Annotated in this window: 50 protein-coding genes (1 of these 50 running past the window's edge); 31 read left to right on the top strand and 19 right to left on the bottom strand. The window is 55.8% G+C overall.

Annotated elements, in window-relative coordinates; genetic code table 11:
* From HDF09_RS06535 to HDF09_RS06525, 3 genes are all read right to left on the bottom strand, one after another.
* On the bottom strand, positions 1–274 hold the 5' end (the start) of the coding sequence (locus tag HDF09_RS06535) for a phenylacetate--CoA ligase family protein (RefSeq protein WP_183763666.1). The gene continues 1,067 nt to the left of window position 1, outside the view; 274 of the gene's 1,341 nt are visible here — the first part of the coding sequence; it begins with the start codon at positions 272–274; the stop codon falls past the left edge of the window.
* Positions 271–1,188, bottom strand: coding sequence for a radical SAM/SPASM domain-containing protein (locus HDF09_RS21280; protein ID WP_406704527.1), 918 nt, complete (start codon positions 1,186–1,188; stop codon positions 271–273). The genes HDF09_RS06535 and HDF09_RS21280 overlap by 4 nt, the downstream gene beginning before the upstream one ends.
* A gap of 98 nt (positions 1,189–1,286) precedes the next feature.
* Positions 1,287–2,300: a tyrosine-type recombinase/integrase gene (locus tag HDF09_RS06525; RefSeq protein WP_183763660.1), complete on the bottom strand. Its 1,014-nt coding sequence runs from the start codon at positions 2,298–2,300 to the stop codon at positions 1,287–1,289.
* Positions 2,301–2,878: 578 nt separating this feature from the next.
* Between HDF09_RS06525 and HDF09_RS06520 the strand changes: the two genes are divergently transcribed.
* The 16 genes from HDF09_RS06520 to mobF all read left to right on the top strand — a co-directional run bounded on the left by HDF09_RS06520 (position 2,879) and on the right by mobF (position 19,611).
* The gene (locus HDF09_RS06520) at positions 2,879–3,874 is read left to right on the top strand and encodes a LysR family transcriptional regulator (protein ID WP_183763656.1); all 996 of its coding nucleotides are present in this window, start codon (positions 2,879–2,881) and stop codon (positions 3,872–3,874) included.
* A 135-nt stretch (positions 3,875–4,009) separates the two neighbouring features.
* Complete coding sequence (locus tag HDF09_RS06515) at positions 4,010–4,345, top strand: TrbC/VirB2 family protein (protein ID WP_183763654.1); 336 nt, start codon at positions 4,010–4,012, stop codon at positions 4,343–4,345.
* Positions 4,346–4,398: 53 nt separating this feature from the next.
* Positions 4,399–4,701 carry a VirB3 family type IV secretion system protein gene (locus HDF09_RS06510; RefSeq protein ID WP_183763651.1) on the top strand — a complete coding sequence of 101 codons (303 nt, stop codon included), beginning with the start codon at positions 4,399–4,401 and terminating at the stop codon, positions 4,699–4,701.
* Between the two features lie 491 nt (positions 4,702–5,192).
* Positions 5,193–7,199, top strand: a complete 2,007-nt coding sequence (locus HDF09_RS06505) for a VirB4 family type IV secretion system protein (protein ID WP_183763648.1) — start codon at positions 5,193–5,195, stop codon at positions 7,197–7,199.
* Positions 7,196–7,960 (top strand): TrbG/VirB9 family P-type conjugative transfer protein, encoded by a 765-nt coding sequence (locus tag HDF09_RS06500; RefSeq protein WP_183763631.1) that lies wholly within the window; start codon positions 7,196–7,198, stop codon positions 7,958–7,960. The genes HDF09_RS06505 and HDF09_RS06500 overlap by 4 nt, the downstream gene beginning before the upstream one ends.
* 29 nt (positions 7,961–7,989) lie before the next feature.
* Entirely contained in the window at positions 7,990–9,339 is a 1,350-nt protein-coding gene (locus HDF09_RS06495; protein WP_183763628.1) for a TraB/TrbI/VirB10 family type IV secretion system protein, read from the top strand.
* A gap of 9 nt (positions 9,340–9,348) precedes the next feature.
* On the top strand, positions 9,349–9,645 hold the full coding sequence (locus HDF09_RS06490) for a hypothetical protein (RefSeq protein WP_183763625.1): 297 nt from the start codon (positions 9,349–9,351) through the stop codon (positions 9,643–9,645).
* A gap of 48 nt (positions 9,646–9,693) precedes the next feature.
* Positions 9,694–10,497 carry a hypothetical protein gene (locus tag HDF09_RS06485; RefSeq protein WP_183763622.1) on the top strand — a complete coding sequence of 268 codons (804 nt, stop codon included), beginning with the start codon at positions 9,694–9,696 and terminating at the stop codon, positions 10,495–10,497.
* Positions 10,498–10,520: 23 nt separating this feature from the next.
* On the top strand, positions 10,521–11,378 hold the full coding sequence (locus tag HDF09_RS06480) for a type IV secretion system protein (RefSeq protein ID WP_183763619.1): 858 nt from the start codon (positions 10,521–10,523) through the stop codon (positions 11,376–11,378).
* A gap of 11 nt (positions 11,379–11,389) precedes the next feature.
* Positions 11,390–12,076 (top strand): VirB8/TrbF family protein, encoded by a 687-nt coding sequence (locus tag HDF09_RS06475; RefSeq protein ID WP_183763616.1) that lies wholly within the window; start codon positions 11,390–11,392, stop codon positions 12,074–12,076.
* A 461-nt stretch (positions 12,077–12,537) separates the two neighbouring features.
* Entirely contained in the window at positions 12,538–12,921 is a 384-nt protein-coding gene (locus HDF09_RS06470) for a single-stranded DNA-binding protein (protein WP_183763611.1), read from the top strand.
* 66 nt (positions 12,922–12,987) lie between these two features.
* Positions 12,988–13,962, top strand: coding sequence for a TadA family conjugal transfer-associated ATPase (locus HDF09_RS06465; protein WP_183763608.1), 975 nt, complete (start codon positions 12,988–12,990; stop codon positions 13,960–13,962).
* A 46-nt stretch (positions 13,963–14,008) separates the two neighbouring features.
* On the top strand, positions 14,009–14,329 hold the full coding sequence (locus tag HDF09_RS06460; protein ID WP_183763605.1) for a hypothetical protein: 321 nt from the start codon (positions 14,009–14,011) through the stop codon (positions 14,327–14,329).
* A 177-nt stretch (positions 14,330–14,506) separates the two neighbouring features.
* Positions 14,507–14,899, top strand: a complete 393-nt coding sequence (locus HDF09_RS06455) for a hypothetical protein (RefSeq protein WP_183763601.1) — start codon at positions 14,507–14,509, stop codon at positions 14,897–14,899.
* On the top strand, positions 14,896–16,833 hold the full coding sequence (locus HDF09_RS06450; protein ID WP_183763598.1) for a type IV secretion system DNA-binding domain-containing protein: 1,938 nt from the start codon (positions 14,896–14,898) through the stop codon (positions 16,831–16,833). Before HDF09_RS06455 ends, HDF09_RS06450 begins: the two co-directional genes overlap by 4 nt.
* A 3-nt stretch (positions 16,834–16,836) precedes the next feature.
* A complete protein-coding gene (gene mobF / locus HDF09_RS06445; RefSeq protein ID WP_183763595.1) occupies positions 16,837–19,611 on the top strand; it encodes a MobF family relaxase in 2,775 nt (924 codons plus the stop codon).
* Here mobF and HDF09_RS06440 read toward each other — a convergent pair.
* From HDF09_RS06440 to HDF09_RS06425, 4 genes are all read right to left on the bottom strand, one after another.
* A complete protein-coding gene (locus HDF09_RS06440; RefSeq protein ID WP_183763593.1) occupies positions 19,608–19,781 on the bottom strand; it encodes a hypothetical protein in 174 nt (57 codons plus the stop codon). The two genes, mobF and HDF09_RS06440, sit on opposite strands and share 4 nt — an antisense overlap.
* Positions 19,782–19,889: 108 nt before the next feature.
* Positions 19,890–23,123 (bottom strand): DNA polymerase III subunit alpha, encoded by a 3,234-nt coding sequence (locus HDF09_RS06435; RefSeq protein ID WP_183763590.1) that lies wholly within the window; start codon positions 23,121–23,123, stop codon positions 19,890–19,892.
* Positions 23,116–24,603, bottom strand: coding sequence for a DNA polymerase Y family protein (locus HDF09_RS06430; RefSeq protein ID WP_183763587.1), 1,488 nt, complete (start codon positions 24,601–24,603; stop codon positions 23,116–23,118). The genes HDF09_RS06435 and HDF09_RS06430 overlap by 8 nt, the downstream gene beginning before the upstream one ends.
* A complete protein-coding gene (locus HDF09_RS06425; protein WP_183763584.1) occupies positions 24,603–25,382 on the bottom strand; it encodes an ATPase domain-containing protein in 780 nt (259 codons plus the stop codon). The genes HDF09_RS06430 and HDF09_RS06425 overlap by 1 nt, the downstream gene beginning before the upstream one ends.
* A 139-nt stretch (positions 25,383–25,521) precedes the next feature.
* Between HDF09_RS06425 and HDF09_RS06420 the strand changes: the two genes are divergently transcribed.
* A complete protein-coding gene (locus HDF09_RS06420) occupies positions 25,522–26,169 on the top strand; it encodes an SOS response-associated peptidase (RefSeq protein ID WP_183763580.1) in 648 nt (215 codons plus the stop codon).
* A 35-nt stretch (positions 26,170–26,204) separates the two neighbouring features.
* Here the strand turns inward: HDF09_RS06420 and HDF09_RS21275 are convergent, their stop codons facing one another.
* The 3 genes from HDF09_RS21275 to HDF09_RS06405 form a co-directional block, all read right to left on the bottom strand.
* Positions 26,205–26,543, bottom strand: a complete 339-nt coding sequence (locus HDF09_RS21275) for an endonuclease domain-containing protein (protein WP_183763577.1) — start codon at positions 26,541–26,543, stop codon at positions 26,205–26,207.
* Positions 26,474–29,557: a DEAD/DEAH box helicase gene (locus HDF09_RS06410; RefSeq protein ID WP_183763574.1), complete on the bottom strand. Its 3,084-nt coding sequence runs from the start codon at positions 29,555–29,557 to the stop codon at positions 26,474–26,476. The genes HDF09_RS21275 and HDF09_RS06410 overlap by 70 nt, the downstream gene beginning before the upstream one ends.
* Before the next feature lie 386 nt (positions 29,558–29,943).
* Positions 29,944–30,630 (bottom strand): metal-dependent transcriptional regulator, encoded by a 687-nt coding sequence (locus HDF09_RS06405; RefSeq protein WP_183763570.1) that lies wholly within the window; start codon positions 30,628–30,630, stop codon positions 29,944–29,946.
* 142 nt (positions 30,631–30,772) lie between these two features.
* Here HDF09_RS06405 and HDF09_RS06400 point away from each other — a divergent pair, with 142 nt between their 5' ends.
* Complete coding sequence (locus tag HDF09_RS06400) at positions 30,773–34,252, top strand: TonB-dependent receptor (protein ID WP_183763567.1); 3,480 nt, start codon at positions 30,773–30,775, stop codon at positions 34,250–34,252.
* A gap of 82 nt (positions 34,253–34,334) precedes the next feature.
* Here HDF09_RS06400 and HDF09_RS06395 read toward each other — a convergent pair whose 3' ends face one another.
* The 3 genes from HDF09_RS06395 to HDF09_RS06385 all read right to left on the bottom strand — a co-directional run bounded on the left by HDF09_RS06395 (position 34,335) and on the right by HDF09_RS06385 (position 37,891).
* Entirely contained in the window at positions 34,335–34,889 is a 555-nt protein-coding gene (locus tag HDF09_RS06395; RefSeq protein WP_183763563.1) for a hypothetical protein, read from the bottom strand.
* 737 nt (positions 34,890–35,626) lie between these two features.
* Positions 35,627–37,597 carry a heavy metal translocating P-type ATPase gene (locus HDF09_RS06390; protein ID WP_183763560.1) on the bottom strand — a complete coding sequence of 657 codons (1,971 nt, stop codon included), beginning with the start codon at positions 37,595–37,597 and terminating at the stop codon, positions 35,627–35,629.
* Positions 37,598–37,612: 15 nt separating this feature from the next.
* Entirely contained in the window at positions 37,613–37,891 is a 279-nt protein-coding gene (locus HDF09_RS06385; protein WP_183763557.1) for a metal/formaldehyde-sensitive transcriptional repressor, read from the bottom strand.
* A 48-nt stretch (positions 37,892–37,939) separates the two neighbouring features.
* Between HDF09_RS06385 and HDF09_RS06380 the strand changes: the two genes are divergently transcribed.
* The 3 genes from HDF09_RS06380 (at position 37,940) to HDF09_RS06370 (ending at position 40,019) form a co-directional block, all read left to right on the top strand.
* The gene (locus tag HDF09_RS06380; RefSeq protein ID WP_183763554.1) at positions 37,940–38,557 is read left to right on the top strand and encodes a class I SAM-dependent methyltransferase; all 618 of its coding nucleotides are present in this window, start codon (positions 37,940–37,942) and stop codon (positions 38,555–38,557) included.
* Positions 38,554–38,997, top strand: a complete 444-nt coding sequence (locus HDF09_RS06375) for a MerC domain-containing protein (protein ID WP_183763551.1) — start codon at positions 38,554–38,556, stop codon at positions 38,995–38,997. Before HDF09_RS06380 ends, HDF09_RS06375 begins: the two co-directional genes overlap by 4 nt.
* Before the next feature lie 188 nt (positions 38,998–39,185).
* Positions 39,186–40,019 (top strand): restriction endonuclease, encoded by an 834-nt coding sequence (locus tag HDF09_RS06370; protein ID WP_183763547.1) that lies wholly within the window; start codon positions 39,186–39,188, stop codon positions 40,017–40,019.
* A 67-nt stretch (positions 40,020–40,086) separates the two neighbouring features.
* On the opposite strand, the gene HDF09_RS06365 is transcribed toward HDF09_RS06370, so the two are convergent.
* The 3 genes from HDF09_RS06365 to HDF09_RS06355 all read right to left on the bottom strand — a co-directional run bounded on the left by HDF09_RS06365 (position 40,087) and on the right by HDF09_RS06355 (position 44,014).
* On the bottom strand, positions 40,087–40,839 hold the full coding sequence (locus HDF09_RS06365; protein ID WP_183763545.1) for a hypothetical protein: 753 nt from the start codon (positions 40,837–40,839) through the stop codon (positions 40,087–40,089).
* Between the two features lie 104 nt (positions 40,840–40,943).
* Positions 40,944–42,092 carry a DNA polymerase IV gene (dinB, locus tag HDF09_RS06360; RefSeq protein ID WP_183763542.1) on the bottom strand — a complete coding sequence of 383 codons (1,149 nt, stop codon included), beginning with the start codon at positions 42,090–42,092 and terminating at the stop codon, positions 40,944–40,946.
* Positions 42,093–42,835: 743 nt separating this feature from the next.
* Positions 42,836–44,014, bottom strand: a complete 1,179-nt coding sequence (locus HDF09_RS06355) for a 2-isopropylmalate synthase (RefSeq protein WP_183763526.1) — start codon at positions 44,012–44,014, stop codon at positions 42,836–42,838.
* Positions 44,015–44,250: 236 nt separating this feature from the next.
* On the opposite strand from HDF09_RS06355, the gene HDF09_RS06350 reads away from it, so the two are divergent.
* The 4 genes from HDF09_RS06350 to HDF09_RS06335 all read left to right on the top strand — a co-directional run bounded on the left by HDF09_RS06350 (position 44,251) and on the right by HDF09_RS06335 (position 47,459).
* Positions 44,251–44,856: a TetR/AcrR family transcriptional regulator gene (locus HDF09_RS06350; protein WP_183763523.1), complete on the top strand. Its 606-nt coding sequence runs from the start codon at positions 44,251–44,253 to the stop codon at positions 44,854–44,856.
* A 54-nt stretch (positions 44,857–44,910) separates the two neighbouring features.
* Positions 44,911–45,870: a quinone oxidoreductase family protein gene (locus tag HDF09_RS06345; protein WP_183763520.1), complete on the top strand. Its 960-nt coding sequence runs from the start codon at positions 44,911–44,913 to the stop codon at positions 45,868–45,870.
* A 150-nt stretch (positions 45,871–46,020) separates the two neighbouring features.
* Positions 46,021–46,587, top strand: a complete 567-nt coding sequence (locus HDF09_RS06340) for a sigma-70 family RNA polymerase sigma factor (protein ID WP_183763517.1) — start codon at positions 46,021–46,023, stop codon at positions 46,585–46,587.
* Entirely contained in the window at positions 46,584–47,459 is an 876-nt protein-coding gene (locus HDF09_RS06335) for an anti-sigma factor family protein (RefSeq protein WP_183763514.1), read from the top strand. Before HDF09_RS06340 ends, HDF09_RS06335 begins: the two co-directional genes overlap by 4 nt.
* A 347-nt stretch (positions 47,460–47,806) precedes the next feature.
* Here HDF09_RS06335 and HDF09_RS06330 read toward each other — a convergent pair whose 3' ends face one another.
* The 3 genes from HDF09_RS06330 to HDF09_RS06320 all read right to left on the bottom strand — a co-directional run bounded on the left by HDF09_RS06330 (position 47,807) and on the right by HDF09_RS06320 (position 49,977).
* Positions 47,807–48,346 (bottom strand): chorismate mutase, encoded by a 540-nt coding sequence (locus HDF09_RS06330; RefSeq protein WP_183763511.1) that lies wholly within the window; start codon positions 48,344–48,346, stop codon positions 47,807–47,809.
* Positions 48,347–48,448: 102 nt separating this feature from the next.
* Positions 48,449–49,243 carry an SDR family NAD(P)-dependent oxidoreductase gene (locus HDF09_RS06325; protein ID WP_183763508.1) on the bottom strand — a complete coding sequence of 265 codons (795 nt, stop codon included), beginning with the start codon at positions 49,241–49,243 and terminating at the stop codon, positions 48,449–48,451.
* 212 nt (positions 49,244–49,455) lie between these two features.
* Positions 49,456–49,977, bottom strand: coding sequence for a cupin domain-containing protein (locus HDF09_RS06320; protein WP_183763504.1), 522 nt, complete (start codon positions 49,975–49,977; stop codon positions 49,456–49,458).
* Between the two features lie 456 nt (positions 49,978–50,433).
* Between HDF09_RS06320 and HDF09_RS21270 the strand changes: the two genes are divergently transcribed.
* From HDF09_RS21270 to HDF09_RS06290, 6 genes are all read left to right on the top strand, one after another.
* On the top strand, positions 50,434–51,045 hold the full coding sequence (locus HDF09_RS21270) for a DUF3455 domain-containing protein (RefSeq protein WP_183763502.1): 612 nt from the start codon (positions 50,434–50,436) through the stop codon (positions 51,043–51,045).
* A 274-nt stretch (positions 51,046–51,319) separates the two neighbouring features.
* Positions 51,320–52,594 carry a glycosyltransferase gene (locus HDF09_RS06310; RefSeq protein WP_183763500.1) on the top strand — a complete coding sequence of 425 codons (1,275 nt, stop codon included), beginning with the start codon at positions 51,320–51,322 and terminating at the stop codon, positions 52,592–52,594.
* A gap of 866 nt (positions 52,595–53,460) precedes the next feature.
* On the top strand, positions 53,461–54,276 hold the full coding sequence (locus tag HDF09_RS06305) for a class I SAM-dependent methyltransferase (RefSeq protein ID WP_183763498.1): 816 nt from the start codon (positions 53,461–53,463) through the stop codon (positions 54,274–54,276).
* A 189-nt stretch (positions 54,277–54,465) separates the two neighbouring features.
* Entirely contained in the window at positions 54,466–55,710 is a 1,245-nt protein-coding gene (locus HDF09_RS06300) for a phthiocerol/phthiodiolone dimycocerosyl transferase family protein (protein WP_183763497.1), read from the top strand.
* A 416-nt stretch (positions 55,711–56,126) separates the two neighbouring features.
* Entirely contained in the window at positions 56,127–56,984 is an 858-nt protein-coding gene (locus tag HDF09_RS06295) for a hypothetical protein (protein ID WP_183763495.1), read from the top strand.
* 160 nt (positions 56,985–57,144) lie between these two features.
* Positions 57,145–57,671, top strand: a 527-nt coding sequence (locus tag HDF09_RS06290) for a transposase (protein ID WP_183763492.1), incomplete at its 3' end; no start/stop codon positions are given.

Below are 57,671 nucleotides of genomic sequence, written 5' to 3'. Positions count from 1 at the left end.
CTTCCTTGCTTCTATGCACATGCAAGATCTGTCCAGATGTCCCAGAAGTGTGTTGAATCAGGTGCGGTTCCATCGAGATATGGCGGAATGCTTCAGGTCGCATCAATATGTCAGATTTCTTCAGAATGGGAAGGCTAGGAAGTTGTGCCAAAGCATGTACATCAGAGAGACATCTGTAGGCAACTTCCCCATACGCTGGAACGTATGCTGCCGCGAATCTCATCGTGTGATTGAGAAGTTGCGTGCGGAATTCGTCCCTCGGATGGTCACTCATTCAGAACGATCCAGAGCCGAAGCCTCGCTCGCCTTCGAAATAAGTTGAAGACTACCTGCGGTACCTTCGATCTTCCTGCATTTTGAGCAGCCTGATATGTTTCGTCGGCCCTCAAGTTCGACAGAACGTCTCAACGCGCGAGACCTCTCCCTCAAACTTTGTATGCTTTCGTTCCGAAGGTCTCCGAGGCGAGTACCGCCATTGAGAAGGCATGTAAAGGCAATACCATGGCAATCAATCGCCATGGCGTTACCGAGCCAGAAACATGGACCGTTCGGGACAGCTTTGAGTTCGGATAGAGACACAAGCGTCCCGGAACCCCCTGCGCTACCATCCTTTCGAACCGGGGGCATAATTACATGGAAGTCGGCAAGGGAGGCCAACCGAGTAAATCGGGTATCAAATCGATCTGGCGACACCCCAAGGTCGATGCTATAGACTCCGACTTTGACGCCCGTGCGTTCTCTCGCACGCTCCATCACCATCTCGAGCCCATCCAATGCCCGTTGCCAGTTTCCCGCTCCTCGATTCCGTTCAAAGGATTCTTTCGTTCCACCGTCAAGAGAGAAAATAATCGTCTGCGCAGAATGGGCATCCACGAGTTTCGCAGCAAATTCCGGCGTCAACATTGTTCCGTTTGTATGCCACTGCACTGGGAAATACGGGAGGTGCTCTTCCGTCCTCTGTAGCAACAAAGGAAGGTCGGGATTTAGCGTCGGCTCTCCCCTCCAATTCAAGTGGAGTGCTTGAAGTTTCAGACCGGACTCCGCTACCCGTTTGAGGATCACGACAAGCGTGTCTTCGCGCATGTTGTCAGAGCCCTGCATGTCAGTTGTGTAGCAAAGTTTGCAGGCGAGATTGCACGCAGAGCTACTGTCTATCCAAAGCCAAAGATCATCACTCGAACTCAGCATCGTCACCTCAGTCATGATCTAAACGGCAAGGTCTTAGGGTTCGTCGACGAGATCTATTTCCCGATTCGAGCGAGGCCCGGCGCGGGAACGGACGTTTTTCAACCAGATCCTGCAGAAGACGCAATTCTATCGATCACCGAAAGTCTGTGCTCAGGCGATAGGTGGCTATAGCGAGCGGACATCGTAATCGTCTTATGCCCAGCAAGCTCTTGAATCTCTTTAATCGACGCGCCTGCCATCGCAAGCCAAGAGCAGAAGGTATGCCGATTGGAGTGCCAAACATAACCTGAAACTTTTGCATCTTCGAGTGACGGGACGAACCAAGACCTTGTATCGAACCGGGGCCCTTGACGTGGAAAAACCATGTCCGTCGGCTTGGTATTTTTCTTGTGCCGTGTCTTGAGAGCCGCGACCGCATCTGCATTCAAATGGACTGTCCTAGCTGAACCGTTCTTCGTCTTCGTGAGGTCGATAGTCCGCCTGTCGAGATGCACTTGGCCCCAGGTGAGCGAATACTGCTCTGATAGCCTCATGCCCGTATTCACCGACACAATGAACTCAGCTAGATGTTCTGGGAACCGTGCCTTGATCGCCTCGTGAAGCGTGTCGTATTCGTCTCTGCTCAGGAAGCGCAAACGCCCGACACTTTCCCGACGATGGCGGACCTGCCGGGCAGGGTTCACCGTGACCTTGCCGTTATGCAATCCTTCCCGATAGCAGAGCGAGATGAAAGCCTTATAGCGATTCGTGGTCGCCGCTGTTTTACAGTGCGACCGGAGCCAGCGTTCAAGCTCTTGTGGTGTGATCTCTGCTGCGGGTCGCGAACCGATTGCCTTGCGGACAATCTCCGCCTTGCTGATGTAGCTGCGGCGGTCCTTGTGGTCCGCAACGTATTCCAGAGCATCGTCGATCAGCTCAGAGAAGTGCAAGACTCTACTATCGCGCAACTCGGGAAGTTTACGGCCAGCGATGGCATCGGCCTTCCGTGTCTGATACAGCTTGGTCGCGTCAGACTTGCGCCCAACCTTTTCGCGATGACGCTTGCCGCCGGCATAGTAGTGAATCCACCAAATCCCACTTCCCGCCGGGTGTTCGTATACGCCTCTTGCCATAATGCCCCCGATGGCTGTTGCTGCGGACTAGCGACAATAACAAGTCCTATTCTACAGCCACGAAGAGGCATCAGTCGAGATCATCCGGCCAGTCGTTGAGGGTGATCGGCGCGGGCGAATCGTTGAAGTTCAGATACCGGGATCAACACGCGTGAAGCAATCCTCCGAAAGCTAAGTTGCTTATTTGCAACCAAGTAGTCGAGAGCTCGGCAACTGATAGACAACATCTCAGCCGCCTCTCGACGACCCACGAGGAGCTTTTCGGTTGAGGGGACCAGGGCTCGCGCTGGTTTCTTCCGTTCCGGCAATTGATCAAATGGCATCGTCATCTCCAATGAGCCGTGCAGCAACATGCAACGAATCTGACAATAGCTTCGTGCGGAGTTTCGATTCTGTCCAATGCTCATTCGCGATGGCGTTCCATCTCAAAATGAGGTGGGTTTTAGATCCCTGGTGTGCGGGGTTGCTTCGTTTCCGGCAACTTTTGTTTACTTATTTGGTTCTAAGTTATTGGCAGCAGCAACATTCCTGCAGACGTGTACTGAAGAGACTCCACACCAAAGAGCAATGGGGCCCGGATGAGTATCTACGATCACTTAGAGTTCAAGCATCTCAAGTACATTGTCTCCATCGCCGATAACGGAACTTTCACGGCTGCGGCTGCCAAGCTTCCTCTTGCCCAATCCGCCTTGAGTCGGAGCATTTCCGAGATGGAGGATGCCCTTGGCGTTCAGGTGTTTGACCGTTCAAGAGATGGGGTGAGTCTGACAGATGCCGGGGAATCGCTCCTGGCGTTTGCAAGAGAGCTTTTGCAAACACGTATACACGTCGTAAAGGCTGTTCAAGCGATCCAACAAACCTCGCTTCAGCCTTTCAAACTCGGCTTCAGCCCGTTCGTGGAACAGAATGTCTTAGGTGAGGTGTGTAGCGCCTACCGCGAACTTTTTCCCAAATCTGTCATCGAACCCGAAAGCGGCGATACTGACGAGTTGGTGAAGAGTCTAAAGGCCGGCGAGATAGATGCCGCGTTGGTGACTCTTCCACTCGAACCTGATGGCTACAAGGTGCAACCGATAATGCACGAGCCGTTGGTCGTTTGCCTCCGAAAAGATGATCCATTGGTGCAAGAAGAAACAATAGATCCGGAGCACCTGAGCGGAAGACTGGGAATCTTCAGCGATCCTCGACATCATCCCAGAGCACACGAGAGATTGCTCGAAATGCTCTCCGAGCAAGGAATCAAACCACGAATATGTAAGCCGACGTTCAACCAAGATCAGGTCCAATGGATGGTCCGAGAGAAGCTTTGCGTCGCACTCGTTCGTCAGCGGGAGCCCTTGCACGATGATCTAACGACACGACCGATTCGGGGTGTCAAGTGGACAATAGACTCCGCAATCGTTTACGAGCCCAACCACAATCAAATTGCTCTGCCACTCCTGATTCGGGAGTTGGAGAAACGCTTCTCAATGCCAGGCGTTCAGCGAATGAAAAAAGCACCTCAAAGAGAAGTTGAATCTCGGCCAAGACAAGATAGTCTGTTCATCGAGGATGATGAACAGAAATTGGGGTAGAGCTGTGGCATCGATATTGCTTATTCCATCTCATTTCGGCATCGCTCTCCATCGCAAATAAGTATTGGACGAGCCGGGCGTGTTGCGCCTAATGTCTCGGCATATCCCGACTGAATCCAGTCGCAGGAGGTGCCAATGTCCCGCCGTATCCGTGTCGTCATTCCCCATAAGGTGAGCCAAGCGATCAGCGGGTGGCTTCGTCCACTCGCAGCGACCGCTTGTGTCCTCTTTCTCCTCCCCCTAGCGGCCCATGCACAGTCGGGTTCGCCTTTCGACAGCGGCTTCACCAACCTTCAGAACCTTTTCACCGGAACGATTGCGAAGGTCGCATCCCTGATTGCAATTGTGATCGGCGGGTACGGATTCGCTCATGGCGAGCCCGGCGCAAAAAAGGCCCTCGCCGGCGTTGCGGCCGGAACCGGCATCGCCGTTATGGCCGCAAACGTATTGAGCTGGCTTTGGGGCGCGTAGCGCAATTGCCTTTTCAGCCCGCTGCTTCCAATCGCAATCCACCGGGGGGGCCTATGCCGGACACGAAGCAGACAATTCGCCGCCGCAACAGGGTCTTCAAGAGCCTGCATAAGCCCCTCACCTATCTGGGTGTCGAACGCTCTCTCTTCTACTTCGTTTGTGTAGGGGCTGTGGGCGCATTCAACATCTTCAATTCCATTCTTGCTGGAATTGCCGTGTTCATCGGCGGCTATGTCTTCGGACATTGGGTAACGAATAGCGACCCCGCATTTCTGCGCATCCTGGCGAAGTCCGAAAGGTACAAACTCCGGTATGACGCCGCGAAGCAAAGCGTCCCTCGCGTGGAGGTGGCTTAATGTTGCGCCTTGATCGAGTCATCAAACAGTGGAAGGAAGCTGCGGCCCTTACGGACCATATCAATCTCTACGGTTTTTGGAATGAGACCGCATTTCTCACCAAGAGCGGGGATCTAGGCATGGTCTTGCGCGTGCCCGGTGTCGATTACGAGAGCCTTGACCAAAGCGAACAGGAGTACGCCGTCAAACGGCTTGAAGCGGCCCTCAAAGCCTTCGGGCCAGGCTTCCACGTCTATCAGTATCTTTTCAAGTCAAACCGTCCCGATCTCCCTTTCACGCGATACGACGACCCAATCGTAGAGGCTGCGATTGACCAGCGGCGGCAGTTCTTTGAGGCCAAACGCGACCATCTCTATCAAGTTGAAATCTTCTACTGCGTGCTGTTGGAAGGAGCCAGGTCGAAGACCGGCGTAGGCGCCGCAATCGCTCGCCTCTTCCGAGACCCTGCGGGTGCTGTTGAGGAGTTGCGCGCACAGTTCACGAATAACAGCATGAAGTCTCTGCTGCGTTCCCAAATCGAATATGACCTCGCGCGGCTCGATCAACGGGTGCAAGCTTTCATCCGCCAACTGGCCGACTTTGTACAAATTGAAGTGCTCAAGCAGGATGGTCAGTTTCGATTCTTCCGCCGCCTGCTCAACTACGACGACTGGCGGATTGCGGGCGATCCCCAGCACACCCAGTTTCTCGACTATCAAGTGGTGAATAGCGACATCGAGGCGGAGCGCGATCATCTGCGCGTTGGTGACCATGTTGTACGTGTGTTGACGATGAAGGAAGCTATCACCGAGACGCGGCCTCTTGTCTTGGACGCATTGCTCAAGATTCCGGCTAACTTCTATGTCGTTACGGAATGGACGTTACTTCCAACGGATAGGGCACGCAAGGAAGTGAACAAGCGCCGCCGCCATTTCAACATGTCGAAGACAGGCTTTGTCTCGCAGATGGGAAGCGATAGAACGAACCCGCGCGACGTGCTGGTAGACGAATCGAAACAGTCCGACATTGAGAATCTTGGTGACTGTCTGCGTGCGCTTGGTGATGGACAACAGCTTGGTGACTTCTCCCTGACCGTCGTCCTCTATGGCCGCTCTAAATCCGAGCTTGACCCGCTCGTGGGAGAGTTCACAGGAGTCTTCACCAACGCGGACGGCAATCTCTTCAGCGAGACCTACAACCAGCTCAATGCCTACTTCGCCACTGTACCGGGGAATTACGCGCTCAACCTCCGCAGGCTGTACTTGCTCAATACGAACTATGCAGACCTCTCGTTTCTGTTTACGATCCTGCCCGGTGAGACGACGAATGTGCATCTTGGTACGGAGTACCTAGCTGCGCTCGAAACGGACAACAGCACCCCATACTTCCTCAATCTTCACAATGGCGAGGTTGCGCACACGCTCATCCTTGGGATGACTGGTTCGGGCAAAAGCTATCTTTGCAACTTCCTGCTGCAGAACGCTCAGAAGTATGCCCCGCTCACCTTCATCTTCGATATTGGCGGCAGCTTCCAGTCGCTTACGTCCATCTTCGGCGGATCGTATCTGAATGTAGGCCAGGACTCGCGGGACTTCACTATCAACCCGTTCTCGCTCTCACCTACCAAAGAGAATATGCAATTTCTCTTCAGCTTCTTCCGCGTGCTCATTGAGGGCAACGAGCAGCGTTATCGCCTGGACTTCAAAGAAGAGCGTCGCCTGTGGGACGCGATTGAGCGGACGTACATGCTCGAGCCCGATCAGCGTACCGTCTCAAATTTCGGCAACATCATCGGCGAGTTGAAGGAACGCCTTCACCGATGGACCCGCGGCGGGCAGTACGGCTTCTTGTTCGACAATGCCGAAGACACGCTATCCTTCAGCCGTTTCCAGACCTTCAACTTCGCCGGCTGGGGCGATGCGCCGGACGTACTGGAGCCGCTGCTGTTCTACGTTCTACACCGAGCGTCGAACGAGATTGCAGATGCGAAGAAACTGGCGACGTTCAAGATGTTCCTGCTTGACGAAGCATGGCTGTTCATCAAGAACGAGACGATACGCAACTACATTGTCCAAGCGCAGAAGACATGGCGGAAGCACAATGCCGCGATGATTCTTGCCACCCAGTCCATCAAGGAGCTTGAAGAGTCGGGGATGCTCCAGATTGTCTCGGAGAGCTGCCCGACCAAAATTTTCCTCGCAAACCCGGAAATGGACCGTGACTTGTACCGCGAGGCGTTCCATCTGAATGACACCGAACTGGATCTGATTGCCGATCTCGTTCCACCGGGCCAGATGCTCATCCGTAAGGCGCAAAGTTCAAAGAAAGTGCATTTGAACGTCGATTCGGTTTCGCACTGGATGGCGACCAACAATGCCCGCGACAACCTGAAGAAGCGCGACTACTTCGAGCGTTTCGGCATCGCCGACGGCTTGCGCCGTCTGGCAGAAGAACACCCCTTCCGGCCTCGCACGCTGGCCGGCATCGTCACTGACAACCGTAAAGGAGCAACAGCATGAATCGCTTACTTCTCTTTATCGCCGGTATCGCCTTTGCCGTCCCGTACACCGTTGCCGTTGCCCAGGACGCTTCAGCGCGGACGGTGCAATATCACTCGCAGGACATCGTTCCTATCCACGCGAAGCTGAAGTACACCACGCTCATCGAAGTTCCGCCCACCGAAAAGATCATGGAGGCGGCGACAGGCGACAAAGACTTCTGGGTGGTGGATGTAGTGGGCAATTTCTGCTTTGTCCATCCGGCCAAAGCGGGCATCAGCTCCAATCTCAATCTCATCACTGACAAGGGCAACATCTATTCGTTCACACTGCAGGACGTGTCGAGCACATCGCAAGCGCCGGACTTGAAGATTCTGATTGAGCCCGCCGACCGCTCCTCTATCGTCGCGTCCAGCGGCCCGCCGCAGTACGTTCCCACTGCCCAACTGGAGCAGACTGAACAAAAGCTCGCAGCATTGCAGTCCCATGTCGGGCAGGCCGTGGACGAGTATAAGAGCGCCTATCAGACGCAGCTCAAGTTCGACTATCACTTCAGAGCTAACGAAGCGCCATTCGATATCGAGTCGATTTATCACGATGACAAATTCACCTACATCAAGACCAATGCCCCCGAAAAGTTCTCTGTGTACGAGATGAAGGACGGGAAGCCGAATCTCATCTCCTACGACCTGCGCGATGGGACATACATCATCCCGAAAGTGATGGATTCGGGCTATGTCGAGTTGGGTAAGAAAAAGATGGAATTCAGCCGCAAGGGTTAGAACGGGCCATAGCCGAAAGGACACGCAACATGACAGAGCCAGTCATCGCCGCCGAACAACCCGTGGAACCAGAGCTGAGGAAGCGGGCGATCGATCCGAAGGGCGTCCTACAGAAAAATCTCAAGCCGCTCCTTTACCTCGGGGTTGCGCTGCTCGTGATCCTCGCAGCCGTCTTCAGTTCGCACGGAAAGAAGACCCCGGCCCAGGTCGCAGCCGAGAAGAGCGGGCCGCCTCAGCCAATGGTTCAGGACAACACGGACAATAACATTCAAGACCTCAAGAACCAGCTTGATGCCGAACGGCAAAAGGAAGCTCAACAGGCCGCTGCCGCTCAGGCGGCAGCAAATGACCCTGCCTTGGCGCTTGCTACGCCCGCGCAAAGGGCTATGGCGGCCTCGTACGGCCCCACAGGCCAGCCAGCGGCCTGTGTGCCCGGACAACCCTGCCCGGCGATGCCGTATCCCCAGGCTGGCAGCTATGCACAGCCGGGCGGGAACGGAGCCGGGCTTTCTCCGGAGCAACAGTCGGCACAGCAACTCGCGGTTAAGGAGAGAGAGAAAGCGTTCGATTCGCGCTTTTCGTCGAATCTTGCCTACAGTCAATCGGCGGACCAGCACGCCCCGCAGCCGCAACCTCCACAGAGCGCTGTCATGCCCACAGGCTATGCTCCCCAGCAGCTCGCGCCCCCCGCAAACTCAAGTCTGGTTGCGGCACGCGCCGCCGGGGACCAGCCAACGCCGCCGAAGCGTTCCCCCGAGGTCAATATCGACTCTGCCAGCGGCCAGCCTTATGTCCTTTATGAGGGAATCACGGTCGATACGGTATTGATGAATCGGCTGGATGGCGACGCCGTTGGCCCAGTCAAAGTGCTCGTATCGAACCCTGTTTACTCGCATGACCATCAGCACGTCCTCATTCCTGATGGAACGATCGTGCTGGGAGAGGCGAAGAAGATTGGCCCCAGCGGTTTTGGACAGCAGCGCCGCATGGCCGTAGTGTTCCACCGGATGATTATGCCCGATGGTTACAGTGTTGACCTGGATCAGTTCCACGGTCTTGACCAGATCGGGGAAGAGGGCCTGAAGGATAAGGTCAACAATCATTACCTGCAAATCTTCGGCACCTCGATTGCACTCGGCGTTATTGCCGGAGCATCTCAAATTACAGAGGGCGGGGCTGCACTGACGGCTTCGGGGCCGGAAATATTCACGACCGGGGCCTCTGCCTCCGTCGCGCAGTCGGCGACCACAATCCTTGATCGCTTTATGCAGATACCGCCGACCATCACAATCCGCGAAGGCCATCGAGTGAAGCTCTACATCACACAAGACATGCTTCTGCCGGCCTACGAAAACCACACCATACCCCAATCGTCCTAAGGAGGTGTCATGAAGCCGCTAATGCCCATCGCCGCGCTGCTCGCTTGCCTCATCCTCGCAGGATGTCAGAGCGGCCAAGAGAAGCAAGCTAGGATCACCAACCTGCAGCAGCAATACAACGATGCTCATAAGCAATACGTAAACGACTGCGTTGCACCGATGACAAGCGGTGCAGGAGATGCCCTAAGCGGTAGGACACCGCCGCCCATCAGTAAAGAGCAGGAGGATGCTCAGAAAAAGAAGTGCGACCAAGAGGCGAAACGGGCCGGCGACCTTCAAAACGAACTTCAGCAAGCCAGTAAGTAAATCGTTTCAATAAACCATTCACCCGTTGTGTACGAAGGAGACACGACTATGAGGACTCTTGTTTTCAAAATCGCAGTGTTCACTCTGGCGGCGATGCCGATTGCGGCGCACGCCCAGTTCGGATCGGGAATTGTCTACGACCCGACTCAGGCCGCTCACGCTGTCCAGCAAATTGAACAGGGGCAGAACATCTTCACCAACTCCGTGAAGCTCGCAGACAATGCCATCGCAACGTATAACGTGGTTCATCAGATGTCTCTTGCTCCGCAGAGCCTCTACCAACCCTATCTCTCCCCGTCGTCATATTGGATGATGCTCAATCGGGCCGCGAACACTTATGGCAACTCACAACCTTGGATGAGCACGGCAAATAATGGCTCCAACGCCGCCTACTCGTATCAGCAGGCATCGGTGCCTCGAACAGGTCAACTCAGTGGCTATGGCAATCTAAGCCTATCGGCGCAGCAGCAGATTGCAGCCCAGGGAGCAACTGCCGACCTGAACGACTCGGTCAGTAGCAGCAATCTTCAGACGCTTGGCACGATTCGTGCGAATTCGCAGCAACGCCAGGCGGCGATCAACACGCTGCAATCGCAGACGCAATCTGCGGACCCGGCACAGCACACTGAATTAGCGACCCTGCAGCGCATCAATCAGGCGTTGATCTTGCAGCTTCAGCAGCAACAAGAAGCCAACCAAATTGCGCAGGCATCCGCACTGCAGCAGATCGTCGCTCAAAAGCAGCAGCAAGACGCGCTCAAAGCCACGTTTCAACAAGCCAACCAATTTCACCCCGGATACACCACCACCGCGCCGTCATTTAGTGGCGCTTCGACCGCAATGCGGTACTGATTCTTCTAACGAGCGAGGCAGATATGGATCTCTTTCTTTGGATAACGCAGGCTTGCAACACCCTGACCAGTACCGTTGCACCGTCGGTCGATGCAATGGGTGTCCATATCTGCGTCGCTCTCGCAACCATCATGCTCGTCTGGTTCGGCGTGCAAGAGGCTCTGGCATCGGCGCAGGGAGGGCCGGGCTTCAGTGTAGCGAAGTTTCTGAATTTCTTCATGCTCATCACGTTCGCCTATGTAATGGTCAACTTCTACGACTCAAGCATTCCTGGCATCGGATATTCGCTTAAGGGGTTTATCAACGGCGGGGCGCAACATCTCGTTGACCTTATTGGAACGGACAGCGCTGCAAACATCCTGAATACTTTGAGACAAGCGGAGACGAACGAAGGGCCGGGGATGATGGCAACGGTAACGAACCCATATAACGCAATTATCTTCGCCCTGATTCAGGTGCTCATCGCCCTCCTCTCTGCACTAATCAGCGTAATCATCGCCTACGGTGCTGTCGCCAGTGCCGTTGTAGGGATGCTCGGTCCCATATTTATCCCATTCCTTGTCTTCGACAAGCTGGAGTTCTTGTTCTGGGGCTGGCTTCGCGCCTTTCTGGGTTTTTCCTTCTACAAGGTAGTCGCTGCGGCGACACTCAGCATCTTGTCTCAACTGCTCGCGCACTACTACAGCATGATGAGCGGCTTTGTAGACCCGGCGCAGATGGTCGAAAAGCTGCCCGTGTTGATCCTCTTGGTTGTCGTCAACGGCTTTATCTTGCTCAAGATTCCCGCTATGACTGCCACCATATTCTCCGGACATACCGGCGGGCATGACGCCGGCACCGGAATCATCACCGGCCTTGCAACGACCGCCCTGATGGGCTGAGGAGTAGACCCATGAGTACAGCAACAATGAAGGCATCGCCCGAGATCACCCGCGCCGCTGAACGCTATCTGGAGCAGTATGGCGATCCGCTGGTAATGAACACCTATTTGAAGGTGACGATCCTTGCGCTCGTTATCGTCTGCTTGGCCTTGGCTGCTCTGACATTCAAAAGCCAGAAGGCACTCGCCAATATGCACCCGATGATTGTGCGTATCAATGATGTGGGCCACGCCGAAGCGATCGACTACCGCAACTTCCAGTACCGCCCGCAGGAGGCGGAGAACAAGTATTACCTGACCCGTTGGGCGGAGCTCTATTTCAACCGCAATCGCTTCACCATAGAGCGTGACCAGACGAATGCACTGTACTTCCTGAATGGCGACGTCCAGCGGGCCGTGATCGACCAGGAGCGCAAGGACAATACCATCCTGACGTACAGGAACGACAGCACGCTTCCTTACGTCGATGTCGAGGTCAAAAACGTCGTCCTTGACGACCTGCGACAGTCGCCCTATTCGGCACGGATCGAGTTCGAGAAAGTATTCACGAACCCGGCGGATCATACCGAACTCAAGCGGGAGCGATGGGTCGCCAGCGTGACCTACGTCTTCCGGGAGAACGTGAAGAATGATGAGTTGGCCGTAGACCCTCTCGGATTGACCATCGTCCGCTTCCGGGCAGACCAGGCGTTCAGCTAGGGATTTATCGACGCTCCAGAGGCTTAGAGATGTCCAGACTTGCTGCCAAGTCGGCTGCTTCACCCCACCTGTCCCCGCGCAAGTTGTCGGCAGCATTCGAGTGCCGGACGGGCTGCAGAATCGGTGGCGAATTGCCGTCCTTTTGCGGAGCAGTGAGCAGCTCGAAACCAGCAGCGATTGAGGCGAACTTCCCGAGCCAGAGAGCAGATGAAAACTTTGCTCTCGTTATGTGTCTGCCGTTATGTATCCCGCCGTTTGCTGGGTCACAGCTTCGGGGCAAAACCGGCGCCCGGCGGCGCGGCGCTCTTCTGCTTCGGCTACGCCGCCCTACGGGTTACGGTTTCCGTACCGGACCCTCCGTAAATGCAGAGCTTGGCACTTGGGAGCCGGGCCCACTCGCTCAGGCTCCGCCCGGTGTGACCCCAGCAAGATCGGGAAATTCAACAAACGGAGACACGACCATGTATCAGAACAAAGTAAACCTCATCGGCTTCCTCGGCAGTGATGCAGAAGTTCACACCAACAACAACCGCAGCTTTACGACCCTCTCGCTGGCAACCAAGAGCTCCTACAAGAAGGACGGCAAGTACGTCTCGCAAACCGAGTGGCATCGCTGCATCGTCTTCGGCAAGCTCTCGGAATTCGCCGCCACACTTAAGAAGGGTACACATATCCAGGTGGAAGGGGAGCTGCGCAGCCGGGAGTACGACAGCAAGAAGACGGACAGCAAGCAGCGCATCTGGGAGATTCGGGTCGATTCGATCCTGAAGCTGGACCGCGCCGAGAAAGCTGCCCCGGAAGAGCAGGAGAACGACGACGTTTCGACCGAGGAAGTGGCCGCATAGGCCCTTCCTCTTCACCCACGGAAGCCCGGCTAACCCGCTGGGCTTCCATCGCTGTGAGATCCCAATATGAGCTTCGAGTTGATCCTTCCATTCCTTCGCCCATTAGAGCCACTGCTGCTAGACGACAGCATCAGCGAAATCATGGGCAATCCTGACGCCTCATGGTGGTATGAGCGCGACGGAATTATGCGCCAGGAAGAGACCATTTCCTTTGACGCCGGCAAGCTGCGCACCGGCCTCGAAGTGATTGCCAACCAGCTCGGCAAAAAGCTCGACGAAGATAACCCTGTATTGCACGCGCAGCTTCCAGACGGGAGCCGCCTAGCGGCGGTCATTCCGCCCGTCGTGCGTCCCGCTCCGGCGCTCACTATCCGTAAGTTCTCCAGCCGCCATTACACGGTCGAAGACCTGATTACTCGCGGCACGCTTACGCGCCCGCTTGCGGCGTTCCTTGCGGAGCAAATCGCAGCAGGAAAGACACTGCTCATTAGCGGCGGAACCGGGACAGGGAAGACCACGCTTCTGCGGATTCTTGCTAACGCCATTCCCGAGGCGCAGCGGATCGTCGTTATCGAAGATACAGCCGAGCTGCACATCCAGAAGCCAAACATTCTCTCTGTCGAATGCCAGACCGATACGTTCAAATCTTCTGTCTCTTTCGATGACCTGTTGAAGTCTGCTCTCCGCTGGAGACCAGACCGGATCATCCTGGGAGAAGTACGGGGAATCGAGGCGCGAACGCTGCTCGATTCCTTCAATACCGGCCACGCCGGTTCACTTGCCACGATCCATGCAAACTCGGCCGAGAAAGCCCTTCATCGCTTCGCCAATCTCGTCATGCGCAACCATGCGCAGACGACCTTTATTGATACCGAAGCGGAGATTGCAGATGCCGTTGATTTCATCGTCCATGTTGAGCGCCAACCGGGACGCCGCGCGATTCGGGAAGTGTTGGGCCTCAAAGGCTTTGATAGAGAGGCCAAACGTTTCCTGATCGACCCTGTATTCGATGCCAACTTGCCAATGCTTCAGGCCAGTTGATTGAGGCCATAATTCGTTCGATTTCACCCCAGATAGGAGACCCTAAATGCCCTTACTTGAAATCACCCAAAGCCGTCAGCTCAGCGCTTCCGTCCGATTGGACGAAGCGACAGCAACTCAAGTCGATCAATACGCCGCCTTCATTAAAGCCACGGCAGACGACGTGGTGGACAAAGCGCTCAATTACGTCTTCTCAAAAGATCGCGACTTCCAGGACTTCTTGAAGACCCCACAGGCCAAGCAGGTCCGCTGCACATTGCGCGTCCGTAAAGCGCCGGTCAATGAGGCAGCATCGGTGGAGCAGCCTGCCAAGAAGCCGGCTGCAGGGGTGGATGCCATAGAGCCGTCGAGGGCACAGAAGGCATGACCCTCCGTACAAATCCGTGGCAGTGCGTAAGCGGTGCTTCGCACCGGAAGATTTTTGACACTCCACCCCTCATAGGGAGATGTATGGCTACTTTCGTAGCCATATAGAGACTTGCTGACAAAGCATGGCTTAGAGCTTCGCGGTAGCTATATGACTACCTTCGAATAGGAGCAACAGATGGAAGTCGCGACACCTGGCACAACAGAACGGGCAATTCGCCGCCCGCCCAGAATCAACCGGAGCAAGACGGTTAGCACGAAGCTGACCGAGGCGGAGTTTACGCAGGTCGAACGGCTTGCCGGAGGCAGGGGCCAATGGCTGAGCGAGTGGGTTCGTGACGTTCTCCTGAACGCCGCCCAAGACCAGGAGTCCCAGCATAGCGTCGCCACGTTCGCCGAAGTGCAAGCAATCCGGCTCTTGCTCATCAACACTCTGGAACCGCTGCTGCGTGGTGAAAATTTGACCGGGGAGCAGTTCAAAGAGCTTCTCCGCTATGTGAAAACGAACAAGAGAAAAGCAGCAAAAGAAATGCTCGCCAGCTATACCGAGGGAGCCACGGAGGAGCCATGACTCAGACGCAATGGGGCCGCAAAGAGACCGTCATCTTCCCGCCGCACTCGCCCATCTACACCTATGGGGCGATTTTCTTTTCGCTCGTCATCACCGGCCTTTGCGTGTACCTGCACTTTGCCTATGCGATGACGCCGCTGCAGCGTTTCTATCTCCCGTATTACCTGCGTACGGGCGTCGCAGGCATGATGCACAAGACGGACAAGTACCAGCTCCTCAGCGTCGGAGACGCTGAGAGGCGCACGCGGGCAGCCACGGAGACTGACGTTCAGGAAGGCTCGACTCCTTCCTCTGAGGGCAAACCGATCCCGCTTGAATTATCCGGCCAGGCCCGTCAATCCGGCGTGCTCTTTCTCTATCGTCAGCCGAAGACGGAGTACCTGAATAAGCCCCTCCATGACTATTTCGAGCGTTCCGTCTATGACGGCGAAAGCCTCTGGGCCATCTTTCGTTTGCCCGTGCTGTTTGGGATCGCCGCGCTCTTGCTACAGCTCCCATTCTCGATTCGGAAAGACATCAAACGGCGTAAGCAAATGAAGTATGGCCGCCGCCTGAAAGGTCCGGTGCTCGTCTCGCCCAGGGAGTTCAATAAGGCGATTCAGGGTGATGGCATCGGCTTCAAGACTCTGGAGGCCGAGCCGATGATGCGTATTCCCCAGCGCAGCGAGGGCCAGCATATTGAGTTGATGGGAGATACCGGGGCGGGCAAGACGACCCTCATCATGCAGCTCCTCCGCCAGATACAGGCGCGCGGACAATCGGCCATCGTCTATGACCCGGCCTGTGAGTTCGTGCAGAGGTTCTACGACAAGGACCGGCAAGACATCATTCTCAATCCTCTCGACAAGCGATGCCCCTACTGGGGGCCGTCTGAGGAGCTTCGGCGTCGAGCCGAGGCGAAGGCGATTGCGGCGTCTCTTTACCAACCCACGACCGACCGCAAGGGAGAATTTTTCGTCGAGACACCCCAGAAAATCTTTGCCCATCTGCTGACCTTCGGCCCGACTCCCGAGGAGCTTGTGCATTGGATGGCTAACCCCGATGAGATCGACCGCCGTGTTCAGGGAACGGAGATGGCGAGCATGATTGCGAAGGGAGCGCAACAGCAACGGAATGGCGTTCTGGCATCTCTTGGCCTGATAGCCGACAGCCTGCGGATGCTCCCCACGAAGGAGAAGGCGGAAACGGCTTGGAGCGCGACGGAATGGGCAGAAAGGCGGCAGGGATGGATCTTCATTACCTCCAAACCGAGTGAGCGCGAGGCCTTGCGCCCGCTGCATAGCCTCTGGATAGATTTGCTCGTCCTGCGCCTGCTGAACGAGCCCAAAGAGGACCAGCGGCCTGTCTGGTTTGTCCTTGACGAACTCGCCAGCCTGCAGCGGCTCCCGCAACTCCATACCGCCATCACAGAGAACCGAAAATCCCGGAATCCGCTCGTGCTGGGGTTTCAGGGCAAGGCGCAGCTTGAGGTCATTTACGGCCACATGGCCGAGGTCATGCTGTCCCAACCGGCCACGAAGATTTTCCTGAAGACCACGGAGCCGAAGGCCGCCGAGTGGGTCTCGAATGCCATCGGCAAAGTCGAGATCGAGCGGATGAGAGAGACACACTTCGACGGTACGAGGTCGGGCAAGAACTTCGCCCTAGACCGTCAAGTTGAGCCATTGGTGCTCGACTCAGAGATATCGGGTTTGGCCGACAAACACGCCTTCCTGAAGCTCGGAAATCACGTCGCCCGATTCTCGTTCGCCTATACCGATATTCCTGCGATCCACCCCGCATTCGTGCCGCGACCACTTGAAGACGACGACCTTGCGTTTGATCCGAAGACGCTGCAAAAGAAGCCACCGAAATCGGCCCCGATTGTTGAGGAGTCCGTCGAGGACGAAGATACGCCGGAGCCACAGCGCAGCAGCTATTCGATGGGGATGTAGCCAATGCTCAACATCTCCAAACCGCTGTCCGCTTCCCAGGCGCAGACCTATCACGCCAAGGAATTCACTTCCGCTGAACAGAACTATTGGAAGCAGGACGGCACAATTTTGGGTGAGTGGCACGGCGCGCTGGCTGCGAACTTTGGTCTCGCGGGCGGCGTCAATGCAGAAGACTTTGCGCGTCTCGCCCAAGGTCAGCATCCCCGGACTGGCGAACAGCTCGTCAGTCACCGTGTCGTGCAGGAATACAAGACCGAAGAGGGTAAGACCGTTGCACCGGTAGAACATCGAGCGGGCTGGGACGCCACATTTTCGGCTCCAAAGTCTGTTTCTCTGACAGCGCTTGTAGGCGGGGACGACCGGGTAAGAGAGGCACACAGGGAAGCGGTCAACTTCGCTTTGACCGAGCTGGAGCGATACATCCAGGCCCGTATTGGTGGGAATCAACCTGCAGAAACAACGGGGAAATTCGCCGTCGCCAAGTTTGAGCATGACACCGCGCGTCCCGTGGATGGGTATGCGGCTCCCCAACTCCACGCCCATGCAGTCATCTTCAATATGACCGAACGCGAAGACGGCAACATGAGGGCGCTGCAGCCCAAGAGTTTGTTTGAAAGCCAGCAATTTGCGACAGCCGTGTATCAGTCTTCGCTGACGTATCGGCTGTCGCAGCTTGGTTACGAAATCGAGCCTGGGAGAAGCGGGGCTCCTGAGATCAAAGGATACTCGCAGGACTATTTGGATGCCAGCAGTCCGCGCAGTCAGCAGATCCGCGACTATCTGGAAAAGAACGGATTCGAGGGCCACGAAGCAGCTCAGATAGCCGCCCATTCCACCCGCGACAAAAAGCAGATTTTGTCACCCGACGAGGTGTTGTCCGCCCATCGGAAGCTCGCCGAGGAGTACGGCAATCAGGCCGACAAGGTGGTATCGGAGGCCAAAACTCGGTCTCGAACCAACGAGTTTCAGACTGCTAGGGCTGACCGCACGGTCAGGGCGCATGAAGCTGTCAGCTATGCCCGCGACCGGAGCTTCGAGCGCGAGGCCGTGACCGATGAACGCGCTCTCTTCCGTGATGCTCTGCGTCGAAGAATGGGCGAGGCCACCTATCCAGAAATACGGGCTGCATTCGAGGCTCGTTTTGCCAAAGACGAGTTTCAGCTTGTGCCGAATCGGCGACATGAGACCGGACGACAGTTCACTACAAGTAAGACAATCGAGGCCGAAAGGGATGTGATCCAGCAGATGGCCCGAGGCCAGAGCCAGGGTTCCTCAATCATGCCCATTCAGGATGCCGTCCGGTTGACCGAAGCGCATCCCAATCTGAATAGTGCCCAGCGCTCCGCCGTAGAGCAGGTGTTGGTTTCTCAAGATCAGATCCAGGGTATACAAGGGGTTGCCGGCTCAGGGAAGACGACCGCATTGGATGTAATCCGGCAGGGAGCGGAAGCGAACGGCTATGCCGTCGAGGGATTTGCCCCAGCATCTCGCGCGGCCCAACAACTCCGAGATTCTGGCATTTCGGCAGACACCCTGCAAGGCTTCCTCGCGCGGGGTGGTCAGGAGCAGTTTGCCGGTGATCCTGAGCGCAAACACCTCTACATGCTGGACGAATCATCGCTTGCATCCACCAAGCAGATGCGCGACTTTCTCGAACGCATCGGCACTCAGGACAAGGTAGTGCTTATAGGGGATACGAGACAGCATCTTGGAGTGGATGCTGGCAAGCCCTTCGAGCAATTACAGGAAGCAGGAATGAGTACCGCGCAACTGGACCAGATCATCCGCCAGAAAGACCCCGAACTCCTCAAGGCAGTCGAACACCTCTCAAAGAACGAAACCACATTGGGGATTGCGGTGCTGCAGCAGCACGGCTGTATCTCTGAGATTGTCGAGCCGCAGGAGCGGTATGAGGCTATCGCGAAAAGCTACGCATCACGGCCCGAAGGGGCAATGATTGTTTCTCCTGACAACGCATCACGAAGAGACATCAATCAGGCAGTCCGCGGCGAACTCCAGGCTCACGGTCTTGTCGGCAAGGAAGAGCAGAAGTACAGCGTCCTCGTCCCTCGTTCGGAGATGACAGGAGCAGATCGAGGATGGGCAACGCAATACGAAGTAGGAGACGTTCTCAGATACCAGCGCGGAAGTAAAGAACTGAGCTTGGAGCGCGGCAGCTATGCGCAGGTTGTCGCAACCGAACCGGCTGTCAACCTGATATCAGTACAGAAGCAGACGGGCGATATTGTTACCTACGATCCTTCGCGCCTGCGCGGAATCGACGCATACAGAGAACTGGAGCGAAGCTTTGCGGTTGGTGACCGTATCCAAATGACCGCACCATGCCGCGATCTTGACTTACCGAACCGCGCTCTCGGAACCATCGAACAAATAGCACATGGAGAGATTTCCGCACGCATGGATAACGGCAATCGCGTTTCAATCGATCCAAGCGAATTCCGCCACTTCGATCATGGGTATGCAGTGACTTCCCACAGTTCGCAAGGTCTGACTACAGAACGTGTCCTCGTTAACATGGATACTGAAGCCCACCCAGAATTGATAAACACACGATTCGCCTATGTCTCGGTATCGAGGGCTTCTCACTCAGCAGAGATTTTTACTAACGACGCCTTGCGACTCGGAGAACGGCTAAGCCACGACGTTACCAAAACTTCAGCTACGGAGCATTCAAAGCAGAAATCGCCAGAGGAGGCCCAATCGCAACGACCGGCGTCCACACCGCGAGCTGACATTGGATTGGAACTGTCGCTCTAGTGGTGTGCGGCACTGGCGCTTCGCGCATGCTCGGCTTGTTTGGCCTTCCAGTAATCTTCGCCAAAGGGGTTTTTGTGCTCGATGCAGACTGATGCCAAATAGCCGCAGAACACCAGCGTCCCTAAAACGGCGATGATCTTGGCGACCGGCTTAAGAGGGAGAATTAGCATGATGCTCCTCCACCTAAACGATCAAGGCTGAAACTATTTTACCTCGGTCTAATGGCGCCATGTGTAGCTTTCACTTCTACCTTGTGTTGTACGACCACACGATAAACTTCAATGGAAATCATGCGAACGCACGTCAATATCGCTGAGCGCCAGGATATGAACAGCTGAAGCTCTGACATTGATAACGCCGTCTTGATTTTGAAGCGTGCCTTCGACACGGAGGAACTTGCCTCGCGTCACGGTTACGCGGTTCCGCTCGTAGAGATGCGGATGGATGATGGCATTGGAGACGCCCGTCTCATCTTCGAGACTAAGGAAGATGAATCCTTCGGCTGTACCCGGACGCTGCCTCGCAATGACCGCCCCCGCGATACATGCGTACATGCCGTCCGGCATTCCTTTCAAATGGGCAGCTGGGAGAACGCCAGCTGCGTTCATTTCCCTCCGGTGATACGCCATTGGATGCGGGCCGAGCGTTACGCCTGTGCTGTCAAAGTCGGCAACCAGCCGTTCTTCAGTCGTCATCGGCCGCAGGGGAGCGACAGCTCCCAGTTCATGTTCGTCTGGGATGTTCTCGAAGAGCGGCTCAGCGTTTTGCCCGGCACGTTCGGCATACCAGAGAGCAGTTCGTCGATGATGCTTCTCGCCGGTCCAGTTGAATGCCCCCGCTTTTGCTAGCAAGACCAACTCACCCTTCTTGATGGATTGCACACGGCGACGCAGATCATACTCAGAGGTGAACAAGCCATCTGTGAGACGGGCTTCCATGATGTCTTCCGCAACAGCTCTCCTTAGACCCTTTACATAGCAGAGACCCATGCGGACAGCAAAACGACCGGTATATTTCGTGCGGTCATCGCCACTCAACTCTTCTAGCGTGCAGAACCAATCCGACCGTTGTACATCGATGGGAACAATTCTTACGCCATGCCGCTTCGCGTCATTCGCTATCGTCGCCGGCGAGTAGAACCCCATCGGTTGGTTGTTAAAGAGAGCACAGGTATACGCGGCGGTATAGTGATGCCGGGTATAAGCACTCGAATAGGCGATGGAGGCGAAGCTGTGTGCGTGCGATTCTGGAAACATAAACTCTTTTACAGTTGCGAGAACCCGCATCACCTCTTCCTGAGCTGCTGCGTCAAAACCGTTCGCGGTCATGCCCTCATGCAATCGGGTCTTGAGTCCAGCGATGATGGACTCTGAGCGTTTGCCGCCCATCGCCTTGCGCAACTCCTCGGCCTCGCCGCCTGTGAGGTTCGCAGCCACCATGCCAATCTTCATCACCTGCTCCTGAAACAGCGGCACGCCCAGCGTTCGTTCCAGAAAGGGTTTGAACGATGGATGTAAGTAGGTGACGGGCTCTCTCCCGAGCCTGCGTGCAATGTAAGGATTGACGAACTTTCCTGTTACTGGACCGGGGCGGATAATGGCGACCTGCATCGACAAGTCGGCAAAACACTTTGGCCTGGTGCGAGGCAGTGCCGACATCTGCGCGCGGCTCTCAATTTGAAACAGTCCAATCGTGTCGGCTTCCGCAATGGTTGCGTACACCGCATCGTCCTGGGGAAGCTGTGCATAATCCAGCGGCTCTCCGTAATACTGCGGCACGAGGTACGCGGCATCCTTGAGCACAGCCAGCATCCCGAGGCCGAGGAGATCGACCTTGATAATACCCATATCGGAGCAGTCGTCCTTGTCCCACTGCACCACCGTCCGGCCCGGCATCGAAGCCCGCTCAATCGGCACGACGGAATCAAGATGGCCTTGGCAGATCACCATGCCTCCGGAGTGCTGACCGAGATTGCGGGGTAGCCTCAGTACGTCTCCGCACTTCTGGAGATAGTGAGCAATCCGCCGGTGTTTCATGTCGAGGCCGGCAGCCTTGAAGCTGTTCTCCAGCGTATCGCTTGGTGCCTTCCACTCCCACGCACTCATGAGCCCGGCGAGCTTCGCCGCTGTCTCTTGATCGAAGCCAAGCGCCTTGCCAACCTCACGCGAGGCTGAGCGACTGCGGAACGTGATGATATTGGCTGTCATGGCGGCGCCCAACTCTCCGTATCGCTGATAGACATATTGGATAGCGCGCTCACGGTCTGTATCGCTGGGAAGGTCAATGTCGATGTCCGGCCATTCGCCACGCTCTTCCGAAAGGAATCGCTCAAAGAGCAGGTCAAGTCCGACCGAATCGACAATGGTGATTTCGAGCGCATAGCAAACGACGCTATTTGCTGCAGAACCGCGGCCTTGAACCAGAATGCCGTTGTCTTTACAGAAGCAAACAACATCCCACACGATCAGGAAGTAACCTGCCAGCCCTAGCGTCTTAATGAGCCGCAGTTCGCGTTCCGCTTGCTGTCGGGCTTTTTCGTAGAGGGCGGAATCGTTCTTGGGCAAGTAGCGCCGGCGTATTCCTTCGGCCACCCGTTTACGAAGAAACGAATCCATCGTCTCTCCGTCCGGCACAGGATATGCCGGGAATTCGTATCCGAGCCCGGTCATCTGAAATTGCAGGCGGCACGATAGCTCGCGGGTATTGGCGATGGCCTCCGGATAGTCATAGAAAAGCCGGTGCATCTCCGCTGCCGTGTGCAGATGCCGTTCAGCGTTGCGGCTCAGAAGGCGGCCTGCCGTATCGAGCGATTTACGATGACGGATGCAGGTAAAAATGTCGAGCACTTCGCGCTCGTATGGCGTGCCGTAGCTCACGCCTCCCGTCGCCAGTAGAGGCAGGTTCAGGGAACGTGCAATACGCACCGCCGCACGGTTGCGATGCTCTTCCTCACGGTCGGAGTGGCGTTGCAGCTCGACATAAACATTACGAGATCCAAACAGATGTACCAACGTCTCCACGGTCTTGAGTGCAGCGTCATAGCCGCCTTGGGCCAATGACGCAGCCAGCGGACCTTCGTTGCCACCCGTCAGGCAGACCAGTCCGTTGCTATACTCCCCCACGTCGGCCAGGATAGCCGCGCCTTCGGCCTTCGTTATCTCGCGCAGTTTGAATTGGGTGATGAGGCGAGAGAGATTTTGATAACCGATGCGCGATTCAGCCAAGAGCGGCAAGCGCACAGGCTCGGCCGGAAATTGATGGGGCAGATAGGCGGCAGCCTGAAGACACTGGCCCAGGTCACTTATCGAAACCTCCGCGCCGATGTGCGCTTGCACTCCGCATCGGGCTCCTTCCATGTGAAACCGCGCCGCACCATATAGTCCGTTGCGATCGAGCAATCCCATCGCGGGCATCTCCAGATGCGCCGCTTGCTGTATCAGGAACTCTGGCATGGTTGCGCCTTCGAGGAAGCTGAAAGCGGATCGGGCGTGCAACTCCACGTAATCAGTCATACGTCCCCTGCACATACCAGCAGCGCGAGCGCGGGTCGAACGCGATGCGGCAGAGCCGTTCGGCACTAGCGTTCTCCAATCGCACGTCCCACTCCTCGCGGCACCAGTTGGCCTCGGACCACCACTGTCCACTCACACGCACCGGACCAGCGGCATCGCGGACGACGTAGGAGGCTCCGTCCCAAAAGACCCGTACCGGTACTTGGTTTGTGAGTGCAACGCCGACCATCTGCGGCGGACGTGAGACGCGCAGAGCGATGGGTGTCGAGAGCGACGGTCTCTCATTTCGGCGCGGCTGCGGAGGTGCGAACGGCACCATACGAAAGGCGTTCGGTCGATGATCGTCCGTCAGCTCCGGGGAACCGACACGTTTCTCACCCAGCAGCTTCCGCATTCGGGCGAGCATCACTTCGAGCTGTCCCGGCTCAGGCGATTGCGGGAGAAAGAGACCGTGCTGGGCTCGATAGGGAACGGCGGACTGTGCGTGCAGTTCCAGCCCAAGAATTGCCGCACAAGGAGGATGCGTTTCCAGATCAAGTTGTATGAGCTTGAGTAGCGTGGGCGTATCCTGCAACGGCAACGCAGGACGGACAGTGCGCTCGTGCTGTGCGCCGCCATCGAGACGAAGTATGACGCGAAGGGCAGCAATGGCCCGTGCTTTACCGCGAACCCGCTCCAGCAGTGTCGTTGTCATGCGGGAAATCAGGAAAAGCAGACGTTCCAACTCCTCGACCGGGAAGTCCAGTTCCATGCGCTCCACCAGACCAGCCTCAAAGCTGGCCTCCATCGGAAACATGAGATGGGGCCATGTGCCACATGCAAGGGAATGGAGCTTCTTTCCCACCTGGCCGAGACGTGAGATCAACTCTGTTTCTGCCAGCGCAGCCAAATCCGCACAGGTGCGGATGCCCCAAGTAGCAAAGGTCGCCTCATGTTCCGGGGTAAGGTGTAGCGCCGTGAGAGGAAGCTGGCCGATGGCGTGCGCCTCGCCGCCCGGAGGCACAACGGAGACACCAGTTCTGCTACTTGCAAGAGACACCGCCGCGTGAAAGTTTTCCGCGACCGCAACATTGGCAAGAAATCCTGCCGTCATTACGCTTTGCCTCAACTTGTTCGCGAGCTGTCCGGCATCTCCGTACAGAAGATCCATTCCGCTAACGTCCAGTGCATACGTGCCGGGCCGCTCCTCCACCAACTCGATACGGGGCGAGAACATGCACGCGACATGGTGAAGAGACGCATGGGCCGTATGCTCATGTTCGATAACACGACGGAGCGCAATCACTTCGGAGAATGCTTCGACGTGAAGTCGAGTCATGCCGATCTCCACGCCTAGAGAGCGTGCCGAGTTGTTCGCCGCGAAGACCGTCTCGCTTGGCGGCTCTCCGTCGAGTACCACAAATGGTTTCTTACGCAGTTCCGGGCGCTGATGCACGGCAGCCTGCGCAAAGAAATTCGAGGGATGGAGAACGGCATACATCACCGCACCCTTGACCAGAGAGTTTCTGCCGGCCAGCACACACGTTGCGTCGGCTTCCGCTGTAGGAAGGGAGAACCTTCATTGCGGTTGCGCTCCCGCGCAAACTCGTACTGTTGCCGCTCGAACAGAGGCGTTTCACCGCTGCTGCTGAAGGGAATTGCCGCTGCCGGTTCGCAGCGAAGCGCCAAAGTGGCACAACTGCTCGCGCAAGGCGATTGCGTAAGAAAGATCAACGCAGTGCGCGCATGTTCTGCGGCCAGTCGGAAGCGATACCACGTCCCTAGCGGAATGCGCCGAGCGTGTTGTGGCAGCACATCGCTCATATCGAGCACGATGGCTCCGAAGCCTCCCGTCTGGAGTAACAAGTCAGTCGCTTTCAGTCCTTGCTCCAACCGTGACCATGGCTTATCTGTGACTTTCACTTTCTTTCCACGTTCGGCGGACATGCGAAGCCAGAGCAGACGCCGCAGCTCAACCCCTGCCGCCGCCGTCGCCTCGGGCGACAGGGCATCACTTATGTCCACCCAGGCGCAAGCGTTACCCAGCTGCGTGATGGAGGCGACAGCCGATAGAGCAAACGAGGTTTTCCCCGTCGAGGAGGCTCCGCTGACCTCAGTAATGCTGCTGCGCGGGATGCCGCCGCCCAGCATCGCATCAACTTCAGCTATGCCGGTGGAGAACAGTTCCGGCGCCTGCTTAATCTTGAGCGTTAGGGCAGCGGGCACGCGCTGAGCCAGTGTCGCTTCGACCTGAACCCGGATTGCAGCAGCCAAACCCATATTCGCTTTATCTTCGCCTATTGGGTGGGCATCTCGTCAACTGCTCTTGTCGCATAAGTTGTGCATTTTCTTGTAAGTACAAGAAGAATCAGGGCAAAATAGTGGGACGCGGAAATCGCGCACGCCGAGGTTTCACCCCATGTGTGGACGCTTCAAACGAAAATCCGACAAGCAAAAGGTCGCGAAGGTCTTCGAGGTTACGGCAGGGATGGAAGAGGTCGATTTTGCGCCCGGGGATGACCTGCGCCCGCAGTCCATGCAACCCATCATCTACACGAACGAGGCGGGAGAACGGCAGATTAAGATGATGCGTTGGGGCTTTAAGTTCCCCGACCGTCTGCTCTTCAATGCGCGCTCGGAAGGCATTGCCCAGGCCAACTTCTGGAAGGATGCGTTTCTCACGGGACGGGGCATAGCTCCCGGCGACGCCATCTTCGAGTGGAAGAAGATGCCAGAAGGCCAGAAGAAGCCGAAGTACGAGATCACCATTCCGGGGCAAGAACCGTTCGGCATGGCTGCGGTCTGGAAGCTCTGGAAGAATCCGAAAACGGGCGAGAGGGAGCATACCTTCGCCATTCTGACCGGCGACCCGAACGAGTTGGTAGCCTCGATTCACGACCGCATGACAACGTTTGTGCAACCGCCTGACTACGAAGAATACCTCGCGGGTTCCGAGCGGCTCCCCACTCACCTGCTTCGGATTATGCCGGCAGAGGAAATGAAGGTTACGCTGGTCGAGAACACTCCCATAACCAATACACAGGTTGGTCTTTTTGACAGCCAGTAGCCATCGCCCTTGCCTCTTTGCGGACCAAGAATTGTTCATTTTGATGCATGAGCTGCCTCGACCCACTCTTGGATTTGCCTCACGCATTCTGGCAGGCGATCACGAATCTCGTAAACCCAAAACCGCTTGACATCCCATCCCAATTCAATCATTCGGAGATTACGCAACTGGTCACGCAGGCAAAGCTCTCCCGTCCAACTCCGATGGTAACGCTCTCCATCGACTTCGATATTAAGGCGGCGTTCACCGACGACAACCGCGAAGTCAAGATCGTACTGTTCAACGGAAAACTGAGGAATCGGCCTTATTCCCGCGTCATAAAGGTGAGGGTAGAGCCACCGCTCCCAATCAGAAACCCGCTCGGGATGAGCCACCGGTGGATAGCTTCCGCTTCAGTCAGTCCTTCTGAAGGCATCTCGATATTCTGAACATATGTGGCGAAGTCCTTGAGGTAGTCAACTCCCGATGCGAGCGCAGCAGCGCGATCGCCGACAACATGCAGCAAACCACGAGCACGGGTGATTGCAACATTAAAGAGATTGCCATTACTGCGTAGGAAGCCCAGCGCACCGGGCGCCACTCCTTCGGAAACAACGGGCGAAAAAAACATTACGTCTCTCTCGTCGCCTTGGAAGCGGTGCACAGTTTCAACAAGCAATTCTCGTCGCAACCTAATTTCTTCAATTGCGGGTATCTGCGCAATCATCGTGTCGATGAGCTGCTTCTGCGCACGAAACGGCGTTACGACGCCGACCGACCCTTCGTAGTGCCGGGTGACCAGCAGATCAAAAAGCGCATCTACAAGCGCCCGCGCTTCTATCTCATTCTGAGCGCCGCCCTGATTCGGTCGAGTGGTTTGGCCCGCGACGTTCTGCCAAATCACACCGGCTTCTTGCCCCCGAGGCCGCTTCAGCCGATCATAGGGCGTTGCCACCCGAAGTTTACCTCCGTAGAACCTGCGGTTCGAAAACTCAATGATGTCCGCATGGCTTCGGTGGTGATCGCGAAGATTGATGATCTGAGACGAGTCGGCAAGTCCTGCAGCTAGATCGTAGAGAGAATTGACCGAGTACATCCACGCGGCGCGTGTCTCCACGAGGCCATACTTGCTTTGCAAATCGGCGTCTCTTGCGCGTGGCAATGCGCTGATGTGGCGTAGCTGCATCGGATCACCGATGATGACTGAACGCTTTGCCCGAAATAGCAACGGTAAAGCTGAGGCAATATCACATTGGCTCGCCTCGTCTATCACGACCAGATCGAAGTGTCCTGGCTCGAACGGCAATTTGCCTCGGGCCGAAAGCGAAGTTACCGCCCAGCAAGAAAACAGTTTGCTGACCTTTGACTGCAACACCTTTGCTCTGTTCCTAACGGTGGCGTTGATAGTATCTCCACCCGGTCCAGTTATCACTTGGAGCAATGCTGTATAGTCTGCCAAATCCTTCCGTTCCTCTGGCGTCAGACGACTCGGCGCAAGCTGCACCCAGTCAGACCAGAGGCGAGTAGAGTTCTCGGCGATCTCTTCGGTTAGCGCACGCCGCCTGTACGCAATGTCCTCGAACGAATTGCTACTCCTAAGCTCTTCTAGGGCGCTCTGATATATGGCAACCTGCTTTGCGCCATCGAGTTGAGCGGTCAAGGTTAGGCCCCAATTTCTCAACACTGCCACATCGGGCGTTGCCACAACTTCCAAAGGTGGAACTCCAATGTGAGCGAGAAGAGGAGTTAACTCCCTGACGGAATCTCTAACAGCAGCTACCCGATTAGCACGGCGAAGCATCAACGCCAATTTGCCAAGGAGACTCTGCTTTGATGGGTCTATGGAATCCAGCGTAGTTAAGAATTGGCGCAAAGCTGACTCGCCGGCCGACAGCAATTCACCGTCAAGTGAGTTGAATCGTTCCAATCCAAACACGGTGCGGAAAGGCTCTACATCGGTTTCCAGCCGATCAACCAGATTTCGGGCTCGTAGCGTTTGTTCTTGAATTCGGTCGAGATCCGCCAGTTTTTCCGCGAGCCGACTGTGGCACAAAAGCCCCTCGTCGTAGCTCACTCGATCATCCTGGGTGACATTGCCGGACAGCATGGCGACAAGATAATCCGCCAATTTCGCTTGGTAGTCACCGGAGCCAAGCCGTAGCAATACCGGGCGGTTTCCAAGACCATTGACCCGAGCCTCGACAACATCAACTGCTTTGTTGTTCTTGCTAGCAAAGAGAACCTTCATACCCCGCCAAGCAGCATTTACAAGAAGGTTGGTGACAACCTGAGATTTGCCCGTACCCGGAGGGCCAGTAACAACGGTATGGTTGGCAACGAGCGCTGACTGCACTGCAGCACGTTGCTCCGAATTCATTGGGAGCACTTCAATGAGAGGCTGGTCGTCTGCGGGGCTGACAATATCCAAACTGCGAGAAAGCCATCGTCCAAGGCTCGTATGACTGACGACAGCCTCGCCAGCATCCGACAGCTTTTTCAGCTCGGCTTCCAGCCCTTTTGTGAAAGGCGAGCGCTTTCCCGGCAAGATGACAGCTCGATTGTAGATACCTGCCTGATTGATGAGCGACAGAGGCGGCCCTTGCGAACAAGCTTCGGGATTGATGGCTTCGCGCCAATCCCAATCTGGTCGAATGTTGACGAGGCGTTCCATGACTTCATCGACTTCTGGGCGCTCATCGATGGCGACATTCAGTCCGAGTTCTTCATCGAGACGAGCTGCTTCTTCGACAACGGCAGATGCATCGCCCATGGCAAAGGTCTTCAGCAAAGAGAAATTTGGAGTAGGAAGCTCGTCGGCCACACGATAGGCGTCGCCTCGCTCCTCAGGAAACGTAATGGCCCACAGCATCACCGGCTCAACAAAAAAGCCCTGCCAGTTTGCGGTTCTGTGTTCACGCAAGCGAACTGGATAGCCCATCCACGCCACGAGATTTGCATTATCTGCCTGGACCTTGGCAAGTATGCGCCCTACCCCCGGAGCGTTCCACCAATCCCAATCGCCGCCGGGCATCGGAAGGGCCGGAAGTTCAGCATAGTCGGGATCTCCATATCGGGAGGCGGCAAAAGCGCTTACCCCTCCGTCAGAATCCGGCCCAACGCACTCAAGGTAATAGCGACAGAGACGTTGAACTTCTGTCGGCGGTGCCATAGGCCGAGCCAAGGCCATGGTCGGAATCGCAGTATCATTGCGCAACTGCCAACGGTATGCGGCATTTTGTATGACTTTGCCAGCTAGGTTGTACGTAAGGCAGCGATTGACCTCGCGACGATCCACGCCGAGAACTTGAGCAAGTTCGACTGCCTTCTGATTTGGCCGCTTTTGAAGGGCCGCGAGGACTCGTTCGGGCAGCGATGGCAACGCGGCGTCTACGGCATCATTTGGGCACACGAGCACGATTCTCCGTCGGTTCAGGACTCCCACAACAATAGCGTGTCCCGGTCATTTCAACAGCTTTTATCTTTTCATGAAGGTTCTTTGCTGTTTAGGCTGCCGAGAGACCTAATCGCTTGCAGGGAGGACCCATCCTCCCTGTCTGCGGGCGCGTTGCGTCCTCCGCCACCCTCCTCAGCGGGCCTGTTCGAGACTGTTACGAAACTCTATTCTGGGACCCAACTCACCGTTGGTGCAACTTCCGATTTGTCGACCATCCGCCCAGAATTCGGACATCAACGACAGCGTCCCTCTTTAATGAATGCATTGTCCTGTCTACGACAGTTCACATTTCATTCGTGGATCACGCGTCTATTGAAACGTACGAATCCCGCTTGTCTTTTTCAATCCGCGGAACGGACTCGGACGGTACCCGCGTGAGTACGAGAGAGGCGTAAAGCCTTCGAATTGCTGCCTGCGCGTAGAACAAATTCTTCCTGGGACGGCCTAGCGAAATGCAAACGCGCGCCTGGAGTGACGCCGTGAGCCTTTAGTTGCTTTAACAGAAGTGGGTCCTGATCTGAAACGCTGTCCACAAGAAACTTCCCATCTTGTTCAATGTCTGTCAACGGTCTAGATACTTGCTTTGGCATTCTGCCGTCCATCTCAGGAATGCAATGACCGTGGGGATCAAACTTTGGGTGACCGAGTTTTGTGGCAATACGCTCCTCGAAGCGCTCCGAGATGAAATGCTCCAGCCGCTCGGCCTCGTCATGGACTTCCTCGATGGGATAGTCCAATACTTCGTACAGAAATGCCTCCAGCAGCCGATGATGGCGCACGATCTCCAGCGCGCGCCGCCTACCGGCGAGGGACAGCCGAACTCCGCGATGCCGTTCGTATTCAACAAGAGGGGATGCGGATGCTGCCAGTTTTTGCAGCATGTTCGTGATCGACGCCGGAGCGACTCCAAGCCGCTCTGCCAACGCGCTGCTCGTCACGCGCTCCTCGTCTGGTCCGCCCAAAGTAAAGATGGCCTTCAGATAGTTGTCCACCGATTCCGTGTTCAAGTTGACGCGGCGTGTTGTCATGCTGTCCCCATTTCACCGATTTGACATCTCTTCTATTTTAGGTGAACCTAAATAAATTAGGTAAGCCTAAATTGCCTTGGCGGCGTTGCCTTTCTAAATCCCCGCTCCAGGCAGATCCAGCACGAGATAGCAGGGGACTGATATGCGCGCACTTCGAGTATGGAAATACAACTTCATCCTCCTGTTGGCATTAGCCATAGTTAACTCGGGCTTGCTGCAAGCGCAGAGCGGGACCAGTAGCGCCCTCTCCGGCGAAGTAACGGACGCGAACGGAGCTGCTGTGCCCAACGCAACGGTGACCGTCACGGATGTGAACACGAAAGCGACCCGCACCGGCGCAACGGACGCCGGTGGCCATTTTCTCTTTTCCCAGATCAACCCAAGCACCTATCAGGTCACCGTAGAGGCCAGGAGCTTCGCTTCATCGAAATCGGAACCTACCGCTGTCGGTGTTGGCCGAACGGTCGCGCTGAACTTCTCGCTTCGGATTCAATCAAATAGTCAGACCGTCGAAGTGACGACTCAGCAGGGCCTACTCAGCCTCGACAATCCAAATACCACCACGACTATCGACGCGAAAGTAATCAAGAACCTGCCCAACCCGGGACAGGATCTGACCTACCTAGCCCAGTTTGCACAGGGTGCGCTAATGAATACAGCAGGTTCATCGAACGATGCCAAGGCGGCTGGTGGCTATGGCAATGTCGAGTTCAACGGATTGCCCGCCACATCGAACGGATACATTCTCGATGGCTACGATACGAATGATCCCTGGCTCGGACTGAACATTGGGCTTTCGACCAATCTTGTCATTGGCCTCGATGCGGTCCAGGAAGCGACCGTGAGCACAAACTCCTTCTCCGTCGATCAGGGACGCTATGCCGTGGCCCAGGTCAACTACTTCACCAAGTCCGGCACGAACGCATTTCATGGGGATGTGTACGAGATATGGAACGGGTCGCGGTTCAATGCTGAAGACTACTTCCTTCACGCCAACGACACGGCAAACAACATCGCCAGAAAGCCCCGGTCCACGGTAAATGAGTTCGGCGTCAGTGTCGGCGGGCCGATTCGCAGGGACAAGCTCTTCTTCTTCGGACATTACGAAGGCATCCGCATCGCCTTGCCGATCGTCTCCCAGATCACTCTGCCAACTCCCGCCTATCAGCAGTATGTCCTGAGACAACTAGCCGTTGGTGGAACCGATCCTGTCACGGGGACTTCTTTTCCGGCGCAGCCAGCAGAGATTCCGTTCTATCAGAAGATCTTTTCACTGTTGCCGGCGCCGGGTGGGTCACCGGTGCCCATCGTTGGATGCCCCCTCGGGACGAATGGTGACGGCTGCGCCAGCCAGCGCCAGGCATCGCTCAACAACAGCGACGGCGAGAACCTTATCGTTGTAAAGATCGACCACACCATCAACGCGAAGGACAGCATCTGGTATCGCTTCCAGCAGGACACTGGACTTCAGGCGGCGTACACCGATCCGATCAACCCTATCTTCAACTCTTATTCTCCGCAACCACAGCGCACTCTCGTTGTCGGTTACACCCATCTGTTCAGCCCGACGTTAGTGAACCAGTTCAATCCTGGCGCAAGCTGGTATGCCAGCATCTTCGAGCCAAACAACTACTCCCGGGTCCAGCAGACCTTTCCCATCGTGCTCGCATCCGGGAGCAGTAGCGTACCTTTCACAACCATCGGCGGCAATAACAATACTTACCCGCAAGGCCGTAAGGTCACGCAGTGGCAGATCAATGACAACCTAACCTGGACTCATGGAAAGCACACATGGAAGTTCGGCATCAACACCCGCCGCCTCGACGTGAGCAACTATGACCTTGGCGAAGGCACGGTGCCGACTGTGACCTACAACGATCTTGCACAGTTCACCTATGGCGCTGCCTATACAGCCAGCGAGAGCTTCCCGGTTTCGCTGAAAGAGAGAGTTTCGTCGGGAAACCTCGAATACTACGCGATGGACACGTACAAACCTTCGCCGAAAGTAACGCTCACCGCTGGAATGCGCGTAACCTGGAACACCAACGTCACCAGCGCAAAGGATCTCTTCTCCAGAACAGCCGAGTCCTTTCTCGATGCTTCGCATGAAACCAATCGACCGCTCAATCAGGTTGTCCTCGGCAATGTTCACAACCTGTTTCCAGGAACACCGCTGTTTGTTTACCAGCCAAGGGTGTCCTTTGCCTATCAGCTTCTCTCCCATACTGCTGTCCATGGTGGGTTTGGAGTCTTCAATGACATCATTCCCATGCAAATTGCCGACCTTGCGGCGATGAACGCTCCCAACGATCCTACGTTTGTGGGTGGCATCGGCGGACAGGTCGGTGGAATCGCCATTGCGCCAGGTGTTCCAGGAAGCGCCATTGATGCCGCCGTAAATGCCAACAACTCTTTTCAGACAACCTTCCGCTCCGGCGGCGCTCCCTGTGTGGGCATTCAGCCGGGTGCTGCAACCTGTCCGCTAGCGGTGAGTCTCAACACCTTCCCCAGTGGAACGCTCAAGACCCCGTATTACTATCAGTACACCCTTGGCATCGAGCAGCAGATCAGGACACGCGGCAATCTGCGCGCCGATTTCGTTGGCACCCGCGGACTGCATGAGCCTTTCCAGGTGCAGCTCAACGGCTATCAAACGATCTGCGATGGATGCTTCGCGCCCTTTCCTTATCAGCAACCGCTCGACCAGCGCTTCGGCAATGTAAACGAGTTCCGCACGGATGCCAACAGCAGCTATGCAGGGTTGCAGACCGTCTATACCCAGCAGTGGGGCGGACTGACGCTACGCGGCAACTACACGCTCAGCCATTGTCTCGATGAGGTGTCGAATGGCGGTTTGCTTGCGTTCTCGACACAGGGCCTCTTGTCCCCTCTGCCTGGAGAACTGAGACGGCAGTATGCCAGTTGTGACTATGACGTGCGACACAATGTCTCGGCTTTTGGCCTTTACCAAGTACCGTTCCATTCCAGCCACGCTGTTCTGCGGCAGATCTTCGGTGGCTGGTCCTTCTCCGAGACTGTCTTCCTGCACTCCGGGTTGCCGTTCAGTGTACTCAGTCAGCCTTACATCGCCAATGGTAACGGCGTCTTCCAGGCAAATGGAGCGAGCACAGTCCAGTTCAACGCGCCTGCTTATGCCAACCGGGTGCCCGGCGTACCCGTATACAGCAAAGATGCGGTCACAGGCGTGACTGTGGCAGGCACGAAACAATGGCTCAACCCGAATGCGTTCGTCTCTGTAGTCGATCCCGCAACCGGAGCATGTACTGGAGGAGACTCGCCAGTGAACTGTCAGTTCGGCGACTCGGGACGCAACTCTGTTCGCGGGCCACACTACACAAGCTCGGACATCTACATCAGCAAAACGTTTCCGATTCGAGAGGGCATAACGTTCCGCCTGGACGCACAGATGTTCAATCCTTTCAATCATCCCAACTTCGCCCTGCCCAGCCAGGTCGAAGCCGGTGTGCCTGGCGGTTCAATCCCGGCACGGTTCGGAACCCTCCAAAGCACAATCTCGCCTCCTACGGGGCTATTGGGTGTTGGACTGGGAGGTGATAGCTCCCCGCGCATGATCGCGCTTCAGGGAAGGATCGAGTTCTAGAAGCGGAAGGAAGCAGTAGGGGCGGCGTTGGGTGAACGCTGCACCTCGCGAGCCGCACTTCATTGCTAATGCCCCGTAACGATTACCGAATACCAATCAGCAGACCGGCGCTCATGCCTATGGATTGCTGGTGACCTCCCGCAAAGCTGTAGTCGTAAGCAGGTTCGAGGAACCAGCCGAAGCGGTGTTTGCCCGTTGGCCAGAACATAAAGTCTCCCGCCACCTCCCCGGCGATGGAATTGGTCACGGTCCCCTTTTGACTGAGGTGAACCCACTGGGGACCCACGCCTAGCATGAACTCCGCTTTTCGCGAGATGGTCCACGGCTTCTTGAAGAGCAAGTCAGTGTCCCACTCCGTTGAGTTACGTGTATAGAAGGGCGACACCCCTGCCTCAAGCTCCAGCCAGTTCTCTATGGGTGTCACCTCCGCTGCAAGATTCGGTGCGAGCGTCGCCGCGCCTCCGCTGAGATTCCAGCTTGTCGCTGCGCCAAGCTCAAGGATGGCTATTGGGTCTTTGTCTTCGCCAGGTTCTTGCCGATGGCCGGTGGACGACTTAGAGGAAGTTTGCCCTTGAGCAGGCAGACACAAAAACAGAAATAGGCACGCTCCAGCGAGCGTGAACACGCGTATAGGCATATGAAGTCTCCAGAGTGAGTTGTATATGTGTCCGTGCCAAGGCGCGGAATGCTCAGGCTAAGTGGAGACGGCAATGCGGGGCGGTCGAAATATTGGCGACCGCGGCGCGATAACAGCTGAAGGCGGTTCAGTGCAAATAGCAGCGGTCACTTTATTTACCGAAGCCAGAACTGGACCTACCTTCGGAAGTCCGTGAAAGCCACAGCACCAGCAGATGCCATTACACGTGTCCGGCGTGACAGGCAGCTGATGGTTGGCAAGAGGCTGTTGCAGCGAAGAAGAGGTGACCAAGAGCGATCCATCACACAGATCACAGTGGGGCGAGTGAACTGCCAGACAAGCCAACACCGCACACAACAGCCACGCGATAACGTGGCTCCGCGTTGTGATGGAACGGTCCATGTTGCTAACGATAAATCTCCGCCGGCCAGATCACCAGCGGCTCCTTTCAAAATGGGCTTTATACGAAATCCATTGTATTGGGAACCGCTCTCTGAGGTGTTGGTTGAACGAGGCCAGGTACGGCGATCGTGCGGATCGGGCTGCCATCAAATCTCATTCTGAAGCAAGTGACGGACGCAGCCGTCCACGAATTCGCACCTAGTCAAGCCGCATGGGTTCCTTCATCAGAGCACGGACGTAGAAGAACGCTATCAGCAACAGAAGAATCCACGACAGAACAATGAGGATTGTGCTCACCCAACCTGAACGGACAAAGTTCCGCATCGCGCCCGTCCTCAGACCTGTACCGGAGCCTGCTCGTGGCTGGCAGTCTCGCTCTTTTCACTAGGCGGCAGCAGTCGCGTCGAATTCAGAATGAACGTCAACTCGGATGCGACGTGGATAAACGCTGCAAGCAGCGGATTCAGCAATCCAACTGCAGCCAGACCGATGCCGATGGTGTCCACGATAAGAGTGCCGTAGAAATTCTGGAAGATAATTCGGCGGCAGTTCCGGGCGATGCGGACGGTTTCGACGAACTTCATCAGGTCATTGCCAATCAGCACTACGTCGGCGCTTTCACGGGCGACATCGGTCCCTGCTCCCATGGCGACACCGACAGTCGCTTCACTGAGCGCTGGAGCGTCGTTGATGCCGTCTCCGAGCATCGCAACTGTGCGTCCCTTGCTCACCTGCTGGGCGATAAAGGCGGTCTTCTGTTCCGGGAGGAGTTCGGAGTGGGCTTGAATGATGCCAAGCCGATCGGCGACGGCCTCCGCGACCGTCTTCGCATCTCCGGTCAACAAGACAACTTTAATGCCCATGTCTGTGAGCGCCTTTACCGCGGGTGCCGAGCTGTCGCGCAACTGATCCGTAACCAGAATAGCGCCAAGATAACGGCCTCCTTGCGCGACCAGAACCTCAGTCCCCGGAGTGGCAGCCGTTCGTTGAGGCAAGTCGATCCCGAGCTCCGTAAGCAGAGTCCGGTTGCCGACTACAGTCTGTTCTCCACGGATCAAGGACAGGACGCCACGGCCAATCCGATACTCAAAATAATCTGGATGCGAGAACGAAATATCCCGACGTTCTGCAGCGCGAACAATGGCTCGGCCCAGAGGATGCTCTGAGCCGCTCTCAGCACTAGCGGCTGTTTTGAGAATCGCTTGCTCTGAGATGCCCGGTGCGGCGTTGATTTCGGTGACCAGAGGCATCCCATAAGTCAGGGTGCCTGTCTTGTCGAGGAAGACGGTATCCAGATGCCCCAACGCTTCCAGATAAATCCCACCCTTGATAATGGAGCCCTGTCGCGCGGCGCGACCAATCGCACCGAGGATGGCAAGCGGGGTTCCTGCAGCGATACCACAGGCTCCAGCCACGATTACGACGGAGATCGTCGCCCGGATGTTGTGCGTGATGAGAAAGGTGAGCACCGCAGCGCCCAGCGCGAAGTAGACTAGATAGCCGGCAAGCCGGTCCGCTGTCTTCTGGATGGGTGCGCGTGAATGCTCCGCCCTTTCGACCGCTTCAATGATCTTGCCGAAAGTCGTTTCCTTACCCAGGTGTTCGGCGAGAACCTGAAGCGTGCCGGTCTGGTTAATGGTGCCAGCATAGACAGCGCCGCCAGCTATCTTTTCGCTGGGCATCGGTTCACCTGTAATGGCCGCTTCCTCCACAAAGGAGTGACCGCTGACGACCTGACCATCTACGGGAATCCTGCTGCCGGGACGAATAAGAACAATCTCTCCAGGGAGGATCGTATCCGTGGCCACTTCAAGAGTCTGACCCTCCCGGAGCACGCTGGCGGTCTGCGGAAGAAAATTCAGCATGTCCTTGATGGCACGCCGTCCGCGGCCTACAGTCAGTCCTTCGAGGATTTCGGCTGCCAGCACGAACGCGGTGATGACCAGCGCGGTAAAGAACTCTCCGATAGCCAATGCGGAGGCGAGCGCGATGGTCATCGAGAGTTCCATCGTCATGCGGCGTTCGACGACATTCTCGAATGCCTCCTTGAAGATCGGATAACCGCCGATCAGGGTGGCCGCCAGTCCTATTACGCTGACGCGATGAAACGGCTCCCACAGGTGGAACCAAACCGCTGCTGCCGCGAGCGCTACGAAGACGACACGGAGAACCTCCACGATTTCAAAGCCGTGTTCGTGGTCATGATCGTGTTCCGCAGCTGATTCGCCGCAGGATGCGCATGCGGAATGGGGATGAGCCTCGCCGGTGAGGCCGTGACTGTCGTGCCGTTCGCTCGTCACACTCATAGAACCTCCAGATTTCTAGTTGAGATATCTCTTGACGACCGCCATTAACTCATCCGCCGCTTCAAGCTGTGATGGACTCGTGTTCTGGCTCGGGTCGAGCACATGGAAGCGCAAGTGGCCCTCAATCAACTCCGCCATCAATCCGTTGAGCGCACCACGGCAGGAAGCGACCAGTTGCAAAATCTCTTCGCATTCCCCTTCGCCCTCTAGGGCGCGTTCAATCGCCTCGGATTGTCCCTTGATCCTGCGGATGCGCGACAACAACTTCTTCTTGTCCTTCGTCGTATGCGACATTTCATGATTCCTCGATAATAATATAGTCCCCTATAGTATATTTTGAATATGCCTTTGGACGAACAACGTTCCCATTGGGACCTCAAATACGAACAAGGCCTCCCCTCTCTTGAGAAACCAGACCCTTTCTATCTGTCCTCGTTCGATCAGTTTGTCGCGGATTCATTTCCAAATGGCGGCACTGCCCTCGACCTGGCCGGCGGGAATGGCAGACATGCGCTCTGGCTGGGAAAGAGAAACTGGCAGGTCACGGTCGTGGACATCTCCGAGGTCGCGATCCAAAAACTCGATCAGAAAGCACGTCAACTCGATTTGGCGTTGGACTTGTTTGCGCTCGACGCCAAGGAATATCCGTTCAAACCCGCCTATTTCGACCTGATCGTGATGTTTTACCATTTTGATCGGGACATTTGTCCGAAGGTGCTATCGACGCTGAAGGCCGGCGGCATTTTGATTTGCAAGAGCAGCGTCAGTTGGAATTCCTATGAAGGAGTCGCGCCAGCCAGCGTCAGGCCACTGGCGAGGAATGAAATCCTGTCGATGCTCCCAGGACTGCGGGTGATGCGCCATCAAGAACGGCCTGTACGCGACCGTGGTGTGGTGGAGTATGTCGGGAAGAAACCTGGGTTTAGAGAAATCACCACACCGAATAGGATAGGTATATGACTGAATCCCGACTCCCACAGGACCCCGCGACGAACAATCGCAGCCGGACGCTCGCGTTTCCAGTGGACCAAATCGGCGTCTGGACATCGACGCTCTGCGTGGTCCACTGCCTGCTAACTCCGGTGGTGCTCTCTCTTTCCGCCGTCTCAGCTCATTTCCTCCCGTCGGAAGAGAAAACGCATCGCACGCTGGCAGTCGCCATTGCCGCGCTTGGGGCCATTGCATTGGTGAAGGGTTACCGTAGGCATCGCTCTTGGCGCGTGCTGGCGCTCATGGCTGTTGGCTTGGCCTTCATCTTCGGTGGTGCCTTCTGGGGAGATCATCTGGCGTCACATGGGGTTGAGGTTCTCGTTACTTTGATTGGCAGCGGGTTTATGATCGCCGCCCACAGAACCAATCACACATTCTGTCGCGATTGCAGTTGCAGCCACTCGGACTAAGCGGTGCTGTAACCACCGTTTCTGCTGAAAGGCACTACATAAATGTGCAAGTTTGGATTGATGTTGACTAGGGGTGGATTGTGTTCAGCGAATGCCTCGCGAAAGCAGACGAGATGTACTAGCTCCGTTGTCAACGGCGAGCGCGCCAGTCTGATATGTCGAGAACAGAACATCAGGGGCGGAACGCGATGAAATTTCACCTATGGGAACGTTTTAGCGATTACGACAACTCGGTTGATGAAGCTACGTTTGCGAAGTTAATCGAGGACAACTTTGCGTCCCTCTCGATGAAAGGCCCTACGACCAACTTGGAGTTAGTCGAGCGAATCGCCAAAGTTTCGAACCTAGGTATCCCAATAGAGTCCCTGTCGGAGATTCTGGCGGAGCCAGAAATCGCTCGTGGATATGTCGTCTTCGGTTGCCCTGGGGACGCATTCGATGTGATCGCCAGAAGCTACGCGAACATGCAATGGTGGCTGACAGACAAAGGACTGAACATGGCAGTTGTGCAGCCCCTACACGAGCGTCTAGCCACGCGATTGATGGAACTTGAGAGTCTGTCGCCACAGCCCCGCGGCTTTGCATTTGAAGGCTTTCTCGACTCGTTGTTTGCTGTCTACAGACTTTCCCCGCGCAAGTCCTTCCGGTTGATAGGTGAGCAAATCGATGGCAGCTTCGATCTTCAAGGCAATACATATCTGGTCGAAGCGAAGTGGCAGGCAGCCCCGATCGGCAACAGCGAACTTCAGTCCTTTGCTGGGAAGGTGCGAACGAAGGCGACTTGGACCAGAGGTTTGTACGTAAGCAACTCTGGTTTTAGCGAGGAAGGTTTGACTGCTTTTAGATCTGGGGACAGCACGCGATTAATCTGTCTTTCCGGTGATGACCTACGCGATATTCTCGTACACAAACTCAACTTGGTGGAAGTCATCAATCTCAAGACAAGACGCGCTGGCGAGACCGGATTGGCGTACATCCCTGTCCGGGAATTGCTGGACAACAGGTGGACTTCTTCACTCTAGGGGGAGGAGTCTCCTTCCTCGCTTCAGACGCGCTGCGTCTTTCGCGACCGTCGCGTGATGCTCCTCGTTAGCAGTTCAGTGCATCGTTGCCGATGATTTCTCCGCCTTGCATCACCCGCTCCGCTTCCTCTTCGGATACCGGGTAGCAATGCACCGTCTTGGCTTCGATGTGGAGGTCATAGCAGAGGAACGAAGTCAATTGTCCTTCACAGGCACCGACCGGCAGCAGCGTGTTCATGCAGATCCGCAAGTTTGTGTCGTGAATGAACCTTTGCCAGAGCTTACCCATCGGCGTGTGGTAAAGGTCCTTGGCGGGCTTGTTGTCTTCGTCGTTGACGCGGCCATAGACGATCATGGGGTCGATGAGGAAAGGGGAGCTCTGCTCCCACAGCACGGAATCGAAGAACATCTGGAACCAACCCCAGAACGTACTCTTCAATAGATCGCTGCGGTAGTTCACCCAGAACAAGGACGGCCCATATTTACTCCGGGCGGCGACCGCTTCCTTCGAGATCGTGGCGCGGAAATGCTTGCCGTGATCAGCCGGGGTCATGAAGTTTAACCCCGCCAGCCGTCCCGCTCGCTTTCTATATAGGTCCACCGCTTCCGGTCGCCGCAACCGGAGGTTTATAAGCAATTGGTCGAGTTCGTAGGCATCCTTGGCGTCTTCGAAGAGTTCGTTGTAGTCGTCGGGCGTGACGGGAACGTCAGCCGCTTCCGCCATGCGTTCGCTCAGGCAATGAAGCCAATCCAGATGAACGATGCTCCACTGCCAATTCTCGATATGAGTCTCCGCCTCCCAATCGGTGGGACATCTCATCAGCTCTTCGAGTTCCAACCGTTTGCCGAGCAATAGAACAGTCCGTTTGGGGTGTTTTTTTGTGTAGCAGCTTCAATTGTATTGATTAAGGCGAATCAGGCGTCTCATTGAAATCCTGTTTGCTCATAGCCCCTTTCGGCGAGTTCTTCAACAAAGAGGGGCGAAGCGGGGTCTTCGGCTGTCTGAAAATTACTGAGGCCAACCCCCACCAGACGGAAGAGCTGCTTCGGCCCCATCTCAACCCGTTCGCGTAGCGCGAGGGCGATGCCTGTAAGTTCGTCGCAAGATGAGGGAGGAGCCAGAAGGGTGAGGCTTCGCGTGAGGCTATTGAACTCCTTCGTTTTGAGCTTCAGAACTACCGTCTTCGCTGCCCGTGCATTGGCGTGCGAAGACTTCCAAACTTTCTCAGCCAGGAGTCGAATCTTTGGCTCTGTGTCTGCCAGGGGAATGTCCTCGGGAAACGTGTCCTCGGCAGAGATGGACTTGCTGACTCGGTTTGGCACCACAGGGTTGCGGTCGATACCGCGGGCGAGTTGATAGAGGCGCAGGCCATAGCTTCCGAAGTGATGTTCAAGGGTAGACAGTTCCAGGGCATAGAGATCGCCGACCGTAGCTATGCCAACTGCCTTCATACGGCTTTCTGTGACCTGTCCTACTCCAGGGATGCGACCCACCGGCAATGGGAGAAGAAAGCTCTGTATTTCGTGCGGTTGGATCACAAAGAGTCCGTTGGGTTTCTTCCAGTCGGATGCGATCTTTGCCAGAAACTTGTTCGGTGCCACGCCAGCGGAAGCTGTGAGATTTAGCTCTTCGCGGATCTGTTCACGGATCATCTTCGCAACTCGCGTTGCCGTTGCAAGCTGCATCTTGTTCTCGGTCACATCCAGATATGCTTCATCGAGAGACAGCGGTTCAATCAGGTCGGTGTGTCGCTGAAAGATTTCACGGACCGCCCGCGAGAAAGCTTTGTATCGGGTGAAATCTGGAGGTATGAAGATCGCATTGGGGCACATTCGCTCCGCCGTAACCGCCGGCATCGCGGAACGCACGCCGAACCATCTGGCTTCATAGGACGCAGCGCAGACAACGGATCGTTTGCCCTTCCAAGCAACCACGACCGGTTTCCCACGAAACTCCGGATTGTCTCGCTGTTCGACCGAGGCATAGAAGGCGTCCATATCCACATGAACGATTTTGCGAAGAGGAGCAGAAGTGCCATCGTCAACTGCGTGTTGGGCATCGGAGGCTGTCATGGTCTGTAATCTTGCTGCACGTCACTTCAAGCAGTCTTCACACGTCTTGCAATGCTCTCTGAAAGCATCCCACTCCGGAATGCCGATAAAGGCAGATGTACTGAGATCAGCGAAGTCCTGTGCTTCAAGGAAGGCATAGTCGTTCGGACGTGCATCTCTAAGTTGACGAAGCAAATTCATACCCACGGAGCAAGCAGGAGGGTCATCGTCTGTCCATCCCGGGCCGGGCGAATTGTGAGGTCGTTGGCTCAGTGAAATCTCCTCGCATCCATTCAATCACATTCGCTTCTTGTTCGCCCATAGCGTTAGATTGATTTTTGGGGCGAAGTCTCGTCAAGGGAAGAAGTCTCTTCCCTTGCTTTAGCCGCTTCGCGTCTTCCGCTCCCCATCTCAGCGGGCCTGTTCGAGACTGTTACGAAACTCTTTGATCGGACGAAGACTGTCCCTTGTGCCACTTCCGATTTGGCGACAAACCCTTGAGCCAAGTGACGAGAAATGGGCTGACCAGGTTTTCCGGATGCCTCTGGCACGCGTCGCGATGGAGGCGGGAACGTATTTCGATCTGGACCAGCGAGCAGCGGCAGGAGCTCGGCGATGAGGTCATCGTAGCGAACGTCCGCGAACTGCGAGCCAACTCTCACAGCGACCGTAAGAGCGATCAGGTCGAATCGGATGCAATGGATGAGGAACAACGACAACAAAAGCGCTTGAAAGTGATTAGAGAGAACGACGGCAAAGGCGGTCTAGACTGTTGCGACGGGGATTGATTTGCCGGGTTGCAAGAGGCCGAGCAGGTCCTGGTCGTAGATGGATTTCTTGCGGTCGGCGAGTTCGGTGAAACGGGCGTAGACTTCGTCGACCTGGTTGCGGTCGAGCGGGTGGCCGAGTTTTTCGAGACGGTCGGCGAGGGCGCGACGGCCGGAGTGTTTGCCGAGGACGAGCTTGGTGTGGCCCGCGCCAACGGATTCGGGAGTCATGATCTCGTAGGCGAGGGGATTGGCCATCATGCCGTGCTGATGGATGCCCGACTCGTGGGCGAAGGCGTTGTCTCCGACGACGGCCTTGTTGGGTGAGCAGCCAAAGGCGATACACTCGGCGAGCATCTGGCTGGTGGGGTAGAGCTGGCTCAGGACGATGTTGTTGGTGTAGGGGAACTTGTCACGGCGAACCATGAGGGCGGCGGCGATCTCTTCAAGAGCGGCGTTGCCGGCGCGTTCGCCGATGCCATTGATGGTGCACTCGACCTGGCGGGCGCCGCCTTCGATGCCGGCCAGAGAGTTGGCTACGGCCATACCGAGGTCGTTGTGGCAGTGTGCGGAGAGGACTATGTCGTCAATTCCCGGGACGCGGGCTTTGACCAGGCGGAAGATCGCGGCGTACTCCTCGGGGGTGGTGTAGCCGACGGTGTCGGGGATGTTGATGGTGGTGGCGCCGGCCTGGACGGCGACGGTGATCATCTTGAGGAGGAACTCGGGGTCGGAGCGGGTGCCGTCCTCGGTGGAGAACTCTACGTCTTCGGTGAAGGAGCGGGCGAGGCGGACCGACTCGGCGGCTTGGTCGAGGGCCTGGTCGCGGGTGATGCGGAGCTTGCACTCGAGATGGAGGTCGGAAGAGGCGAGGACGATGTGGATGCGGTTGGAGGGGGCAGGCTCGACGGCGCGGGCAGAGGCCTCGATGTCTTCGCGTTTGCAGCGTGAGAGCGAGGCGATGCGGGGGCCGCGGACTTCACGGGCGACCGCTCGGATGGCCGCGAAGTCGCCGTCGGAGGCGATGGCAAATCCGGCCTCGAGGACATCGACGCCAAGGGCCGCGATCTGGTGGGCTAGGCGGAGTTTTTCCTCGTGGTGCATGGTGCAGCCGGGGGACTGTTCGCCGTCACGCAGGGTGGTGTCGAAGAAAATGATGTGGTTCGAGCTAGGCATAGAATTCGATCCTCGGTCTGGACGTAATCATAATGTAGGCTTCTGACTTCCGGAGCTGGGTATCAGAAGTTCTAATCGGGCTATACATCTTCCATCTGTATATCGCAGACGAAGGTCCGATTCAATTTCCCGATCCATAACAAATCAGCACTTTTTTTGAAGCTACGCACCGTATCGTAGCATCTATAGTTACGAGTAATTGATCCCTGCGATTTGCGGGGAGCCCAGGAGTGGGGATGTCGAAACGTATCGAGAAGGATAGAAGGTCTGTGAAACGCCTTCGTCCTGAAGAAATTGAAGCTGTGATCATCGACACCGTCTTCGAGGACCTCCTGGAGCACGGTTTTCGCGCAGTCACCGTTGAATCCATCTCTGCCAAAACGGGTATAGCGAAGACATCCATTTACCGCCGCTGGCCCAACAAGGCCGCCATGGTCATGGAGGCTTTCCTCTTCAAAATCGGACCGGGAATCGAATTTCCCAGGAAGTCCAGTTATGTAGAAAGCATTCGCCTCCAGATGCTGGCTTTGGCCAAGGCATTCCGAGGACCCTTCGGCTCGATGATCAAGGCCCTCCTTGGCGAAGCCCAGTTCGATGCGGAATTGGCTGAGGCCTTTCGCACGCGTTGGATCACTCCCCGACGAGAGGCTGCGAAAGAGGTTATTCAATCTGCCATACGGAATAAGGAACTTCGCTCTGACGTCAATCTGGACGAAACGCTCGATGCGCTCTATGGATGGCTTTACTACCGGCTCATGATCGGATCAGGGCCCCTCTCCGACGCCTGTGTGCGAGAAATATTTTCCGCTGTACTGGATGGTTTGCGCGTTCGGAAGGATTAGGAGCCGCAAGATCATCCTCTCCATAGTTATCTCTAAAAGGACTGTTATCTCAGAATGAAAGCAATTCAGATTACACAAACCGGCGGCCCTGAAGTGATGAGCATTCGTGAAGTTCCAACGCCTGTTCCTGGTCCCGGCGAGGTGTTGATTCGGGTAGCGGCCAGCGGCGTGAACTTCATCGACCTCTATGTTCGGGAAGGCCGTTATGCCAATCCGGTCCCATTCATTCCTGGACAGGAGGCCTCCGGTACGATAGCAGCTGTTGGCGAAGGGGTGAGATCCCTTAAAGAAGGAGATCGCATCGCATGGTGCAGCATCCTCGGAACGTACGCGGAGTTTGCATTGGCTCCTGCCGACCGTGTCGTACCCATTCCCGCGGACATCAGCTTCGAACAGGCAGCGGCGGTGATGCTGCAGGGGATGACGGCACACTATTTGTCTCACTCTGCGTACCCTATCCGGAAAGGGGATGAAATTCTGATTCACGCGGGGGCGGGTGGCGTGGGCTTATTGTTGACGCAAATGGCGAAGACACTCGGAGCACGTGTCACGGCTACAGTGTCTACGCGGGAAAAGGCTTCGCTCTCACTTGAAGCAGGTGCAGACGAAGTTTTTCAGTACACGGAAGTTGATTTTGCGGAAAGGATCAACTCTGCTGGCCGGCGGATGAAGGCAGTATACGATTCCGTGGGAAAGACCACCTTTTTGAAATCGCTCCTATGTCTGGAGGAACGGGGAACCGTTGTTCTCTATGGCACGGCGGGTGGAAAGCTTCCGACGTTCGATCTGGAGATGCTTGCAACCGGTTCGTTCCATGTTACCCGTCCCATTTTGAAGCACTACACAGCAACTCGTTCCGACCTTGTAGAGAGAGCAGCAGCAGTATTTGCACTTGTATCCAGCGGCCAACTCAAGCTGCGGATTGAACGCTCCTATTCCTTAGCAGATGCCGAACAGGCTCATCGTGATTTGAATGCTCGGAAGACGACCGGCAAACTGCTCCTGCTTCCGTAGAGGGCCGATTTGTAAGCAGGTACGTGAACACAAGAGACTGATCTTATTCGATCCATTCGTGACCGCAGAAAAACCGCCGGAACAGGCGTGGACTCATCCCAGCATGGGAATAGATTCGGCGGTGTGGTGTTAAGTTGAGAGTGAACAAATATGTCATGGAAGCACGACGGTATAGCCCAGGCGGACACAACTGGCATCGAGCATCTCGACGGGCTGTACAGCTACGCGCGGGTCTTGACCCGCAATCACGCAGAAGCAGAGGATCTGGTACAGGAAACATACGTTCGCGCCATGCAGGCAATGGGGAGACTACGAGCGGATAGCAACATGAAGAGCTGGCTTTTTACTATCTTGAGAAATGTCTGGTTCAACCAGTTGAGGAAATGGCGAAATGGTCCGCAAATGGTCGAGATCGAAGTTGGGGATAGTGTTGCCAACAGCATCATAGAGCCATCCAAAGACGCCTATGATCTTTACGTGAGCAAGATGGAGACCGAGCAAGTACGAGCGGCGATTCAGGAACTGCCGGTAGAATTTCGCGAGATTATCCTATTGCGGGAATATGAAGATCTCTCCTATCTGGAGATTGCGGGTGTATTGGACTGTCCTGTAGGAACAGTGATGTCGCGTTTAGGGAGAGCGCGCGCAAAGCTTCGTACATTGCTTTCAGAAACGCTGAAAAGGTCTGATTCGCCGTCAGTGAGAGGCGCAAAATGACGGGCTGCAATAATTACGGCGCGAACATTCAGCTCTTCCTCGACAAGGAATTGACCGGCCGGCAGCTTGAAGAATTTCGCGCTCATTTAGAAGAATGCGAAACCTGCACGGCGGAGCTTGAAGCAGTAGAGGAGTTGTCCCATCTCCTCCATCGGTCTCGGCCGCTGTACGCTGCTCCGGACGCTCTGCGCAGGCAAGTTACACAAACGATGGAGCTGTCCCCTACTTCAGCACCTTACTCACCTCTTCGCCTCCGAGAGCGTGTCTTGAAGGTTTTAGCGCGGCCAGTGCAAACTGCGGGGCGTGGTGTTCGCCATTGGCCGATGTTGGTAGCTGCAATTCTTCTCGTTACTGCAGGACTCCTGCCAATACCAGGCATTCTGCGGCAGGCAAGCGCTAACAGCTACATCGAAGCAGCAGTTGCGGCCCACCGCAGTTCTTTGAACGGCAGTCTTCCTCTTGAGATCAAGTCCGAATCACCCCGCGTAGTCAGCGCATGGTTTGCGGGTAAGGTGCCTTTCAACTTTCGGCTTCCCGAGGCCGCGGAGGAAGTCGGACATGAGCAACTCTACCAGTTAACCGGGGGACGCCTGGTCAACTACAAAGACGGATATGCTGCGCTGGTTTCTTATCAGATGCAGCAGCAAACGATCAGCCTTCTGGTTTCCTCAAGCAAATCTGCTACAGCTGTCGGGGGAGAAGAAGTCCCTTCCGGTGGAATAGTTTTTCACTACAGCAAGCAGGTGGGCTTTGCTGTCATTACCTGGAGCACTCACGGGCTCACGTACGCTCTTGTCTCGTCTTTACCTGGCTCTGGACGGCAGTCCTGCATGGTGTGCCACCAAAATATGGTAGATGGCGACCACTTTTAGGACGCATCATCGTGCCGTTCGAGCTAAACCGGGCGTAAAAGCGCGGGAACCGAAGGGGCCGACCTACTTCATGTTGTCGCTAACATACCTTCTGGCTGCCTCATGGTTCTCATCGTTCAAGGCCTTCCCAAGGCCCAGTACCACTTCTTTTGCCTCAGATGTAGATATGTCCCTTTTGTACCCTCGTGTGTTTGGCGCTTTTTTAGAAAGGGGAATGTTTGTTACCTAAAGATCGTCGATCAAGCAGCTCCCTGGATACCCAGTGCGATAATTGACGGGATCGATGCGCTAAACGGCCAAACTTGGCATTCTCCAGATCCCGTAGTCTTCGCTTTCGCCTAAGTGATTCACAATGTGCACGCGCCAGCCAAGGAACGATCAAGCGTCGCCGCATTAATCGGTCCGCCACCATGGGCATGCGTGGATACATACTTCCCAACCGCCTTAGCAAGATCCGCGCGGCACGTCTTGCTCGTACGAACCGCTGCTGTATCTACCAGTTCCGCAATCAGAGACTTCTGCACCTCATCCAACTGCGGCCGGATCACCTTTAACAAATCGACCGGCGCATGCTCCGGTGCTTTGCCTGCGCGATACCAGTCCGCCAGCAGCGCGTACTGCACAAACTTATTGGCTTCGATCTGTGCCTTGAAAAACTTCGATACCGACGCTTGATCCAGTCCCTTCGCCACGCCATCCTTCATTGCGTCTAGAAGCACCTGTGCCTCTCGCGGCACATCTTCCACGGCCTTGCTACTATCCCACTTCGCCAGCGCTACCTGTTCTCCAATCATGAGTCGGCACGCCGTCGTCTCCACCAGCGGTTGAAGCTGATCTACTGTATTCTGCGCGTAGGCCGCGCTCCCGCCAATTGCGACAATGGCCAAGATCGGTAATTTCTCAACGTGAAAATGCATTTTTAACGATTCAACTCCGATACTCTAAACACACAAGCGGCTGATTTATTCCTTAGGTTCGTCGTGCCGAGACTAGAAGGAGGGTTGCGTCACGTACGGGCGCTGCGCCGTGAGACCGCCGTCAAGGGTCAAGGACTGTCCTGTGTAATAGGATGATCTGTTTGAAAACAGCCATGCAACTGCATCGGCGATCTCCTCCGGGCGTCCGATCCGGCCAATGGGATGCACCGCACTCATTTCGTCGAGCGCCTCTTGGGTGCCAAATACGTCGAGCAACATCTCAGTCCTAACCGCGCCAGGACTCACTGCGTTCACCCGAATACCATATCGTCCGCATTCGATCGCGGCAGTCTTGGTCAAGCCGAGCACAGCGTGTTTGCTGGCCACATAGGGCCCGGCGGTTGGAAATGCTAGCAGGCCGCCGACTGAGGCAGTATTGACGATTGAGCCCCCCTGCCCTTGTGTCATCATCTGTTTGACCTCGTCCTGAAGCAGAAGAAACAGGGCTTTTACGTTCACAGCGAAGACGCGGTCAAATGTTTTCTCGGTCTGATCTGTGAGCAACCGGTTTTCACCGGAAATCCCGGCATTGTTAAATGCGTAGTCGAGCCGTCCGAAGGTTTCGAGAGTGAATGGTACGATCCGCTTCACCTGCTCGGGTTGGCTGAGGTCTGCCTGGATGAACGCCGCAGATCCGCTGTTGCGTTTGATGTCCTTGACGAGCAGTTGCCCCTCGCTTTGCCGCCTTCCTGTGACGACTACCTGAGCACCTAGCTCAGCGACACGCCTTGCAGCCGCAGCGCCAATGCCACGGTTTCCACCGGTGATGAGTGCCACCTTTCCAGCAAATTCAAAGCTATTTCCCATTCTCTCGCCTAACATTCCTCTCACTTGTTCTTCATTCGGCGCCGAGTGACTGATGGGCGTGTCGGGACGGATGACTGTCGTCGACCTAAAGCAAACTGCGATGCCGAATGCCTTCGGTATTGCTGCTGATAATGCCGGTCGCCCGAGAGGACCTGTGGAGCAGCCTTCACAAGCGATGAGACGGTGATCGTCAACGACGCGGTGTTGAAGTTTTAGACCAAGAGAGGCGGACCAGTCAGAATCAGATCAAATTTTTCAAACAGAGCCTCGTCTTGAGGTGGCATAGAGTTGCCCTTGGTTACCTCTCGAAAGAATGCCTCCATCTTTCCTGCTGGGGTATAGGAGATCAGCATCCTACCTCCATTATTCCCGACAAATGCCCATGCATGCGGCAGGTTTCTTGGTGCGAGGATGGAACCTCCAGGTCGAAGCGTCACACGATCGTGACCAACTTCAAAGAGGAACTCTCCCTCTATGACATAGAACCATTCATCCTGATGCGGATGAATATGACGAGGAGGGCCGCCCTTCTGACGGGTAGTGTGCTCGATGATGAACAACTCATTATTTGTGTCTCGAGTTAGAACCTTAAAGGCGATCGATGTAATTCCGAGGCTGTGAGCTTCATCTAGACGGTCCTCGCCAGACAGGACCGGATGAATTAGAGAGGGGCTGTTAGGTGTAAGTGATTGACCACAGACAGCAGCAGAGGCTGCCGAGATCGCAAGTGACATGAAAGAACGACGCTGGATAATAACCTCCTACTATTTGAAACGCTCAGTTCAACGATTTATTTCGGCCTTGGTAGATGTCGTCTGCAACACTCGGAATAACACGCCGGAAGAAGACTTATTCCCACATCCAGGCACGACATAAAAAACTTCCGGCTGAGTTCAGGGTCGCCGATGGCCACTCGCTGCGATAAACTCAAGTCCAACTGCCACGCTCTCGGCGTCATCACGTGTGCCTGGCTACAATCTGCAAATATATATGTAGATACCGCCTGGTCAGGGATGAGGCGGCCTTACGCGACAACATCGAATAGATCGCTCACAAGAGGGAGGTGTGACGATTTAGGAACATTCCGGTCCATCGCGGAATAAACCAGTTGTGACGGTGTTCTGGTTTCAAGAGGCCAGCCGCGTTCTTCCTCAAGCGCTTGCTGGCCGGTCGTTACGGACGGTATAACCATGTCTCTTGATGTATTACTCGATATACTTCTAACTCCAGTTTTGCAGCTTCTAGGAAATATCAACCTCTCTCGTGACATCGGAGATGGTCGAAAAAGATCCGACAAAACTTCGCCTCCTTATGCCCGGCGATTGGGGATGATTGCATTGGTCCTCGCCGTTGCGTGTATGGCTCGAGACTCTATCGCCCAAACGGCGAACGAGTCGATGGATGTACCTCCTCACTCCAGACTTCTGCTACGGGCCGTTGGAAGGGGAGATCAAGTTTACGGCTGCGTCAATGGCCGTTGGGCATTGAAGGCCCCGGATGCCAAGCTCCTCAATCAGGAGGGATCTGTCATTGGACGACACTTTGCAGGTCCGACGTGGCAGCTCAATGATGGTAGTTGGGTAAAAGGAAGGGCTGTCGCCAAACAAGTTGCTCCCGATGCGACCGCAGTGCCCTGGTTGTTGCTTGAGTCGGTCGGCGGTACCGGAAGATTGGGGACGGTACGATTTATCCAGCGTACCGGGACGCACGGGGGAAATGTGCCTGACGGTAGTTGCAGCCAGAACGCAATGCGCAGCGTTCCTTACACAGCGACATATTCTTTCTACGAAGCGGGGCAATGATCAAAACATGGCGCTCATAGCTGGAAGGGCGCAAGGCACGGCAGCGGCCTCCATCCTGAATCAGATCTCGAGAACACGTCGAAGCTATTATTGGCGCCGGGAATAAAAACATTGGCGCCGTGTTCAGTCTTACGCGGAGACCATTGAGGCCGACTCTCCACTTTTCGCGTCGTGTCTATGACCTACATCAAGAGACTCTGTCGCTGCTTGTATTGCTGACTCTCCGTCTGTAGAAACCTGCTTCAATTTCTTCCACTAACTAACGAAAGGTTTTATGAAATTTCTTATCGCTTCTATACCGGCGGCCGGACACCTCAATCCACTTCTGTCCGTCGCCTCGCTGTTAGAGGAGTCCGGCCACGAGGTCGCCGTGCAGGTCAACGAAGACCTGCGTCCTGCCGTCGAAGCCGCCGGTCATCGCTTTCTCGCAGAGATTCCCAACGCCCAAACCTCAGCAGGCTATTACTTGGAGACGTACCCCGAGCGTATGCAGATGTCGCCCGGTATGGAGATGACCGGCCACGCTCTCGTCCACTTCTTTGCCCGCAACATCGCCGCCCAGTCCGCCAGCCTCAAGATGGCGCTTTACGACTTCCAAGCCGATCTCATTCTCGCTGACTCCATCTACTGGGGCACTCTCCCCATGCTCGTCGGCCCTCGCGACAAGCGCCCCGCCATCGCCCACCTTGGGGTTTCCGTTGTCAATATCGGCAGTGGGAAGAACATTCCCATGCGCCCCGACGAGACTCCGGAGCAGCGCGAAGCAGAACTGCAACTCCGCGAGCACTTCATTCTCCAGCCCGCGCAACAGGCCGTCAACGCTGCCCTCGCCAGCCTTGGTTGTCCGGCGCTTCCATGTCCCATCCTCGAAGCCATGACCGAGTTACCCGACCTCTACCTGCACCCTGGCATCGAGAGCTTCGAATACCCTAACTCCAACTCGAAGGTACGATACATCGGCGCGTTGCCCACGCCAGCTGGCCAGCCCACGCTGCCCGAGTGGTGGCAGCGCCTCGACCGCACTAAGCGCCTCGTCCTAATCACCCAGGGCACCATAGCCAATCGCGACCTAGGCCAGGTCATCGCTCCCGCGCTCGTCGCACTCGGTGGCAGGGAAGATGTCACGATCATCGTCACCACAGGCGGGCAACCAGCCGAGTCCATTCCCGTTGCCATCCCCTCGAACGCCCGCATCGCCTCATTCCTGCCCTACGCGCAGATCATGCCGGAGATCGACCTGCTCATCACCAATGGAGGCTACGGCACCGTGAACACGGCGATCTCCCACGGCATTCCGGTCATCTCCGCCGGTCTTACCGAAGATAAGGAAGAGGTCTCTGCTCACGTCCAGTGGTCCGGCGCAGGGATTGATCTGCGCACCAACCAGGCGACCCCTGAGGCCATTAGGCACGCAGTCAACGAGATCTTCACGCAGCCTGGTTACCGTAAGCGCGCTCAACAGCTCTCGCTCGAGTTCGCCAGCCACGACGTCGAAGCCGAACTGATCAGCCTCATCAAGGAGTGCGTCCGCGAGACGGTCAGCGCGTAGCTCCACGCCAGACATGCCTCGTCGCTGCACACCTCCCCGTGCAGCAGCGAGGCTGCGTCTCTCACCTCAAACCTGGATAAGGAAAGCACCCTTCGTTTTGAATTCGAAAGCGGACCCGCAGTGCCGGTTCCGGAAAGCCTGATCGATTCGCCCTTTGCTCAGGCGAGACGTGCCTTTTTCGTGGGTCTGCTGTGCTTGATTGATCTTCTCCTGAGACCCGTCACCGATACAGACGGGTACTCCGGTCTTCTAATCGCCCGATGGTGAGAGTTCTCCGAGTCTTGAGCTTTGCGCCTGTGTTGCCCAGACACCACGGTTGCGATTCAAACGGCCGGTGCAGATCTTTTATCGAAACCAGGGGCCTAGCAGTCTGCCCACGACCGCAAATAGACGAGAGCATCGCAACCAGGACGCCTTCCGTCGAAATGTAATTCGCACGAGTTTTTCATTGACAGCCGATTGGGATCGCAGTGCTGGAGAAGAATTCTCCAAGACTGACTTAGAATCCACCTGCAAATCAACAGCGGAAGTGCTTTCGAGCTTTAGGATTGCTGCAATAAGCTCAGGACTTAGATAAGGGATCAAGCCAATAACCTCGTTCGATTCGACATGATGGATAAGCGGGAGATGAGCGTCTTCAACATCCTGTAGTGAGAAAACACTTTGCATCGCCCTGTATTCCTTGTGGGCGAAACAAATAGCGCGCTAGGTGTTCAAGTCTTCGGATAACAAAACTTGCTGTCTTGTTTGGGAATAGACAAGTGCTTCGCGTGTTCTACCAATACAGGCGCACGGCCAGCGTCCACACTGTGCGATTCGTGAAGATGAAATACCAAATCGTTGGATGAGAGGAATACGAGCCTAAAATGGGCGAGACAACCTATGCACTTGGACATTCGTCGGCTGAGATCGAGCGTCTGAAGAATCAGGCGGCCATGTTGCGACCGATCACGGAGCGTCTCCTCCGCAGCGCAGGAATCGATGCAGGCGTGCGCGTGCTGGACTTGGGCTGTGGTGCCGGCGATGTCTCTATGCTCGCTGCCGAACTGGTAGGCCCAGCAGGCATCGTCGTCGGTATCGATCGCAGCCAGGAAGTTCTCAACGTGGCCAGAAAGCGGACCCAGGAAGCCAGGCTTCGGCAGATCAGTTTTGTACACGCCTCGGTTGAAGAGTTTTCCGCCGGTGAACCTTTCGATCTCGTAATCGGTCGATACATACTGGTCCACCAGCCGGAGCCGGTCGCCCTATTGCGTAAAGCCGCGCATTTGGTCCGGCCTGGGGGAGCGTTAGCCTTCCATGAAGTTCGCATGGGCAGCATTACTAAATCCTTTCCGTACGTCCCGCTATGGGATCTGACTACCGACCTTGTTCGAATCGCTCTCCAGTCGTCGGTGCCCAACTACGATGGCGCCGATCGGCTCGGCGGGCATTTTTCCGAGGCCGGCCTGCCGTATCCCCATCTGTTCTGCGAGGAACTAGTCGGGGGCAGCGCGGATTCACCTCTTTATGGTTCACTCGCTGAACTTTTGCAAACCCTTAAGCCTCAACTGGAAAGAATGAGGATTATGCCGGCGGAGACAATTGCAATGGACGGCCTTGAAAGCCGACTCAGAGATGCAGTCATCAAAGCGCGCAGCCAGATCTATGGACCTGCGCAGGTTTGTGCCTGGGCGCGGCTCTGAACAGCGTTTGCTCTTGAACCTACGTGCAGAGGGGCCGCCACCAATTGACATCATGCTGTACAACCGACCAGGAACGAAACAGTTCTCGACCATCACGATTCCACGTCAGACGTGCCTCGTCGCTGTACACCTCTTCAACGCAACGGCGAGTCTGGACCTCTCGCCTCAAACCTAGAAAAGGAGAGCATCATGTCTTCGACCTTCCTTGAACTTCAGCCTCTCGAACTCCTGCCCGGCAATCTACTCCGCCCCCTCGGCGCTTTTGAAGAGCTCTTCTGCCTCTTCGACCAGTACTTTCCCACTAATGGAGCACTCGCGGCCCAAATCGCCGGCCACACAACCGTCCAACAGTGGCGCGACGCGCTCGACGCAGTACAGCAGCGCCACCCGCTGCTCTCTGCCTGCATTGACACCACCTTCAACCGCGTCCCTCACTTTCGCCGCGTCACCGGCCAGCGCATCCCGCTCCGCGTGGTTAGTTCGCCCAATGCCCGATGGCAGCGGGAGATTGCCGAAGAAGTAAACGAACCTTTCACTCCTGATCAGGCCCCTCTCTTTCGAGCTGTACTGCTCCATCAGGAGAAGCACTGCATCTTCATCCTCTCCTCACATCACGCTGTCTGCGACGGCTCCTCCCGCATCTTTCTTTTGCGTGACATCCTCCTCGCTCTCACCGGACATGCCCTCGAGGCTCTGCCACTGACGTCTTCTCGCGAAATTCTCTTCGGCGCGCAACAGCGCACCTCCACCGAGCCCGGCCTACCATCCTTCGCTGCTCCGCGCCCTCTCCCACCGCATGTGGAAGGAATTGCACTCACGCAAGAACTGACCACCGCACTCCAGCGCCGCGCTCGCGAGGAAGGCGTCACCATCCACGCCGCCATTTCCGCCGCGCTCGCTATCGCGGGGAGAGCCATCGATGAAAACTGGCGCAATAACCCGCTTCGCATCATGTCGCCTGCTGAGATCCGCGATATTCTTGGCCTTAAAGATCAATGCATGGTCTCCTTCGGCGGCGGTGAGATCTCGATCGCGCCAAACGGCTCGATGACGATCTGGGACCTCGCACGGTTCGCGAAAGATGGCCTCTCTGCCGTCAAGAGCACAGAAAATATATCCAGGATGATCGATCTCCAATCCGCAGCTGTCTCGTCCAACCTCACCGTCGAACAGGCGTTTCAACTCAAACGAAACGCGTTCAACGCGCAGGTCATGCTCTCAAATCTCGGCCGTCTCCCATTCGACGGCACATTCGGCCCCCTAAAACTCGAGACCCTCTGGGCACCGTGTGCACTCCGCGGCATCGAAGGAGAGCAGACCCTTGGAGCGGTCACGGTCAACGGTTCGCTGCACCTCACGCACACGAGCCCCACGCCAATCCGCGGCCTGCTAGCGGGTGTGGTAGAGGTACTCCGCAAAGCATGCGCGATCTAACCCAATTCCCAAACTTGACCTCGCCAGCAGATTCAAACCGCTGCGTCTCTCGAGAGTGCGATATATCTATGAAAAGAAATGCCGATTAATCACTGTAACGCAGAGCCCAAAGGAGCAGGAGTGACATTGTCCGCGTTTGTCGGGACGAATCAATTTCTGCCCCGTGCTCCATTGCATCGTCTACTGATAAAAAATCAGCACTTTTTTCTGGAGCTACGCACCGTATCGTAGCATCTAAGATTACGGCAATTGATTTCTGTATCTCGACAAAGTCTGGAAACGCCTTCGTCCTGAAGAAATTAGAGATCTCATCCTCAACACCGCCTTCGAGGAACTTCAGGAGCACGGTTTGGGAATAACTCTCGATGTGCGGTTTTCTAACAACTGGCCAATTTATTTTTCTAAGGACACCTTAAATGACTCCCCTCACTCCTGCTCAAATGACTACCTCCACTCCTGCAGCTGGCAATCACGCGCATCCGTATAGACATAGCGTCCCAACACTTGCAGCGATTGGGTTTCTGGCCTACTACGTGGTGGTGATGTGTCACGAGGTCCTTGGGCATGGTGTAGCGTTTCGTATGCTCGGCGCGCACCATTTCGTCTTGACCTCAACGTCGATAGATTCATCTGACATGCTCGCTGCCTTCGCTCCGGGAAGGTTGGGTTATCGTTTTATCAATGCAGCCGGGTCCCTCTCCACTATTCTCCTCGGCATCTTGCTATATCCATTGCTTATTCTTGCGATGCGTAAGCGGGCAAATATTACACTCCGCATTTTTCTTTGGCTGGTAGTCGCGGTGGGCATCTTCCATGGTTTCTGCTACATCATCTATTCGGGGCTCGCGGGTGTGGGCGACTGGAAAGAAGTGATCGCATTCTGGCCACATCAGACATTGCTACGTGTTCTTGAGATCGTCTTCGGCACACTGATCTGCACTGGTGTTGTGCGCTTCTTTGCTGCGCTCTTTAGCACGTTCCCTGAGAGCCTCACCCGACTCGCTCTGGTCCCATATGCTGCGGCGACGTTCATCTTCTGTCTTGCGGGCCTTCGGATCCCAAACGGAAGATATCTCATGCTCATTTCCGTGCTGCCCGCAAGCCTGATGGGGCAGGCCATCCTGCTCTTTGTCGCACCGGTCGCTCGCAGGCTTCGCAAAGAATCAGCACCGGAAGAAGTCGTTCCCATCAGTCCTACCGCTCTTTTCTTTGCAGCCTTGTTTATCGTGATTATCTTCCTGACGGCACCGGGCGTTCACTTCATGATGCCGTAATGCCCCCAAAAGGGCCTCTCCCCCTGGTGGCTCTGCCTTTACGTCATCGTGTACTCGTTGTACCTGTTGTAAACGAATTTCGTGGTGATGAGAAAGGCTTTCGTTTTTAAACAGGGGCAGATGAGAAGATGCTGGTGCGGAAGCGGAGGCAGATCTCCTTATGAGTTACATCCAAGGCGAGGGACGGAGTCAGGGAACACTGTTTCCTGTGGTATTGGACGACTTCGTACCCGCAGATCACGTGTGCCGTGTGATCGACGCATTCGTCGAGAAACTCGAGATGTCAGACCTCGGCTTCGAGCGCGCAAAGGCCGCCGATACGGGACGACCTGGCTACGATCCGCGCGACTTCTTGAAACTGTATCTGTACGGATATCTGAATCAGATCCGCTCGTCGCGGCGCTTGGAAGCTGAGTGCCGTCGGAACGTCGAGTTGATGTGGCTCCTGGGGCGCCTGTATCCAGACCATAAGAGCATCGCTGAGTTCCGTCGGATGCACCGCGATGCAGTAACGGCAGCGGGGGTAGAACTGATCCGCTTTGCACGCGGTTGTGGACTAATCCGAGGTGAGTGGATCGCTATCGATGGCTCTAAGTTTCGTGCTGTTGCTAGCGTGGATAGCACTCGCGAGCGACTTGCACTGCAACGCCACCTTGACAGTGTCGAAAAGGCCGACGAAGAACAACA

The sequence above is a fragment of the Edaphobacter lichenicola genome (genome assembly GCF_014201315.1).
GTDB lineage: Bacteria > Acidobacteriota > Terriglobia > Terriglobales > Acidobacteriaceae > Edaphobacter > Edaphobacter lichenicola_B.
Note: the sequence above shows the minus strand (reverse complement) of the source record. Positions and strands in the feature narration are given on the sequence as shown.

Bases quoted from the DNA above. Each gene is read 5' to 3' on its own strand.
- HDF09_RS21280 (WP_406704527.1), bottom strand. From the start codon at position 1,188: ATGCTGAGTTCGAGTGATGATCTTTGGCTTTGGATAGACAGTAGCTCT.
- HDF09_RS06525 (WP_183763660.1), bottom strand. From the start codon at position 2,300: ATGGCAAGAGGCGTATACGAACACCCGGCGGGAAGTGGGATTTGGTGG.
- HDF09_RS06520 (WP_183763656.1), top strand. From the start codon at position 2,879: ATGAGTATCTACGATCACTTAGAGTTCAAGCATCTCAAGTACATTGTC.
- HDF09_RS06515 (WP_183763654.1), top strand. From the start codon at position 4,010: ATGTCCCGCCGTATCCGTGTCGTCATTCCCCATAAGGTGAGCCAAGCG.
- HDF09_RS06510 (WP_183763651.1), top strand. From the start codon at position 4,399: ATGCCGGACACGAAGCAGACAATTCGCCGCCGCAACAGGGTCTTCAAG.
- HDF09_RS06505 (WP_183763648.1), top strand. From the start codon at position 5,193: ATGAAGTCTCTGCTGCGTTCCCAAATCGAATATGACCTCGCGCGGCTC.
- HDF09_RS06500 (WP_183763631.1), top strand. From the start codon at position 7,196: ATGAATCGCTTACTTCTCTTTATCGCCGGTATCGCCTTTGCCGTCCCG.
- HDF09_RS06495 (WP_183763628.1), top strand. From the start codon at position 7,990: ATGACAGAGCCAGTCATCGCCGCCGAACAACCCGTGGAACCAGAGCTG.
- HDF09_RS06490 (WP_183763625.1), top strand. From the start codon at position 9,349: ATGAAGCCGCTAATGCCCATCGCCGCGCTGCTCGCTTGCCTCATCCTC.
- HDF09_RS06485 (WP_183763622.1), top strand. From the start codon at position 9,694: ATGAGGACTCTTGTTTTCAAAATCGCAGTGTTCACTCTGGCGGCGATG.
- HDF09_RS06480 (WP_183763619.1), top strand. From the start codon at position 10,521: ATGGATCTCTTTCTTTGGATAACGCAGGCTTGCAACACCCTGACCAGT.
- HDF09_RS06475 (WP_183763616.1), top strand. From the start codon at position 11,390: ATGAGTACAGCAACAATGAAGGCATCGCCCGAGATCACCCGCGCCGCT.
- HDF09_RS06470 (WP_183763611.1), top strand. From the start codon at position 12,538: ATGTATCAGAACAAAGTAAACCTCATCGGCTTCCTCGGCAGTGATGCA.
- HDF09_RS06465 (WP_183763608.1), top strand. From the start codon at position 12,988: ATGAGCTTCGAGTTGATCCTTCCATTCCTTCGCCCATTAGAGCCACTG.
- HDF09_RS06460 (WP_183763605.1), top strand. From the start codon at position 14,009: ATGCCCTTACTTGAAATCACCCAAAGCCGTCAGCTCAGCGCTTCCGTC.
- HDF09_RS06455 (WP_183763601.1), top strand. From the start codon at position 14,507: ATGGAAGTCGCGACACCTGGCACAACAGAACGGGCAATTCGCCGCCCG.
- HDF09_RS06450 (WP_183763598.1), top strand. From the start codon at position 14,896: ATGACTCAGACGCAATGGGGCCGCAAAGAGACCGTCATCTTCCCGCCG.
- mobF (WP_183763595.1), top strand. From the start codon at position 16,837: ATGCTCAACATCTCCAAACCGCTGTCCGCTTCCCAGGCGCAGACCTAT.
- HDF09_RS06440 (WP_183763593.1), bottom strand. From the start codon at position 19,781: ATGCTAATTCTCCCTCTTAAGCCGGTCGCCAAGATCATCGCCGTTTTA.
- HDF09_RS06435 (WP_183763590.1), bottom strand. From the start codon at position 23,123: ATGACTGATTACGTGGAGTTGCACGCCCGATCCGCTTTCAGCTTCCTC.
- HDF09_RS06430 (WP_183763587.1), bottom strand. From the start codon at position 24,603: ATGTATGCCGTTCTCCATCCCTCGAATTTCTTTGCGCAGGCTGCCGTG.
- HDF09_RS06425 (WP_183763584.1), bottom strand. From the start codon at position 25,382: ATGGGTTTGGCTGCTGCAATCCGGGTTCAGGTCGAAGCGACACTGGCT.
- HDF09_RS06420 (WP_183763580.1), top strand. From the start codon at position 25,522: ATGTGTGGACGCTTCAAACGAAAATCCGACAAGCAAAAGGTCGCGAAG.
- HDF09_RS06405 (WP_183763570.1), bottom strand. From the start codon at position 30,630: ATGACAACACGCCGCGTCAACTTGAACACGGAATCGGTGGACAACTAT.
- HDF09_RS06400 (WP_183763567.1), top strand. From the start codon at position 30,773: ATGCGCGCACTTCGAGTATGGAAATACAACTTCATCCTCCTGTTGGCA.
- HDF09_RS06395 (WP_183763563.1), bottom strand. From the start codon at position 34,889: ATGCCTATACGCGTGTTCACGCTCGCTGGAGCGTGCCTATTTCTGTTT.
- HDF09_RS06390 (WP_183763560.1), bottom strand. From the start codon at position 37,597: ATGAGTGTGACGAGCGAACGGCACGACAGTCACGGCCTCACCGGCGAG.
- HDF09_RS06385 (WP_183763557.1), bottom strand. From the start codon at position 37,891: ATGTCGCATACGACGAAGGACAAGAAGAAGTTGTTGTCGCGCATCCGC.
- HDF09_RS06380 (WP_183763554.1), top strand. From the start codon at position 37,940: ATGCCTTTGGACGAACAACGTTCCCATTGGGACCTCAAATACGAACAA.
- HDF09_RS06375 (WP_183763551.1), top strand. From the start codon at position 38,554: ATGACTGAATCCCGACTCCCACAGGACCCCGCGACGAACAATCGCAGC.
- HDF09_RS06370 (WP_183763547.1), top strand. From the start codon at position 39,186: ATGAAATTTCACCTATGGGAACGTTTTAGCGATTACGACAACTCGGTT.
- HDF09_RS06365 (WP_183763545.1), bottom strand. From the start codon at position 40,839: ATGAGATGTCCCACCGATTGGGAGGCGGAGACTCATATCGAGAATTGG.
- dinB (WP_183763542.1), bottom strand. From the start codon at position 42,092: ATGACAGCCTCCGATGCCCAACACGCAGTTGACGATGGCACTTCTGCT.
- HDF09_RS06355 (WP_183763526.1), bottom strand. From the start codon at position 44,014: ATGCCTAGCTCGAACCACATCATTTTCTTCGACACCACCCTGCGTGAC.
- HDF09_RS06350 (WP_183763523.1), top strand. From the start codon at position 44,251: ATGTCGAAACGTATCGAGAAGGATAGAAGGTCTGTGAAACGCCTTCGT.
- HDF09_RS06345 (WP_183763520.1), top strand. From the start codon at position 44,911: ATGAAAGCAATTCAGATTACACAAACCGGCGGCCCTGAAGTGATGAGC.
- HDF09_RS06340 (WP_183763517.1), top strand. From the start codon at position 46,021: ATGTCATGGAAGCACGACGGTATAGCCCAGGCGGACACAACTGGCATC.
- HDF09_RS06335 (WP_183763514.1), top strand. From the start codon at position 46,584: ATGACGGGCTGCAATAATTACGGCGCGAACATTCAGCTCTTCCTCGAC.
- HDF09_RS06325 (WP_183763508.1), bottom strand. From the start codon at position 49,243: ATGGGAAATAGCTTTGAATTTGCTGGAAAGGTGGCACTCATCACCGGT.
- HDF09_RS06320 (WP_183763504.1), bottom strand. From the start codon at position 49,977: ATGTCACTTGCGATCTCGGCAGCCTCTGCTGCTGTCTGTGGTCAATCA.
- HDF09_RS21270 (WP_183763502.1), top strand. From the start codon at position 50,434: ATGTCTCTTGATGTATTACTCGATATACTTCTAACTCCAGTTTTGCAG.
- HDF09_RS06310 (WP_183763500.1), top strand. From the start codon at position 51,320: ATGAAATTTCTTATCGCTTCTATACCGGCGGCCGGACACCTCAATCCA.
- HDF09_RS06305 (WP_183763498.1), top strand. From the start codon at position 53,461: ATGGGCGAGACAACCTATGCACTTGGACATTCGTCGGCTGAGATCGAG.
- HDF09_RS06300 (WP_183763497.1), top strand. From the start codon at position 54,466: ATGTCTTCGACCTTCCTTGAACTTCAGCCTCTCGAACTCCTGCCCGGC.
- HDF09_RS06295 (WP_183763495.1), top strand. From the start codon at position 56,127: ATGACTCCCCTCACTCCTGCTCAAATGACTACCTCCACTCCTGCAGCT.